Raw genomic sequence first — 44,548 nt, 5'->3', positions numbered from 1 at the left:
AGGAGGTGAAGGATCTGCTGTGCCGAGCACGGCAGCCGGTGAGCCTGGAAACGAAGGTGGGCGACGGGGAAGATACGGAGCTGCTGGATCTGCTGCAGGGGGACGGGACGCTGCCGGAGGAGAGCGTGGACAGCGAATGCCTGAGGGGGGATATGCGGGCACTGCTGGAGCAACTGCCGGAGTTGCAGCGCGATGTGCTGAAGATGCGCTTCGGGCTCGATGGCGAAGAACCGATGAGCCTCACCGGCATCGCCCGCTCCCTCGGCATGAGCCGCGACAAGACCCGCAACCTCGAACGCCGCGCCCTCGACGGCATCCGCTCCCATTCCCGCCGCCTGGAGGGCTACCTGGTGGCCTGAGCCCTCACCGGCCGGAGTTGAAGCGGGCCCGGAAGCGGTTGTAGATGGCGTTCATCGCCAGCATCAGCAGCCCCACGCCGATGAACACCACGCCACGGAGTCCCAAATCCGCCTGGGCCATGTCGATCGCCACCAGCCGCACCAGGCAGGCCCCCAACCCCAGCAGGGCCAGCCAGCGGAACTGCTGATCGCGCAGCACGGCGCTCAGCAGGTAGATCACGAACGCCTGCAGGGCCCACAGCAGCGTGAGCAGCGATCGGTCGTAGCGGGCCGCCAGGCTCCAGGCCACGGCCACGAACATCGGGTAGTACAGCCAGCGGTTGGGAGCGGCGGCGACGCGCCGGGCGATCCAGCTCAGTAACGGCAACCCCTGCGAGGCCGCCTGCAGCGGAGTCTCCAGTTTCTTGTGCGCCAGCAGGATGAACAGCACCTCCAGTGCGATCGCCAGCACCCCCACCGTCTGCGGCTGCCCCAGCCAGCGCTCTGGAGCCGGCGGCAGTGTGTCCAGCATCGCCAGCAGGCCGAGGATGCCGCGCCAGTACACCAGCACCGCATACACGGCCAGCCGCGGCGCAAACAGGCGTTGCAGCTTCGGGATCACCAGCAGCACCGCCAGCAGCGACCAGGCCACTGGCCGCCACAGCGGACCGACCTCCACCGCGATGCCCAGAACCGAAACCAGCACGGCTGCTTCCAGCGCCAGAGGCTGAACGCCACGCCAGAGCGGCAGCGCCGTCAGGCCTGCGCCGGGGCGCAGGAACCAGACCCGCAGCGCCACCACCAGGGCGAACAGCTGGATCGGCAGGCGGGCGCTGAAGCTCACGCGGCCCAGGCTGAGCAGCTCCGGGCTGGGCAGGATCACCAGCAGGTAGGCCGTGAGGAACAGCACCAGGTAGCCCAAGGCCATCACCAGCAGCTGCAGGGCGGGCCCCCGCGACCGGCGGCGGGCGAGCTCCAGCGCACCCGCAGCCAGGGCCAGCCAGGCGGTCCCGGGCAACAGCTCCGAGATCGGTGCCAGGGCCAGATACACCCCCAGGGCGGCGGTGACTCCGAACAGATGCAGTCCGGTGGCCCTCAGCGCGGGCCGGCCACCGGCACCGGCTAGCAGCAAGGAGAGTGCGGCCAGGGGCAGGAGCCGGATCAGCAGGGGCGCCAGCGACCAGGGCGCCTGCACCACCAGCACGAGCCAGCTGGTCAGGTGTGCCATGACGATTGCCAGCCCGCAGCCGCCGAGCAGGCCCGGCGGCCGTTGCCGGCGGGCGAGCAGCAGCAGGGCGCCCACCACCACCAGCGCCAGCGTTTCCCGCCAGGGAGCGGGCGCGCTGATCGATGTGCCCACCGCCACCAGCAACCCGCTGATCCAACCCAACGCGGCTGGCCACGGCAGCGGCACGGCGCGGCGCTGAAGCAGCAGTTGCAGCAGAGCTGCCAGCAGGCCGGCACCGATCAGCACAGCGGCGTTCTGGCCCTGCTCCAGAGCCGTGGGTGCGGTGGTCAGTGCATCGACGGCGGCGGTGATCAGCCCCGTGAACACCAGGGCAACGGCCACCAGATTCACCGCTCCCCACCCCCAGCGCCGCAGCACCGGATCGTGCTCGCTCACGGCCAGGCCGAGGAACAGCACGGTCTCCAGCCAGAGGCAGGCCACCAGCAGCGGCCCATTCACCACCAGCGGCTGCAGGCTCAGCACCGCTGCCATCGCCAGAACCTGGGCCACCAGCAGATCGCAGCGGACCAGCCAGCGCACCCCCGCCCGGCCGGCCCCCTTACCCAGCGTGTAGGCGAGGGCAGCGGCCAGGGCCAGGCCCACGATGCGCTCCGCCGCATGGGTTGGTGTCACCAGCAGGGCCAGACCTACCCCGCCCCAGCGGCTGAGCAGCAGCAACAGGGGGAGGGGGCGCAGTTCTGGCGCTCTGCCGCGCGGATGGTGCTGCCACAGCGCCCCTCCGCCGAACACCACCAGGGCACCGACCAAGGCGAAGCCACGCTCCGGCTGCATGGCCTCCAGCAGCGCTCCATTGCCCGCAAGCCACCAGAGCTGGAAGCCGGCATACGCCCAGGTGACCACCAGTTGATGACGTTCCTGCCGCTGGGGCAACGGCATCGCCAGGCCCGCCACCGTCACCAGCGTGGCAAGGGCGAGGGTGATTGGGTTCTGGCTGGCGATCAGCAGGGGCACCAGGTTCACCACCACGTGCAGGGAGGCCACCGACTGGCTGGGGGCCACCCGGGCCAGCAGCAGATTCACGGCCATGCCCACCGCCAGCAGCAGCACAGCCGGACCAGGCGCTTCGATCCAGCGCAGCCCCAGTTCCGGCAGGGAGCCGGCGGCGGCGCAGGCGAACAGCAAGAGAGCGCCACCGCCGCTGCGCATCCACAGGCTCAGTTCGCGCCAGGGGCTTGGGCGACCCAGCAGCAGCGAAGGGGCCGCCAAAGCTGCAGCGGTGGCCACGGTGATCAGGAAGCGCTCGAAGCCCCCGAGCCGCAGGCCCACGTTCACCACGACGAAGGTGACCCCGGCCACCACCACCATCACGCCCAGGATCCCGGTCCAGTTCTCGACCAGGAGCCGCTCCAGCTTCCCGGGCGTTCTGGGTCCGCGAGGCGACGGCGTGCGCGGCGACAGAGGCGGCGGGGGTGGGAACGCGGGCCCTGTCGGCGAGGAAGTCCCGACGTCGGCATCCATCGGCGGAACAACGACCACCGCCACATCCCCCTCCACCACATCCGCCACCACCGCGGATTCCGCCGCCGCTGGCCTCAGGCGGCTTGGACCCAGGGGCGGCGCTGACGGAACCGGTGCGCTGGGTTCCGTCTCGAGCCGCTTGCCCGCTGCCTGCCCGACTGGAGCTGGAGGCAGCGCGCCCAGCCGGGCTTCCAGCTGCTGCAGCCGGCGCTCCAGTGTGTTCAGCTGCCCCCGCTGCAGCGAATGGCTGTGCAGCCACAGCCCGATCAGCAGGATCGCCAGCAGGATCGCCAGCACCAGGAGGGGAACGCCCACGATGGACCCGGCGACTGCCCTGGTTTCTAACCCTGCCATCACAGGTTGTCCCATGCCGGGCTGATTCCGGTGGGGCGGAACAGCCAGGCCTGCGGCGCTTGGTTGGTCGCAACAGCGACGCCATTCGACCGGCGGCAGTGGGCTGGCTGCAGGCGCGTTGCTACAGATCCATGACCTCCCCCCTTTCTGCCCCTGCTGCTGGTGTTCGGCTGCAGCTGGCCAGGCACGACCTGGAGCGCCTCGACACGCTCACCTGCTCAAGCAGCGGTTGCCTGTGGGCAGGCCTCGGGACAGTGCGGCGGATGGTGCTCGGTCCTCCCTGCGGCCAGGTGGGCCCCACTCTGGATGCCGCTCTGCTGCTGAAGTTGCCGGTGGATTTCGAGTGACTGGTACCTGCCGTTCTGCGACACCTTCAGGGCCTACAAACGCTGGTGCATCGACAGCCTGCGCGACCGCCTCGCTCTGGCGATAGGCACTTCTCATCAGCACCTGGATGCCTACCGCTCCCTGGAGGCCGAAGTGGAGCGGCGGCTGAGGCTGTATCGCCTGATCGACCATCTGCGCGGCCGGCGCGCGGATGTGATCCTCACCAATGCTGAAAGCAATCCAAGGGCGGTGGCGGAGCTGAAGCGGCTGCACTGGGGTGTGGCCCTCGGCGATGACTACTCCGCCACCAAGTCCTTCGTGTCGATGACGTTGCTCAAGGGCCGGCGCGTGACCCTGTTGCCCGATCTTGAAGTGGCGCAGATCTTTGGTCTGGTGGTGCGCGACGGCAAGGCCGATGTGGGGGTGGTGGCGCGCAGCTTTGTGGAAAGCCAACCCAGCGATGAGTGCAATCCCACCCGTGCTGAGGTGGGAGCCCGGGTGATCGCCCGCGGCCTTCCCCAGCCGGCTTTGGTGGTGACCCTGTCGCCCAAGCTCGACGATGGCGACCGGCGGGTTCTGGCCAGGCTGCTGATGGACCTGCCCGCGCAGGTGCGCACGCGCATCAGGCCAGCTAACACCCGGGTGTGATTTCGGATGATCGAACTGCTCAACTGATCCGGCAAGGCTGTTCGAGCCTGCCTGGAAACTTCAGGAACGGCCGAACCGAGGGCTGTTTCGATCAGAACGCCGGATCAGCTTTCCCGCTCCCGTCACCCGTTTCTGTCGCTGGGTCCGATCAGAAGAACTGGTCGAAGTTATCGAAATCAACGGCCTTGAAGCTGCCGTTCTCCACCTGCTCCATCAACCGCACCAGTTGGGCCCACAGCGCCCCCGCGGTGAGCAGCGAGAGCAGCAGCGCCACCAGCAGGGCGGTGCCGCTGCCGAAGCCGAACACCTGCAGCGCCCCGCCGATGAACAGGGTGACGCCGATCACCAGACCGCTGTAGGACGCCACCACCTCGCCCGAGCCCAGCGGCAGCAGCGCCAGACGGTCCTGCTTCCAGCCCTCCAGCTTGTCCTGCACCTGGCGGGAAAAGGTGAGCCCGCACAGGACGCTGATCGCCAGCCCGACGCCTGCCAGGAAGAACGGCGGCTGGCCGTAGGCGGCGTACTGGAGCAGCAGGCCCTGCGCCTCCAGGTCGTTGAAGGGGCCACCGCTGTAAGCATCGGCGTCGAGCAGGGCGCTGCCCAGGGCCAGTGCCGCTTCGCTCGGATCAGTGGGCACGAGGGTCACGGCGACGGGCCAGCGGAAGAAGGCCCGACCCTAGCGATTGGTGCGGGCGTCCCCGCCCCAGGCTCAGGCGGCTGCCGCCAGCGGGTTGAGCCGCTGCAGCATGCCCTCGGCCAGCTTGCGCGGCGAGAAGGTGCGCCGCAGGAGGCCCAGCAGTGCCTGCAGATCTTCGGTGTGCAGGCGGTTGTCACGCACCAGCATCAGCAGCAGGCGCTGGCGCAGGCTGCTGCCCCGCGGGCCGAGCAGCAGGCGCAGACCGGCGCCGGCCACAGGCAGCAGGTCGGGGTTGGCGTCGTCCTGCTCCACCACCGCCAGCAGGCTTTCCAGCCGCTCCAACTGCAGGCGGCCGCTGGCATCGAACAGCACCTCCAGCAGCTTTTCGCGCAGTTCGCTGGTGTCCCCGGCCAGCAGGCGCCGCGCCACATAGGGATAGGCCACGCGGATGATCTTGAAATCGGGGTTCAACCGCAACGCCAGACCCTCCTGACTCACCACCGCACGGATGATCAGGGCGAAGCGGGCCGGCACTCGGAACGGGTAATCGAACATCAGCTCCGAGAAGCGATCGGTGATCGCCTTGAAGTTGAAGGAGCCCACGTTCTCGCCCAGCTGGCCGCCCAGCACCGCCTCCAGTGCCGGCACGATCGGCGTGAGATCAGCATCGGGCCGCAGGAAGCCGAGCGCCTGGAAATCGCGGGCCAGCGCCTGGAAATCGCGGTTGATCAGGTGCACCACCGCGGCGGTGAGGGTGAGCCGGTCGGCATCGCTGATCGAATCCATCATGCCGAAATCGACATAGGCCACATGGCCCATGGCGCCCGTTTTGCCGGTGAGCGCGAACAGGTTGCCGGGATGGGGATCGGCGTGGAAATAGCCGAATTCGAGCAGTTGCTGCAAGCCCGCCGTGACACCGGTGCGGATCAGGGCGGTGGGATCAAGGTGGTGGGCTTCCAGTTCCAGCCGGTTCTGCAGCTTGATGCCGTTGATCCAGCTCGTGGTGAGCACACGCCGGCTGGAGAGCTGCCGCTCCACCTTCGGCACGGTCACGGCCGGATTGGAGGCGAACAGGTCGGCGAAACGCTCGGCATTGTCGGCCTCGCAGCGATAGTCGATCTCCTCGAACAGGCTGCGGCCGAACTCATCGATGATGTCGCCGAGGCCGAAGCCGAGGTTCAACGGCAGGAACGGGGCCGCCAGCACGCCGAGGCTGCGGATGATCACCAGGTCGCGGCGCAGCTGATAGGCGAGGTTTGGGCGTTGCACCTTCACGGCCACCCAGTGCCCGCCTGGCAGCTCGGCCTTGTAGACCTGGCCCAGGCTGGCGGCCGCCACCGGATAGGACGGAAAGGTGGTGAACAGCTGATCGGCTGGGGCGCCCAGTTCCTGCTCGATCAGGGCGAGGGCCACGGCGTGGGAGAAGGGGGGCAGGTTGTCCTGCAGCTGGGTCAGTTGATCGAGCCAGTCGCGTCGCACCAGGTCGGGCCGGGTGGAGAGGGCCTGACCGACCTTGATGAAGCAGGGGCCGAGTGAGGTGAGGGTGGTGAGAATGCGGCGGCCCAGGCGCTTCTGCACCTCCCGGTCGTTGCTGTTGCCCTGCACGGTGAGCACCACCGCCAGACCCAGCAGTTGCCAGAGCACCCCCACCAGCCGCGCGATCAGGATCCAGGGCCGGCGCAGCAACCAGCGGCGGTCACTCCGGGGGTCGTAGCGGAGCGGCGGCCCGGGGTCCTGCGGGCGGCCGGGAACGGCGGCTGCGGTGGTCCCGTTGGCCGCTGGCGCAGCGGTGCCGGTTGGGGCCGCAGCAGTGGCGGGCGCGAGCGAAGTTGAAGTGATAGCCGGTGCCCCTGCGCGGCAGGGGAGTGTCGACGGCCCACTCTAGGAACAGTTTTCTGCCCTTCATGTCTCTGATCGGCGCTCTGCGCGGGCAGCCCTCCGCTCTGGCACTGCACCTGCCGGCCCATGGGCGCGGCCGCGGGCTGGCCGCCGATCTGGCGCGCCTGTTGCGCGATCGCCCCGGCCGTTGGGACCTGCCCGAACTGCCGGCCATCGGCGGACCGCTCGAAGCGGAAGGGGCGGTGGCCGCCGCCCAGGTCCGCACTGCCGCGCTGTGCGGCGCCGACCGCTGCTGGTTCGGCGTCAACGGCGCCAGTGGCCTGCTGCAGGCCGCCCTGCTGGCGTTGGCCCCGCCCGGCGGGCGGGTGCTGCTGCCGCGCAACCTGCACCGCAGCCTGCTGCACGGCTGCGTGCTCGGCCAGTTGCAGCCGGTGCTGTTCGATCTGCCCTTCGAGGCCGCCACCGGCCTCTGGCAGGCCCCAACCCCCGCCGGCCTGGAGCAGGTGCTGCAGCAGGCGGGCCCGCTGGCGGCGGTGGTGCTGGTGCACCCCACGTATCAGGGGCTGGAGGGGGATCTGGCCGGTCTGATCGCCGTGGCCCATCGCCTGGGGCTGCCGGTGCTGGTGGATGAATGCCATGGGGCCGATCGCGCCGCTGCCCTTGGCGCCGGCGCCGACCTGGTGGTGCAGTCGTTGCACAAAGGCGCGGCAGGACTGGCCCAGAGCGCCGTGATCCTGCTGCAGGGCGAGCGGGTGTCTGCTGTGGCGCTGGAGCGCTCCCTGGGCTGGTTGCAGACCTCCAGCCCCAGTGCCCTGCTGCTGGCCTCGGCGGAGGTGGCCTTGCGCCAGCTGCACGCGCCCAGCCCGGCCGAGCGCCGCTGCCGGCAGCGGGCGCTGGCGGTGGCGGCGCGCCTGCGCCAGCGGCTGCAGGCGGAGGGGTTGCCGTTGGTGGCCAACCAGGATCCGCTGCGGCTGGTGCTCCACACCGCCGCCATGGGGATCAATGGGCTCGACGCCGACCAATGGTTGATGGCCCGCGGCGTGATCGCCGAGTTGCCCGAGCCGGGCGCACTCACCTTCTGCCTCGGCCTGGTGCCGCCGCCGGCTCTGGTGTGGCGCTTGCGCCGCCACCTGCTCGCCCTGCGGGCGGCGCTCGGGGCGGAGCCGCTGGCCCCCTTCACGCCGCCGCCGCTTCCGCTGGTGGCCGAACCCGAGCTGCCGGTGGGGGAGGCCTGGCGCGCGCCCCGGCAGGCGGTGCGGCTGGCGGCGGCGGCCGATCGTCTGGCGGCCGAACCGCTGTGCCCCTATCCCCCCGGCATCCCCCTGCTGATTCCCGGCGAGCGCATCGATGCCGCCCGGGCGGAGTGGCTGTGCCAGCAGCGCCTCCTATGGCCTGACCAGATCGCTGATAGCGTGAATGTTGTGGCCTGAAGGGCGCTGCGGATGGGCGCTGGGGAGCAGGAGCAGGCGGCGGGCGCTGGCTTCCAGTGGGATTTCGTCACCCCCGGCCTTCCCGACAGCGTGTTTGAAGGGGCGCCAGGCTTCAGTCCCACGCCGATGGAGCTGCGCGTGATGCTGCTGGCCCATCTGCGCCCCCGCACCCACTCGGTGGTGTGGGACGTGGGCGGCGGTACAGGCGCCCTGGCGCTGGAGATCGCTCGGCTGATGCCCGCCGGTGAAGTGCATACCCTCGAGCGCGATCCAGAGGCGATCGAGCTGCTGGAGTGCAACCGCCGCCGCTTCGGCATCCCCAACCTCCACATTCATGCCGGCCAGGCTCCTGAGGATCTCGGCCTGCTGCCCCCCCACCCCGACCGGGTGCTGCTGGAGGTGGGCCGGCCGCTGGCCGCCGTGCTCCAGTCCGTCTGGACGGCGCTGCAGCCGGGGGGACGCCTGGTGATCAGCACCGCCAGCCTTGAGGGCCTGGTGGATGCCACCGACACGCTCAGCCAGCTGAAGGCGCGCGATGTGCAGGTGGTGCAGGCCACGGTGCACCGCATGCAGCGCCGCGGCAGCCAGGCGCGGCTGGCTGCCGCCGAACCGCTGTTCGTGATCGCCGCCGAGCGTCTCGGGTGAACGCGTCGTCCCGTCCTCCCACCTCGAAGCGGCGCCTGTTCAGCGGACTCGCTGCGGGCGCCTTCGGCCTGGTGGTGGTGGCGCTCGGCGGCTGGTGGTTCACCCTGGCGGTGGGGGTGATCGTGCACCTGGGCCTGCTGGAGTTCTTTCGTCTGGCGCAGTTCAAGGGCATCCGCCCGGCCACCAAAACCACATTGGTGGTCTGCCAGGTGCTGCTGGTGGCCACCCAGTGGGCCAGTGGCGGCGGGCTGGCCTCGGATCTGGCGGCGGCGGTGCTGCCGGTGTCGGGGGCGGCCATCTGCGGCTGGCTGCTGCTGCAGCCGATCACGGGCACCATCGCCGACATCGCTGCTTCGATCTTCGGGCTCTTCTACCTGGGCTTCCTTCCCAGCCATTGGCTGCGTCTGCGTGATCTCAGTGATGCCGTGCTGGCGCCCCATCTGGTGGGAGCCGGCTGGCCGTTCTCCTCCGGGATGGCGCTCACCCTGATTGCCTGTCTGATGGTGGTGGCCACCGACATCGGCTCCTACATGATCGGTCGCCGCCTCGGGCGGCATCCGCTCTCGCCGATCTCCCCCGGCAAGACGGTGGAAGGGGCGCTGGGAGGAGTGGCCTGCTCGTTGCTGGTGGGGGTGATCGGTGGGCTCTGGCTGGGCTGGCCCTGGGGGTGGGCCGTGGGCGGCGGGCTGGGCGCGATCGTGTCTCTGTTCGCCCTGGTTGGTGATCTCACCGAATCGATGATGAAGCGGGACGCGGGGGTGAAGGATTCCGGTGATGCCATCCCCGGCCACGGCGGCATCCTCGATCGCATTGACAGCTACCTGTTCACCCCAGCGGTGGTCTTCTACTACGTGACCCTGGTGGTGCCGCTGCTCAGCCGCCCGGCCTTACTGCCTTGAGCTTGCTGCCCTGATGCACTGGCCTGAGCTGCTGCCCCGCGGCAGTCCCTGTGGCCTCGAGCTTTGCCATGAACCACGCCCCCCGGCCTGCTCCAGCTCAGGGCTGCACGCGGGCTTCTCCCTGCAGCTGGAGCATGCCGCCCTCAAGGTTGGCGGTGGTGATGCGGATGTTCGGGTCCATCGGCAGGCTGGCCCGCAGCTCCCCGTCGACAGCGTGGATCTCCACCCGCCCATCCACGGCCACGGGCCTGGTTTCCAGCTCCATCAGGCGGTTCTCCCCCATCGCCCGCGCGGCCAGGATCAAGGTGTCGCGGGCGATGCGCAGCTCCACCAGCGGCCCCAGCCCCAGCAGCTGCTCTCCCAGCAGATCGCTGAGCTCACGCCAGCGCGGTTTGCTCAGGGAGTGAGTGAGCCCGGTGGCGGTGAAGGCCACCCTGCCGCGGATGCCGAAGGGGTGGTCGAGGGTGAGCGACTGGGCGCGCACCAGCCGCCCCAGCTTCACCCGCAGCGGATCGCTGCGCAGTTCCACCAGTTCAAACTGCAGGCCGTCATACACCACCCGCCGCGCCATCAGCGTCACGCCCTCCAACTGGCCGCGCAACAGCTGCAGAGCGCTGCCGTGCAGCTGCAGCTCCAGGCTCTCCACGGCCTCGCACTGGCTGCGGATCCAGAACTGCAGACCAGCCGCGAGCAGTTGCAGCACCGGTCCGCCGGGGGCTTGGGATTCGGAGCTGGTCATGGAGCCTGCAAGGGGATGGCTTCTCTAACAGAGGCCAGGCGTGAGCCAGGCGGCAGCCACCTGATTGCTCTGGTCGAGATGGGGCAGGTGGCCGCAGTCGGCCAGTTCCTTCACTCGGTCCCCCAGCAACGCCAGGGCGGCTTTTTTCTGCGGGGCCCGCAGAATGCGGTCATCAGCGCCCCAGAGCACCTCCAGCGGCTGGCTGGGCAAGGGTTTGCCGCAGCCAGCGAAACCACCGCTGCGGGCGAAGCGGCGCAGGGAATCGGCCCATCCCGGTGTGGCCAGATGCAGGGAGGCGATCTCCTCTTCCGCGGGCCCCACGCTGGCGGATGGGTCGGCGAAGGCCGTGCGGCAGAGGCTGCGGCGCACGCCCGGCAGGCCGAGAAAGCGCACCCCGAGGGCATCGAGCAGCGGCGGCAGGGGCATGGGCCGGCCGGTGAGGCCTGCGGGGGCGAGCAGCAGCAGCCGGTGGATGCGCGCGGGTTGGCGCCGGCTTAGTTCCACCGCCACGGCCCCGCCCATCGAGGCTCCGATCAGGCCGAGTGGCTGGGGGCCAAGGCGTGCAGCGGCTTCCGCCAGCAGGGCCTCGAGATGGGTGAGCACGCCGCGGGGGCTGTAATCGCCATCGGCGGGCCGGGGCGTGAAGCCGAAGCCGAACAGATCGGGAATCAAGAGCGTGGCGCCACCGGCCAGCAGCGGCGCGAGCCGCCGGAACTCCAGAAAGCTGCTGTCGAAGCCGTGCAGCAGCAGCAGCGGCGGGCCCTCCCCCAGCACCGCCACCGGGAAGGGCCGCGCCCAGCCCGGCAGGTCCCACCACTGCACCGCCGCTGCCAGCTGACGGCCCTGCGGATCGAGCAGGTTGCGGGCCGCCGCCTCCACCAGCGCCCGGCCGTCAGGCTGCGGAAGGGTCAACGGTTGGCGTCGGCGCTGGCCGACTGCTCGATGGCGGCATCGGTGGTCACCAGCGCGCCCAGCAGGTCAGCCGGGCTCACGGCAAAGGGCAGCCGGTGCAGATCAGATCCCGGCTGACAGGCGAAGGCGCACACCCGTTGCAGATCGCTGAGCGGTGAGTCCGCCAGCCCCAGCTGCGCCAGGGTGACCGGCAGCGAGAGCTGGCGGAAGAAGCTCAGCAACTGGCGCCGCGCCTGGGAAGCGAGGCGGTTGCCGCCCACCAGCTCCTCCAGGCGCAGCTGCACCAGGATGCCGAAGCCCACCTTCTCCCCATGCAGGCGGCCATGGCTCGCCTCCAGCTGGGTGAGGCCGTTATGCACCGCATGGGCGCCCACGGTGCGGCAGCGGGCACCACCCAGGCCGCCGATCACGCCGGCGGTGAGCCCGCAGGCCTCAGCCACACGCGCCCAGGCTTCACCGCCCGGGTGGGCCATGGCCTCCTGGCCTTCCAGCAGCAGCTGATCCCGCAGCACGCGGGCCATCTGCACCGCCTGATGCACGAGGCCGTCGGTGCTGGTGGCGCTGCTCACCGACGCTTCGTACCACTTGGCCATGGCGTCGGCCAGTCCGCTGGCCAGGGTGCGGGGCGGTGCCTGCAGGATCAGACGGTGATCGAACACCAGCAGAGCGGGAGAGCGCTCAAGGCTCACATCGCAGGTGAAGGCTCCGCCGGGGGAATAGAGGTTGGCCAGGGCGGTCCAGCCGGCGCAGGTGGCGGCGCTGGTGGGCACGGTGATGCAGGGCAGCCCGAGCCGATCGGCCAGCAGCTTGCCCGCGTCCATCACCTTGCCGCCCCCGGCTGTTACCACGGCATCGATTGGGTCCGCCGCCATTGGATCAGCATTCGCCGCCGCGACGTCTGCCTGAAGCCGCTGCAGATCCTCTTCGCAGCAATCGAACTGCAGCTGAGCGGGTAGGGGATCAAGCCCGAGCCTCCGCAGATCAGCGGCCAGCGACTCGCGTAGAGCAGCGGTGGCGCGGCTGCGGCCGAGGAACAGGGGACGTCGGCAGAGGGCGGCGATGGCCGGCAGGGAGGCTTCCCAGGCACCTTTGCCGCGCAGCACGCGGGCCGGGGCGATCAGGTGTTCGCTCAAGCTGATGCTCATCTGATCAATCTAGTCGGCCGATTTTGGGCATCGAGCGGCAACGCGACCCCGCACCTGCGCGGCGTGCGGTGGCACGAGCAAGAAAAAGCGGGAGTTCATTGAACTCCCGCTGTCGAGTGGACCGTGTGAAACCGCCGCTGATTCAGGCGCTGGCGGCAGCCAGTTCGGGCTCGGGCGTGATCGCCTGGTGGCGGATCACCACCTGCTTGTCGTCGTCGACATCGACGATCGCTGCATCGCCATCCTTGAGGCGGCCGGAGAGGAACTCCTCGGCCAGAGAATCCTCAAGCAGGCGCATCACGGCGCGGCGCAGCGGGCGGGCTCCGTAACTGGGGTTGTAGCCCTCTTCGACCAGGCGCTCTTTAAAGGCCTCGGTGACGGAGAGGCCAATGCCTTTCTCCTGCATCCTGCCGAACACTTCGCGCAGCATGATGTCGGCGATCACCTTCACTTCGTCACGGGTGAGTTGACGGAAGACGATGATCTCGTCGAGACGGTTGAGGAACTCAGGGCGGAAGTACTGCTTCAGCTCTTCGTTCACCAGGGAGCGGATGCGGTTGTACTGGGTTTCTTCGGCAGCGGCGCCGGAGAATTCGAAGCCCAGGCCCCCACCCCCTTTCTCGATCACCTTCGAACCGATGTTCGAGGTCATGATGATCAGGGTGTTTTTGAAGTCAACCGTGCGGCCTTTGGAATCGGTGAGGCGGCCATCTTCCAGCAGCTGAAGCAGCAGGTTGAACACATCGGGGTGAGCCTTCTCGATTTCGTCGAAGAGCACCACGGTGTAGGGCCGGCGGCGCACCGCTTCGGTGAGCTGGCCACCTTCGTTGAAGCCGACATAACCCGGAGGCGAGCCGATCAGCTTGCTGACGGTGTGGCGCTCCATGAACTCCGACATGTCGAGCCGGATCATCGACTCTTCGCTGCCGAAGAAGTAAGCCGCCAGAGCCTTGGTGAGCTCGGTTTTGCCCACGCCGGTGGGGCCGGAGAAGATGAAGCTGGCGATTGGGCGGTTGGGGTTCTTGAGCCCCACCCGGGCGCGGCGGATGGCCTTGGACACAGCCTTGACGGCTTCGTCCTGGCCGATCAGGCGCTGGTGGAGGGTTTCCTCCATGTTGAGCAGCTTCACCGATTCGCTTTCGGTGAGCTTCTGAACCGGCACGCCGGTCCAGGAGGCCACGATCTGGGCGATGTCCTCTTCGGTGACCACCGGGCTGCGATCGCCGCCGGCACCGGCAAGCGGCAACTCGATAGAGCCGGTGGCTTGGGTGGTGATGGCCTCGCCGCCTTCGGCTGCCGTGGGCTCTTCGTCGCGACGGGCCTGGAGGATGGATCGGATCTGCTCACGCAGTTCCACTTCCTTGTCGCGCAGTTCACCGGCCTTGGTGAAGTCTTGCTCGCGGACGGAATCTTCTTTCTGCTTCTGCACCGAGCGCAGTTGCTTGTCGAGCTCCTTGGCGGCCGGCGGCAGCTTCGAGTTGAGCAGGCGCACGCGGCTGCCGGCTTCATCGACGAGGTCGATCGCCTTGTCGGGCAGGAAGCGGTCGGAGATGTAGCGGTCGCCCAGGGTGGCGGCGGCCACGAGGGCTTCGTCGCTGATCTTCAGGCGGTGGTGCTGTTCGTAGCGCTCGCGCAGGCCACGCAGGATCTCGATGGTGTCGAGAACGGTGGGTTCGCCCACCATCACCGGCTGGAAGCGGCGTTCGAGGGCCGCATCGCGCTCGATGTGCTTGCGGTATTCGTCGAGGGTGGTGGCGCCGATGCACTGCAGCTCGCCCCGGGCCAGGGCGGGCTTGAGGATATTGGCCGCATCGATCGCGCCCTCGGCGGCGCCGGCACCGATCAGGGTGTGGACTTCGTCGATCACCAGGATCACGTTGCCCGCGCTCCTGATCTCTTCCATGATCTTCTTGAGGCGCTCCTCGAACTCGCCCCGGTACTTCGTGCCCGCCACCAGCAGGCCAATGTCAAGCGTGAGCACGCGCTTGTCTTCGAGGATGTCCGGAACCTCGCCGAGGGTGATGCGCTGCGCCAAACCTTCAGCGATGGCGGTTTTACCCACGCCGGGCTCGCCGATCAGCACAGGGTTGTTCTTGGTGCGGCGGCCGAGGATCTGCACCACCCGATCGATTTCGTTCTGACGGCCCACCACCGGATCCAGCTTGCCTTCGGTGGCGAGCTGGGTGAGGTTGCTGCCGAATTCATCGAGGGTGGGGGTTTTGGTGGACCCCTTGCTGCCGCTGCCGGCGGCCACTTCGGCGGTTTCGCCGAGCATGCGGATCACCTGGGTGCGCACCTTGGCGAGATCGACGCCGAGGTTCTCAAGCACCCGGGCGGCGACTCCCTCGCCCTCCCGGATCAGGCCGAGCAGCAGGTGCTCAGTGCCGATGTAGTTGTGGCCCAGCTGGCGGGCTTCCTCGAGCGAGAGCTCCAGCACACGCTTGGCACGGGGCGTGAAGGGAATCTCCACGGCCACGAAGCCGGAGCCGCGCCCGATGATCTTTTCGACCTCCACCCGGGCGTCCTTGAGGTTGACCCCCATGGATTTCAGGACCTTGGCCGCCACGCCGGTGCCTTCGCCGATCAGGCCCAGCAGGATCTGCTCCGTGCCCACGAAGTTGTGGCCCAGCCTGCGGGCCTCTTCCTGGGCCAGCATGATCACCTTGATGGCTTTCTCGGTAAACCGCTCGAACATGGGCGGGACCTGATGCAAGTGCACCCAACCTATCAGGGCTGAGAGGGTGTTTGTGATCTTCGGCTGGAGATGTCCAGATCCATTGCTGCACCATGGATCAGCCCCGCTGATAGGCATATCTGGCCGGCCATAACTGTTGGTGCTTTCACATCAACGAAGGGCGGCAATCCGTACCTCGTCAAGCACTCATTCGCCGCTGAAACCCAGCGGTGGCGGTGGCGTTACCGCGATCTCCACCAGTGGCAGGCATTTGATCAGAGCGTCCTCACCATTGCGGTAGTAACGGCAACGCCGTCCCTGGCTGCGGAATCCGAGGGCGGCATAGAGCGCCAGGGCGGCAGTGTTGCCGGCGGCCACCTCCAGGGTGGCCTGCTGCGCTCCCTGCTGCCGGGCCTTTTGCAGCAGGGCCGTGAGAACACGCCGGCCCCGGCCGCGCCGCCGGCCGTCGGGGTGCACCGCCACCACCATGATCTGCAGCTCATCGACCACCAGCCAGCCGCTGGCCATGGCCTCCAGCCCCCTTGGCCCTTCGAGGCCGAGGCAGAGCCGGCCGTCGCTCTCCAGTTCGGTCTGCCACTGATCCGAGTCCCACAGCCCGCCCAGAGCCAGCCGGTCAAGCGCGAGACAGGCCTCCAGATCCGCTGGCATCAGCCTGCGCGCCGGCGCCTGGGCGTCTGCGACGGTGGCGCCTGCAGCAACATCCGGAGACATCCTTACGATTGACGCTGATCCGGACCCTTCCCAGGATGCCCCCCACCAGTGCGATCGGTGCCACCAGCGGCGCCACAGCCGGCACCGCGGAGCCCCATCCCCTGCTGGCCGGCGCCATCGAAGCGGCCAGCCCGAACCGCAACCTGGTGCCGATCAGCACCACCTGCGCGCCCGATGGAGCCCTGGTGGTGGGCGGCTGTCTCCTGAGTGACCTGGCCCGTACCTACGGCACACCGCTTTACGTGCTCGACGAAGACACGCTTCGTGCCAGCTGCCGCGCCTACCGCGAGGCGCTCGACACCTTCTACCCCGGCCGCTCGCTGGCGCTCTACGCCTCCAAGGCCAACAGCAGCCTGGCGATCACCGCTGTGGTGGCCTCCGAGGGCCTTGGCCTGGATGCCGTGTCGTCCGGTGAACTGCTCACGGCGCTCGGCGGTGGCATGCCACCGGAGCGGATCGTGCTGCACGGCAACAACAAATCGGTGGAGGAGCTGGCGCTGGCGGTGGAGCACGGGGTCACCGTGGTGGCCGACAACTGGCGCGATCTGGAGCTGCTCGCCACGATCGCCACCGCGGAGCGGCCGGCTTCCCTGATGCTGCGGTTCACGCCCGGCATCGAGTGCCACACCCACGAGTACATCCGCACCGGCCACCTCGACAGCAAGTTCGGCTTCGACCCCGATCAGCTCGAGCAGGTGCTGCGCCAGCTGGCCGAATGCCCCTGGGCCCGGCTCACCGGCCTGCATGCTCACATCGGTTCTCAGATCTTCGAGCTGCAGCCCCACCGCGACCTGGCGGGCGTGATGGCCGACGCGTTGGCTCTGGCCCGTTCGCTCGGCCACCCCTGCACCGATCTGAACGTGGGCGGGGGCCTGGGCATCCGCTACGTGGTCAGCGACGATCCCCCGACGATTCAGGCCTGGGTGCAGGGCGTGGCCCAGGCCGTGGCGGCCGCCTGCCTGGAGCGGGATCTGGAGCTGCCGCGGCTGTTGTGCGAGCCGGGCCGTTCCCTGGTGGCCACCGCCGGCCTCACTCTGTACACGATCGGCAGCCGCAAGGAGATCCCCGGCATTCGCACCTACGTGTCGGTGGATGGGGGCATGAGCGACAACCCGCGGCCGATCACTTATCAGTCGGCCTACACCGCCGTTCTGGCCGATCGGCCTGCCGGCGCCGCTGAGGAAACGGTCACGCTGGCCGGCAAGCACTGCGAATCCGGCGACGTGCTGCTCAAGGAGCTGGCCCTGCCCGCCTCCGCCCCCGGCGACGTGCTGGTGGTGCTCGCCACTGGCGCCTACAACGCTTCGATGGCCTCCAACTACAACCGCATCCCCCGCCCTGCCGCCGTTCTTGTGCAGGGGGGGCGGGCCGAACTGGTGCAGCGGCGGGAGCGACCGGACGAGCTGCTGCGCTACGACGTCCTGCCGGAGCGGTTGACGCCGGTACCCTGAGCCCAGATTGGCTGGGGGCTGCGGGTGATCTGGCTGAAGCTCCTCGACGTGCGCCTGATCCTCGACATCGTGCTGGCCTCCTCGCTGGGGGTGCTGCTGCTGGCGAGGGTGCGGGAGCCGCGCACCCTGTGGCTGCTGCGGGGCTGGCTGTTCCTCGTGGCGCTGGTGTGGGTGGTCCAGCGCATCGCCGTGCTGCCGCTCACCACACGCCTGCTGGAAGCAGTGGTGCTGGGGTGCAGTCTGGCGCTGGCGATCCTCTGGCAGGGGGAGCTGCGGCGCCTGATGGAGCTGCTCGGCACCGGCCGGCTCGATGTGCTGCTCGGCAGCCAGGCGGCTGATGCGGCGGTGTCAGGTTCTGTGGCGGTGCTCACCGAAGCGGCGGGCTGCTTGTCGCAGCATCGCCGTGGTGCACTGATGCTTGTGGATCTCGGCAGTGATCTCCGTCCCGAAGACTTCCTCAATCCCGGCATCGCCATCGATGCGGTGCTCTCGGTGGATCTGATCCTCAATCTGTTTGCGGCCGACACCCCGCTCCACGACGGCGCCCTGCTGGTGCGCGGCAACCGCATCCTTTCGGCGGGTGTGATCCTGCCCTTGTCCCGCCAGGGCCTCACCCGCTATGGCACCCGCCACCTGGCGGCCCTTGGCATCACTGAGCGTTTCGACCGCTGCCTCTGCATCGTGGTGTCCGAGGAAACGGGCACCCTGTCACTGGCGCGCCATGGCCGGCTGGAGCGACCGATCACCAGCAGCCGGCTGCGCGAGCTGCTCAGCCTCGCCCTGGCCCAGCCCACTACCAAGCCCACGCCGAAGTCCGGCCATGGCTCGGTGGTGGCGCTGCCCACGGGTCGTAGCGTGTCGAAGGACACGCCAGAGTCACGCGCATGAGTCGCTCCCCGGCGACCACTCCCCTGATCCAGGCGAATCCGCAGCCCTTGAGGGCCGTGCCGTCCGTGCTGGATCCCAGCCGCCTGCCGGCCCACGTGGCGGTGATCATGGACGGCAACGGCCGCTGGGCCCGCCAGCGCAACCTGCCGCGGGTGATGGGGCACCGCGAGGGCGTTGAAGCCCTGAAGCGCACCCTGCGCCTCTGCAGCGACTGGGGCATCGGTGCGCTCACGGCCTATGCCTTCTCCACCGAGAACTGGAACCGCCCCGGCGAGGAGGTGAGCTTCCTGATGACCCTGTTCGAGCGGGTGCTGGCCCGCGAACTGGAGGCCCTTGACCGCGAACAGGTGCGCATCCGCTTCCTTGGCGATCTCGAGCAACTGCCCCACGGTCTGCAGGAACTGATCGCCTCGGCCACGCGCCGCACGGCTGAGAACACCGGCATTCACTTCAACGTGTGCACCAACTACGGCGGCCGCAGCGAGCTGGTGCAGGCGGCGCGGCGTCTGGCCGATCAGGTGGCCCGCGGCGAGCTTGATCCGGCCAGCATCGACGAGCAGTCCTTCGCCGCCGAACTGCAGACCGCCGATGAGGTGGATCCGGATCTGCTGATCCGCACCAGCGGCGAATACCGGATCAGCAACTTCCTGCTCTGGCAGCTCGCCTACGCCGAGATCCACATCACCGATGTGCTCTGGCCCGACTTCAACGAAGACGCCCTGCTGCGGGCCCTCGGCGATTATCAGAACCGCCAGCGGCGCTTCGGTGGCGTCGCACCGCTCACCGCCTGATCCCTCCCCCTTCCCCTGCCGCCTTGATCGCTTCCCCCACCCTCTCCAGCGGCACCGCCCTTGCGGCCGAAGCCTCCGCAGCCACATCCGCGTCCGACGCCACGCCGGTCTTCGTTCGCCACGACTGGAGCCGGGACGAGATTCAGGCGTTGCTGGAAGCCCCGCTGATGGAGTTGCTCTGGCGCGCCCAGCAGGTGCATCGCAGCGCCAACCCCGGCTACCACGTGCAGCTGGCCTCGCTGCTGAGCGTGAAGACCGGCGGTTGTGAGGAGGACTGCGCCTATTGCCCCCAGTCGATGCACCACAGCGCCGATGTGACCGGCCAGCCGGAGCGCGATGTGGAGCCGGTGCTCGCCCGGGCCCGGGCGGCGAAGGAGGCCGGTGCCGACCGCTTCTGCATGGGCTGGGCCTGGCGGGAGATCCGCGAGGGTGCGCCGTTCGAGGCCATGCTCGCCATGGTGCGCGGGGTGCGGGAGCTGGGCCTGGAGGCCTGTGTCACCGCCGGCATGCTCACCGACACCCAGGCCGCCCGGCTGGCCGAGGCGGGCCTCACCGCCTACAACCACAACCTCGACACCAGCCCGGAGCACTACCACCGGATCATCACCACCCGCACCTACCAGGAGCGGCTGGAAACGCTGGAGCGGGTGCGCCGAGCCGGGATCACCCTCTGCTGCGGCGGCATCATCGGCATGGGGGAAACCAGCAACGACCGGGCCGGCCTGCTGCAGGTGCTCGCCAGCCTTGATCCCCATCCCGAGAGCGTGCCGATCAACGGGCTGGTGGCGGTGGAGGGCACCCCACTGGAAGAGCAGCCGCCGTTGGATCCGCTCGACCTGGTGCGCATGGTGGCCACCGCCCGCATCCTCATGCCCCACAGCCGGGTGCGGCTGAGTGCCGGTCGCACAGCACTGAGCCGCGAGGCGCAGATTCTTTGCCTGCAGGCCGGCGCCGATTCGATCTTTTACGGTGACACCCTGCTCACCACCGGCAACCCTGATGTGGACGCCGATCGTGCCCTGCTGGCGGCGGCCGGTGTGCGCGCCCAGTGGAGCGAGCCGTCGGTTGGGGAATCCGAGCAGGCCGCCGGCCGGGTGGTGGCTCCTGGCTGAGTCTGCGCTGCCGTTCCGGGTGGCGGCCTTCTACCGCTTCACCCCCATCCCCCAGCCCGCTGAACTGCGCCAGCAATTGCTGCAGGTGGGCCAGGCGGCGGAGCTGCGGGGCACGGTGCTGGTGGCGGCTGAAGGGGTGAACGGCACCATCTGCGGCAGCGCCGCCGGAGTTGAAACGCTGCTGGAGCTGCTGCGCAGCCAATCCGGCCTGGCCGGTCTGGAGGCCAGAACCTCCTGGTGTGGGGTGCAGGCCTTTCATCGCCTCAAGGTGCGGCTGAAGCGCGAAATCGTCACGATGGGCTGCGCTGCGGTGCAGCTGACGCCCCCGCCCGCAGAGGAAACGGCCACGCCGGCCTCCAGGCCCGGCACCCCCGTGCTGCCCCAGGCATGGCAGGAGCTGATCGCTGATCCCACCACGCTGGTGATCGACACCCGCAACAGCTATGAAGTGGCGCTCGGCAGCTTCACCGGGGCGATCGATCCGGGTCTGGAGAGCTTCCGGGAGTTCCCCCTCTGGGTGGATCAGCAGCTGGCTCCCCTGGTGGAGGCCCGCCGCCCGGAGCGTCTGGCCCTGTTCTGCACCGGCGGCATCCGCTGCGAGAAGGCCACCGCCTACCTGCGACAGCAGGGCTTCGAGGGGGTGCACCACCTTCAGGGGGGCATCCTGCGCTATCTGGAGGAGGTGCCGACCGAGCAGAGCCACTGGCAGGGCGAGTGCTACGTGTTCGACCAGCGGGTGGCGCTGAATCACCGGCTTGAACCCGGTGGCTTCAGCCTCTGCCACGCCTGTGGTCTGCCGCTTTCGCCTGCGGATCGCCAGCTCGACAGCTACGTGCAGGGGGTGAGCTGCCGTCACTGCCGCGATCGCTTCAGCGACGCCGACCGCGCCCGCTTCGCCGAGCGCCAGCGGCAGAGCACGCTGGCCGCCAGCCGCGGGGGCCGGCACATCGGGGCAAGGGCGGGCGGCTCCCCCTGCCCATGAATTGCGGCCTGCCGGTGCTCTACAGCTTCCGCCGCTGCCCCTATGCGATCCGGGCGCGGCTGGCGATCGAGCGGGCCGGCCTGCTGGTGGAGCTGCGTGAAGTGCGGCTGGCGGCCAAGCCGCTGGAGCTGCTTCAGGCCTCACCCAAGGGCACGGTGCCGGTGCTGGTGCTGGAGGATGGCCGGGTGATCGAGCAGAGCCTGGAGATCATGGCCTGGGCGCTGCACCAGCATGATCCCGACGACTGGCTGTTGCGCCGTGGCGGTACCCCCGGCTTCGGTGCGGCTGCTGCGCCTGCGGCGGAGGCGCAACGGGAGATGGCCGCGCTGATCCACTGCAACGACGAGGTGTTCAAGCACCACCTGGATCGCTACAAGTACGCCAGCCGCCACCCTGAAGCCGATCCGCTGGTCCACCACGAGGCGGCCCTGCAGGTGCTCGGCGACTGGAACCTGCGGCTGGAGCAGGCCGCCGGTGCTGATGGGGTCGCCTGGCTGCTCGGGCCCAGGCCATCGCTGGCCGATCTGGCTCTGCTGCCCTTCGTGCGCCAGTTCCGCCTGGCGGATCCTGCGGGGTTCGATGCCCTGCCGGGCCTGGCGGCGCTGCAGGCCTGGCTGGGCCGCTTCCTCGCCAGCGCCCCCCTGGCGGCGGTGATGGCCCCGCAGGAGCCCTGGAGCGACGACGCTCCTGGCCGACCCTTCCCTGCCGGGCGTCTGGTTCATCACCTGGCCCTGGCTGCCGACTGGCAGGACGCCTGCCGTGCGGGCGTCTACCGCCGCTCCACCCGCGGCCTCAGCCTGGAGCAGGTGGGCTTCATCCATGCCTGCTTCGCCCATCAGCTGGCGGCCACCCGGGCCCGCTTCTACGCCGATGGCCCCGAACTGGTGCTGCTCTCGATCGATCCCGCTCGGCTCACGGTGCCGCTGCGGCTGGAGTCCTCAGCCGGCAGCGCGGAGCTGTTCCCCCACATCCACGGCCCGCTGGCCCTCGACGCGGTGGTGGCGGCGGAGCCATTGGATCTTCAGCTGGCGGCCTCACCGCGCACGGCAGTGCGGCAAGCGGCATGAGCAGCGCGGCGCCTTCCCTCGAACCACTGCCGTCGCTGGACGACCTGGAGCGCTGGGCGGCGGCCAAGGGCCTGCTGCTGCGCCTGCAGGTGGACCGGCGCCTGGGGGTGTGGACGCTGCGGGTGGGGGTGGCCTGCATCCGGCCGGAGGGCCCGCCTGCGCTGGTCGGTGAGCTCAAGGGCTGGGCGCTGCCCACCGCCGCCGGTCTGCAGCTCGACACCATGCGTGTGGTGCAGGCACCGCCGGCGGTGGGCCCGCTGATCTGGGCGGCCACGTTCGCCTGGGCGCTGGAGGCCACCCCCTGCCGGCGCGCCCGCCTGCTGGCGATCCGCGATGAGGAACGCCAACATCGCCGCCTGGTGCGGTATTTTCGCCGCCTCGGCTTCACGCCCCAGCGGGAGCTGGCCGCCGGCGTGGGCGACCTGCCCCTGCGGCTGGTGTGGGGCGGCTCCGGCCTGTTGATGTCAGGCCGTTGCGAAGAAGGGCTGAGGCGATCCGCCCGCCTGGCTCAGCGGCTGGCGATGTGACGGATGAGGTCTACGCATTTGCAGGAGTAGCCCCATTCGTTGTCGTACCAGGCCACCACTTTCACGAAGGTGTCGGTAAGGGCGATGCCCGCATTGGCATCGAACACCGAGGTGCAGGTTTCGCCCACGAAATCCGCTGACACCACCTCATCCTCGGTGTACCCCAGCACCCCTTGCATCGGCCCTTCCGCCGCCGTCCGCATGGCCTCTTTGATGGCGTCGTAGGTGGTGGGGGTGGCCAGATTCACGGTGAGATCCACCACGGACACATCGGGGGTGGGCACCCGGAACGCCATGCCGGTGAGCTTGCCGTTCAGGGCAGGAATCACCTTGCCCACCGCCCGGGCCGCTCCGGTGGAGGACGGGATGATGTTCTGCCCGGCACCTCGCCCGCCGCGCCAGTCTTTTACGGAAGGGCCGTCCACGGTTTTCTGGGTGGCCGTGGTGGCATGCACGGTGGTCATCAGGCCGGAGCTGATGCCGAAGCTGTCGTGCAGCACCTTGGCGATCGGTGCCAGGCAGTTCGTGGTGCACGAGGCATTGGAGACGATGTCCTGACCGGCGTAGCTGGTGTGATTGACCCCCATCACGAACATCGGGGTGTCGTCTTTCGAGGGAGCGGAGAGCACCACCTTGCGCGCGCCGGCTTCGATGTGGGCCCTGGCCGTGGCATCGGTGAGAAACAGGCCGGTGGCCTCCAGTACCACCTCGGCCCCCACCGCCCCCCAGGCCAGGGCTTTCGGATCCCGCTCGGCGCTGACCCGTACCGGGTGGCCGTTCACAATCAGGTTGTTGCCGTCGATCTCCACATCCCCCTTGAAGCGACCATGGGTGGAGTCGTAGCGGAGCATGTAGGCGATATAATCGATATCCATCAAATCGTTGATGCCGACAACACAGATGTCTTCGGTTTCAAAGGCACGACGAAACACAAGCCTGCCAATTCGCCCGAATCCGTTGATGCCGATGGTGATGGTCATGGAAGAAGCCTCTGGCGTGATGCCGCGTGTGACTCCCGCAAGGTTGCTTCCTTGCAGGCGATCTGACGACACTGTGCGGGTGTTGGATGCATCGCCATCCAATCCTTACAGGGCGTTGGGAGGGCTCTGCAACGGCTGACAGGGTTTGTCGTGAATGGTTGGCCAGCGCGTTGCCCTGTGGCAAGCGAGTGTTGGGGACAAGGGCGCACCGATGATTCGCATGTGGTCAGCGAGTTTCTTCCGAATGATTTCCCCTTTGCCGCTGATGCCGCCTGTCCGCTTTTGCTGCAGCGATCACCTGTCCGCCTCCGGTCCGCTGAGCGACTGGTCCGTGAGGCGTGGCGGGTGTACCCAAGAGGCTTGCTGATGGTGTTGGTGGGTGAATCCGGAACAAAGGATGTGAACCGGCACCGCATCTGGCACGGATTGCAGCCGCTCTGCTAACACAAATGGTGGTTGGAGCGGGCTGGTTGCCAGGAATCCACCAGATCTCCTGTGAGACCCCACGGCCAGCGAAGGGCTCACTGCGCCTGGGGAGCAGATGATCAGGCCGCAGATGAAGCAGGTAGGCGCAAGTGGCGAGCTCAAGCGTCTCTCATGAAAATCTTGCCATGCTCACATTCTGCTCCAATGATGTTGCGGCTTGAAGTTGTCTTGGTGGCCCATACATGCAGTGCGAACGTGTTCTTTGATGCACGCTTCTTCACCTGCTCGCGAGAAGATCTGGTTTCACAGTTCTGAATCACTGGAGCGAAGGTCGATGGGGCCGCTGGGTCTTTCTGAGATGAAGGTGGCCGTCATCGGCGGCGGTGTGGCTGGCCTGGCCCTGGCCCGCTCCCTCTGCCGCGGCGGCGCCGGCGGCGGTGAGCGGATCAACGTGTTCGAGCGCTCCACCACCATGGACCGCCAGGGCTTCGGCTTCCTTGTGCTGGAGAACGGCCAGCGCGCCCTGCAGTCGCTCGGCATTGATGTGTTGGCCAGTGGTATCGGCCATGCGCTTGAGCGGGTCTCGATCCTTTCCTCCTGCGGGCGCTCGATTGCCCAGCACCCCGTCACCCACACCATCGCGGTCGACCGCCCCTCGCTGCTGCGGGCACTGGCTGACGGATTGCCCCGCGGGGTGATTCAGTTCAATCACCGCTTTGAAGCCTTCGAGCACGACCGCGACCGCATGCTCTCGGCCTCCTTCGCCTGCGGCGGTCAGGCCACGCTGGTGCGCCACAGCGCTGATGTGTTCGTGGGCGCTGATGGGGTCAACTCCCGCTGCCGTGCCCACCTCACCGCCGATCGCCCCTCGGTGCCGCCGCGCCGCGCCCGGGTCAACGAGATCGTCGCCTGTGTCCATCTGCCGGCGGTGGCGGCCACCCTGGGCCACCGCTTCGTCAAGGTGCTCGATCCCAGCGGCGGGTTTGCGGTGGGGCTGGTGCCCCTGGCCAAAGGGCGGGTGATCTGGTTCGTGCAGTTCGACAGCCACCGTTTCGCGCCCCCGGCGCCTGGCGCCATCTCCTCCTTCCTCGACACCCACCTGCGCAGCTTTCCGCAGTTCGTGCGTGAAACGATCGAGGCCACCCATCCCTCCCTGCCCCATCTCTGGCAGCCGCTCGACATCGATCCCCCGCCCCGTCTGGCACGGGGCAACCTGGTGCTGGCGGGCGACGCGGCCCATCCGTTGCTGCCCTTCACCAGCCAGGGCGCGAATACGGCGCTGGAGGATGCGGTGTGCCTCTCCGAGCAGCTGCTGGCCTGCCGGCTGCCTATGGATCTCAACCGGGCCCTGAGCACCTACCACCACCAGCGCCATCCGTCGCTGAAGCGCTACCTGCACGCCGGGCGCACGATGGCGGCTCAGTTCGTGCGTCCCCCGGCCGAGGTGGAGAGTACGTCTTTGCCACTGGCGAAATGAATGGGGCTGAAGGCGTCCGTTTCGACGATGACGCCGTTCCTTTCGAACTGCTGCGTGAGCGGGCCTACAACATGCGCTGGGCGGAGCAGGCCGAAGGGGTGATTCCCCTCACCGCCGCCGATCCCGACTTTCCCGCAGCACCGGTGATCAGGGAGGCCGTGATCCGCTACGCCAGCGGCGGAGTGTTCAGCTATGGCCCGGCGGGGGGGCTGCCCTCCTTCCGCGCCGCCGTGGCCACCTACCTGCGCCAGGAGCGTGGGGCCGATGTGAGCGCGGCTGGGGTGATCGCCGTGGACAGCGCCGCCGCGGGCCTGGCCATGGTGGCCCTCCAGTGGCTCCGCCCGGGGGATGAGGCGGTGGTGTGGGATCCGGCGGATTTCCTCTTTGCCCACACCGTGCGCGCCGCGGGGGCCACGCCGCTGTTCTGGAGCCTCGACCGCCATGCCCCACTTGATCTTGAGGCGCTCGACAGGCTGATCAGCCCGCGCACGCGCCTGTTCTGCCTCTGCAACCCCCACAACCCGCTGGGCCGCTGCTTCCGGCGCGATGAGCTCGAGGCACTCGGCCGTTTCTGCCTGGAGCGCGGCATTCGCGTGCTCAGCGATGAGATCTGGAGCGAGGTGGTGTACCCGCCGGCGGTGTTCACCAGCTGGCTGGCGCTTGAGCCGGCCCTGGCGGCCCAGGGTGCCGTGGTGCATGGCTTCTCGAAATCCTTTGCCCTGGCAGGCCTGCGGGTGGGCTATGTGGCCATGGCCGATGCCGAGGCCTGTGCCCGCATGCTGGCGGCCAGTGAGCAGCCCGCCACGGTGGCTGGGGTGGCCACCCTCAGCCAGGTGGCGGCGGAGGCGGCCTATTCCCCGGAGGGGCTGCGGTGGTTGCAGGCCTTCCAGCAGCATCTGCTGGAGCGCCGCAATCAGGCCATCACGCTGCTGCGGGCCATGCCCGGCGTTGAAGTGGAGACGCCCGATGCCACCTACGTGGCGCTCGTGCGGGTGCCGGGCGGGGAGAGGGGTGTGGAGCCCCTGACAGAGTGGCTGCTGCAGCGGCATCGGCTGGCCGTGGTGCCCGGCAGCCCCCGCTGGTTCGGGGCAGGGGCAGCGGGCCACATACGCCTCTGCTTCGCCACCTCTGCGGGAGTGCTGGCCGAAGGTCTCGATCGGCTGGCACGGGGCCTGCGGGAATGGCCACGCCTGGGTGTGTCAGTCGTTGAGGATCCTGCGATTAGTCTGTTGCAATGCGCACCGGGCCGGCGGGACGGCAATGGATAAGCTCAGATTCTTATCAATGAACCTGGAATGAAGCTGGAGTGATTCAAGGCTGCCTGCACCGCTTTCCCCTCATTAGCAGCCACCTTCTCAGAGGGTCCGCAGCTTCACCGAGCTACTCCTCCAACAACTTCCATGGTGATGCCGTGTCCTCTTCTCGCCTCCAGCTCCGCTCACCCGCTGGCTCGGTTGATGCCGTAGGGGCCTGGTGTTCAAGTCCGAGCTGCTTGTGCCCATGGGCCCCTCCCTATGCAGTGATCCCATGAGGAGCGAGAGCGAGCACACCTCCACGGGTATCCCCTGGTCGTTGAGGGCCCATGCTGCCATCCTTGCTGCTTTTTCCATTGAGGACCCATCCACCACAAATGAAGTGGTTGACCAGCTGGCGCTGGCGCTCAAAGCCGATGTAGCGGCCCTAATCACCAACCAATCCTTCCGTTGCTCGGTGGGTCTGAGTGCGGAAGATCAGGCCCTGCTGTTGCGGGTTGCGGCGGACCGTCCCACGGAAGTGCGCTTGGCTACGGGGCTGCGGCAGGTTCACTGGTGCCTGCTTTCAGGCCTGGATGTGTTGCTGATTGCTCGCTATCAGACCCCCTTCGACCTTCAGGAGCGCTGGCTGCTCGAGGCCATGGCCCAGAGCCTGCAGTTGTGTGCACAGGTCAGCAAGTCGATGCTGGCGGAGCGATCCGCCACCCGTGCAGCCATGGATCAATCGAGCTACGACCTGCTGACGGGGCTCCCGAACCGCAGCCGCGTGCTCAGCCAGCTGGCGCTCAGCCTGGAATCGAACCTGCGCAGCGGTGGCAGTAAGGGATCATTGGCGGTTCTTTTTATCGACATTGACCGATTTAAGTTGATCAACGATGCCCATGGCCACACCACTGGAGATCGTTTTCTGATCACGGTGGCCAAGTGCCTGCGGCAATGTGTGCGTTCCGGTGATCTTGTGGGGCGTCTTTCCGGCGATGAGTTCATCATCGTCAGCTCAAGTTCTTCGCAAGAATCGGTTCAGGCTCTTGGGGCACGTATCATCGATCTGATTGGCCGGCCGATGACGATCGGCAGCAAGTTGCTCAGTCATTCGGCCTCGATTGGTGTGGCGATCGCCAATGGCAGGGACACCGCTGAAGTGCTGATTGAAAATGCCGATATGGCAATGTACAAAGCGAAGGCCAGCGGGCGGGGCTGCCTGGCTTACTTCGACCAGCAGATGAGAAACACCGCCCTCAAGGCAGCCACTTTGGAACAGGATCTCCGAAGAGCGCTTGCAGCCGGCGAAATCACCTCCTATTACCAGCCGATCTTTGATGTTCACGACCATAGGATTCTCGGCTTCGAATCCTTGGCCCGTTGGCAGCACCCGATGCACGGCCTGATCTCTCCCAGCGAATTTATTCCAGTGGCCGAAGAAAGTGGGCTGATTGTGCAGATCGATTCAATCGTGCTTCAGCAGGCCTGCAAGCATATGGCTCGTTGGCATGCGGTCTGTCCAGATCAGAAATTAGGCCTTTCGGTGAATCTGTCTGTCCGTAGTCTGCTGGATCCTGGCACGCCAAAGCAGATCGCCATGGCGCTGTTCGAATCGAACTTTCCAGCGGACCGCCTTTACATCGAAATCACCGAAACGATGCTGATCGAAGATGTTGATGCAACCCTTCGAGCCTTCCGGCAGATCAAGGCCTTAGGGGCCAACCTGGCCATCGACGACTTTGGCTCAGGATACACCTCCATGCGATATCTCAAGCGTCTGCCGGTTGAGGTTCTGAAGATTGATAAATCCTTCATCGAAGGATTGGGCAGCAACCAAGAGGACGAAGTAATCGTTAAAGCGGTGATCAGCATGGCCAAGGCGCTGGGCCTTCATGCGATCGCGGAGGGGGTGGAGCGGCAGGAGCAGTTGGACGTGCTCCGGAAACTTGGCTGTGATTATATTCAGGGATATCTAGTCGGACGCCCTCTGAATGCTCCCAACACCCTTGCGCTGATTCAGTCGCGCTCTGAAATGCTTGCCGACTGCGTCTGATGTTTGAACCCTTCCCCCTGTTCGATGATCACCAGGAGTTGTCGGCCGTTCCCATGATTGGCTCCGGCTCTTCAAGGCGCCATCAGCTGCAGCTCAAGGCCATCCGAGCGTTGAAGGCCACCTGGGTGGAGGCCGATCAAACCTTTCCACCTCCTTATCGCAATCCAGCTGATCTTCTCCAGCACGGCGTCAGGCATCTGGTGGCCGCCGGCTTCCCGCTGCACCGCATTGCTCTGGCGCTGGTTCCGATCGAAACCGGCCAGGGTGGCATTCAGTATTGGTGGGATGTGGAGAACCCGGAGGTGGTGCGTTCCTTCTTCCGGGGCAGTGAGTTCTTTGCCGGCATGGATCACCGCACCAGCGTGCTGCATGCGGTGTGTGAGAAGAAAGCCCCCGAACGTCTGCTGCTGGAAAACCTCAAGCCCGATGATATCCCCTATGCACTGGCCAGAGATATGCGCCGTGAGCGTTACACCGACTACATCGCCGTGCCCCTTGGCAGTGATGGCAGCCATGAGCTGATTCTCACGATGGCCACCCAGCGGCCCGGAGGGTTTCTGTTGTGGGAGCTGGCGGCGCTCAAACGCCTGGTGGGCACCATGGTTCCCACCGTCCTGGCCTGCGTGGGCCATGAAGGCCGCCAGTGGGGATGGCGGGATCCGCTCACGGCACTCTCCAACCGTGGCAGCTTCGAGCAGCAGCTCAGTCAACAGATTGCCTTGTCGCGCGTTACCGGTGATCCGTTCTCCCTGGTGATCCTGGATCTCGATGATTTCGGCGCCTACAACGACACCTTCGGCCATTTCTGTGCCGACGACAGCCTGCAGGCGATCGCCAGGCTGCTCACCCGGCGACTGGGCGCCGACAACCCCTTGCTGGCACGAGTCGGTGCGGATGCCTTTGCCATCCTCTTGCCTTCGGTCACCGGTGCGGAAACCGAGCGCCTTGCCGCTGAGTTGCTGGTGGAGATCCAGGGCCTGAGGATCGCCCATCCCCCCGCTCTCGATCCGTTCATGAGCGCCAGCGTTGGAATCGAAACCCATTGGCCGCTGCTCGAACCAGAAGATGCCCAGGCCAGTGAACTGCTTGCCCGTGCTGAGATCGCCCTCAACCGCGCACGTCAGACCAAACGCTCCTGCCAGCTGATGCCGCAATGACCCGCCGGCTCAGCCGGCAGCGTGGTAGCTGCTGCGCACCAACGGCCCGCTGCGCACCTGAGCGAAGCCCAGGGTGGTGGCGATCGCCCCCAGCTGCTCGAATTCCGCCGGAGTCCAGTAGCGCGCCACCGGCAGGTGGGCCAGGGAAGGGCGCAGGTACTGCCCCAGCGTCAGGCGTTGGCAGCCCACGGCCCTGAGGTCGCGCAGGGTGGCCACCACCTCCTCACTGGATTCGCCCAGCCCCAGCATCAACCCTGATTTGGTTGGGATCTGTGGCGCCAGCTCCCGCGCCGCCGCCAGCAGGTTCAAGGAGCGGGCATAGGTGGCGCCCCGCCGCACTTCCCCCTGCAGCCGCTCCACCGTCTCGAGGTTGTGGTTGAAGCACACGGGCCCGGCGGCCAGCACCTGCTGCAGGCGGTGCCGCTGGGCGGCCCGGCCGTTGGCCTCCTGCCGGTGCCCACCCCAGAAATCGGGAGTTAGCACTTCGATCGCGATCAGTGGGTTGTGCCGCCGGATCGCGGCCATGGTGGCGGTGAACAGGGAAGCGCCGTGATCGGCCTGATCGTCGCGGGCCACGGCGGTGAGCACCACGTAGCGCAGGCCCATGCGCTCCACCGCCTGCGCCACCCGCTCGGCCTCAGCCGGATCGATCGGCAGAGGGGCCTGGCCTTTCTCTACCTGGCAGAAGGCGCAGCTGCGGGTGCAGATCGGGCCCCCCAGCAGAAAGGTGGCTGTTCCTGCCGCATAACACTCGCCCCGGTTGGGGCAGCGCCCCTCTTCGCAGATCGTGTGCAGCCGCTCCTGCTTCACCACCGCCTGCACCCGCTCCAGCTCGGAGGCGTTGCCCAGCGGGCGCCGCAGCCAGGGTGGAAGCCGCTCGGCCGGAGGGATGACGCTGTAACGGCTGCGGGAACCCATGACCGTCAGGCTATCGAGCGCGTTGCGCCCATCCGCCGCCTGCCGTTCATCCGTCCATCCGTCGCCGGCCTTCCATCGCCCGGGCCAGGGTCACTTCATCGGCGTATTCCAGTTCGCTGCCCACCGGCAGGCCGTAGGCGATCCGGCTCACGCTGGTGAACGGACGCAGCAGGCGGGCCAGATAGAGGCTTGTGGTGTCCCCCTCCACACTCGGTGTGAGCGCCAGGATCACTTCGCTGATGCCTTCCTGATCCACCCGGTTCACCAGCGGTTGCACGTGCAGCAGCTCCGGTCCGATGCCATCCATCGGCGAGATCAGGCCACCGAGCACGTGGTAGCTGCCTTTGTATTCGCGGGTGCGCTCGATGGCCAGCAGATCACGGGAATCGGCCACCACGCACAGCAGCCCGGTCTGGCGCTCCGGCTGGAGGCAGATCTCACAGAGGGCTTCGGCGGAGAGGTGGAAGCAGCGCTGGCACTGGCCCACCTGGCTGCGGGCGGCGAGCAGGGCATCGGCGAAGGCGCGGATCTGTTCTTCCGGCTGGCGCAGCAGATGCAGGGCTAAGCGCTGGGCGGTGCGGGGGCCGATGCCCGGCAGGCGCTCGAACTGGTCGATCAGCCGGGCCAGGGGACGGGTGAAGCCGCTCAGAGAACTGACGCGAAGACCCCGAATCTAAAGACGCTGCCAAGAGCTCCCGGCCTGCCGGCCGACAGAATGGCGCCGGTGCTCCCCCATCCCGCCGCCCTTGCCGCCATGCCTCTCCGCTTTCTCCAGCCGGATCTCCGGCCCTGGTTCAGCCGCCTGCTGGCCGTGCTGCTCGGGGCCTTGATCGCTGGTGGTGGGCTGGCGGGCTGCAGCGCCGCGGCCGCCGGGCTGAACGCCTTCCAGAGCCCCGATGGCCGTTATGCCTTCCTCTATCCCACAGGCTGGACGCGCGTGGTGGTGAGCGATGGCCCCCAGGTGGTGTTCCACGACCTGATCAACAGCGATGAAACACTCAGCCTGGTGATCTCCGATGTGAATGCAACCAACGACCTGAGTGATCTCGGCAGCGCCGTGGCGGTGGGTGAAAAGCTGCGGCGCGTGGTGATCGCGCCGGCCGGCAGCGGCCGTGAGGCGGAACTGGTGGAGGCGGTGGAGCGCCAGGACGGTGGCCATACGTTTTACGACCTGGAGTACGCGGTGCACCTGGCGGATCGCGACCGCCACGAACTGGCCACGGTGGTGGCTGACCGGGGTCGGCTCTACACCCTGGCGGTGAGCACCAACGAGGCCCGCTGGGGCAAGGTCAAGGAGCTCTTCCATAACGTGATCACCTCCTTCACCCTGCAGATCTGAGGCGGCCCGGCGGCAGCAGGGTGGAAGCGGAGCTCATGCGGGGGGCTGGACCCATCGACGATGCTGCGGCCCTGGACGATGCTGCGGCCCTGCCAGGTTCCGCAGCCGGCGGCCCGGTGGTGGTCATCGGTGCGGGGCTGGCCGGTGGCCTCCTTGCCCTCGAACTCGCGGGCCTGGGTCTGCCGGTGACGGTGGTGGACGGGGCGGGGCCTGCCGCCACGCCGCTCAGCTACGGCGGCATCCCCTGGTGGGCCGGGCCTCCGGGCCCGCTCGACAGCTGGATGGCCGCCGCTCCGTCCCACTGGCGCCGCTTGGAGGCGCGCCATGGCCCCCTGGGCCTGAGCCCCTGCGATCTGGTGCTGCATTGGCCCGCCGCCGCTGACGCCGCTGCGCGGCAGCGGCAGGAGGGGGTGCTCCAGCAGGTGGAGGGCCTGGCCCGCCGTCACCTCGGAGCCGATCAGCTGCAGCACGGCCCACCGCTGACGGGCGCAGCCGGCGCGGCCGGGGCGGCGTCTCCAGTGGCTGCGGCGGCAAGCGGCGCTGGAGGCACCCTGCGGCTCGGCTACGCCAGGGTCGATGTGGGGGTGCTTGCGGTTGCCCTGCCCGGGGCGTTGCGCGCTGCCGGGGTGCGGCGGCTCATCCAGCGGGTGTCGGTCATCGAGCCCACGCGCTCTGGCTGGCGCCTGCGCTTGGAAGCGGCCACCGATGGTGTGGGCGACACCTTGTGGGCCCGTCAGGTGGTTCTGACTGCCGGAGCCGGTTGCCGCGCGCTCTGGCCGGCATTGCCGCAGCGCCTGCGGGTCAGCTGGGCCGGCGCACTGCTGGTGGATCGCCTGCCGCTGGCGCTGCCCTCTGGCGGCGCCATCGTGATGCCGTTGCTGGGCCAGCGGCAGGGACTGGAAGACCGCTCCGCCCAGCTGGCAGCGCCTGAGCTGATCGTGGATGTGGGCTGGGCGCCGAGCGGCGCGGGCTGGCTGCTGGGCCAGAGCTCCCTGGTGCGCCCCGACCCGGGCCAGGGTCCGCCCCCCGACCCCCGCCACACCGAGCTGTGCCTGCGCCAGGCGTTTGCGGGGCTGCTGCCGGCACTGGCGGAGCTGCCGGGTCGCTTCGTTCAGGTGCCGGTGAGCTTCACGAATCCGGGCCTGCCCCTGGTGGGAGCGGTGGCGGGTGACCCTGGCCTGTGGGTGTTCGCCGGTTTCGGTGGGCCCTTTGCGTTGGTGCCGGCCCTTGCGCCGCTGCTGGCGGCCGCCATCGCCGGTGATCCGGCTGCCCTGGCCACGTTGCCCGGCGCCGCCCCCGTGGCGGGCGGGGGCTGACAGGAACCCCGTGACCCACCAAGCTGGCGGCCATGCACCTGCTGCGGCCTGACCATTGGAAGGGGATGCCTCCGCGGCGGAAGGTGGCGTGGTGTCTGGGCGGTGTCGTCGGTGCGGTGGTGCTCTGGGCCTGCTTCTGGCGTGTGCCCACCGAGGTGATGGGCAAGGGGGTGCTGCTGCTGCCCGGCAGTGCCGGCCTGATCGACGCCCGCGCCGGCGGCCAGGTGCGGCGCCTGCTTGTGGCCGTGGGCGATCGAGTGCGACGCGGCCAGGTGCTGGTGGAGCTCTATCTGCCGGTGCTGGAGCGGGAGATCGAGCAGCAGCGAGCCAACCTGCGGGAGCTCGAACGTCAGAACGAACAGCTCACCGCCCGCGACGACCAACGCCTCGCCACCGAACGGCAGGCGCTTGCCACCGCCCTCGCCAAGCTGGGCGCTGACCGCAGCCGCTTCGGCGCCCTCAAGAACACCTACGCCGCCAAGTTCAACCAGCTGGAGTGGCTGAGCCGGCGGGAGGTGGTGGCCCCGCTCTCCTCCGAAGTGGTGACGGTGGAGCAGGGCCTCACCGCCACGGCCGTGAACCTCGATCAGGTGGCGATCGAAGAGCGGAACCTGCTCACCGCCTTTCAGCAGGTGAAGCTCGAGCTGGAGACCGCGGCGCTGCAGCGGCGTTTTCGCATCGATGATCTGCGCCGTCAGCTGCGGGTCAGCGAGGCGCAGCTGGCCTTCAACGGCCGCCTGCACGCCGATCGCGATGGGGAGGTGCTGGATCTGCAGGTGATCCCCGGGCAGACCGTGGCCGTGGGCCAGCGGCTGGGCACGATCGGGCGTGGGAGCGGCTCCCAGCCACTGATCGCTGTGGCCTACTTCCCTCCCGCCGATGCCCGTCGCCTGCGCCGTGATCTGCCGGTGGAGGTCGTGCCCGACTGGGACCAGCGCAGCCGCTTCGGTGGCATCGTGGGCCGGGTCCGGCAGGTCAATGTGTTGCCCGCCACCGAGGAGGACATCTCCACCACGATCGGCAACCCCCAGCTGGCCCGCTCCCTCGTGGAAGGCGGGCCGGTGATGCGCGCCGAGATCAGCCTGGAGCGTGACCCCGCCAGCCTCGATGGCTTCCGCTGGACCCTCTCGCGGGGCAGCAGTGTGTTCCCGGTGCGGGAAGGTCTCACCGTCACGGGCCATGCCTACGTGGAATGGCGCACCCCGATCTCCTATCTGCTGCCCGGCCTGCGCTCGCTCACCGGCGGCTTCCGCACCTTCGGCTTCGATCGCCGCTGGGATGACGGAGACCTCCGCCAGAGCGACCGACCGCTTCCGAAGGCGCCGACGGCCGCTCCGGCCATCAGCCCCAGCCCCACCGCGGGGGCGTTGCCATGACTGCGAATCCGCCCCCGCCGACCGGCGAATCCAGCCCGCTGCGGCGGGAGCTGCCCTGGCTGGTGGCCGAAGTGGTGCTGCTGGTGGTGCTGCTCAACGCCAATGCGCCGGAGCTTTGGTTCTGGTTGGTGGTGCTGCTGGTGGTGCTGGCGTACCGCATCGAGCGCTTCGTCTCCAGCGGCGAGCGTTGAGCGGCGCAGCCGCAGGCTGCTGATCCGGAGCTTCGCGTTGCCCGGGCTCGTCACGGCCCCAGTTGCCGACGGCCGGCCTCTGGAACCGTGAGCTGCACCGGCACGACGGCCTCGGGGTCGGTGGGCATCGGCAGCAGTTCCCGCAGCAGTCGGGCGTAGGTGATGTTCACGGCCACCGTGGCCTCCAGTCGCTGCACCAGGCTGGTGATCAGCCGGTCCTGGGTGAGCGATAGGGTGACTTCGTTGGCCAGACCGCTCTGATAGCGGAGCCGGGCATCCCGAAAGGCCTCCAGGCTGGCGCGCACCCCCCGCTGGCTGGAGGCCAGTTTTCCCAGGCTGGCCCCATGTTCGAAGAAGGCCTGCTCCAGCCGCAGGCGGATGTCGTTGCGTGAGGCGGCATAGCGCTGCGCCTCGGCCTGCTCCTGCTGCGTCAGGCTGCGCAGCGCCGCGGCCGTGCTGCCGCCGTCGAACAGCAGCCAGCGGAAGGCCAGCCCCACCGACCAGTCCGTGCCTGCGCTGTTCTGGGTGGGAATCACCGTCGTGCCACAGCAGTCGCCGCTGATGTTCCACTGCTGGGTCTGGCTGCTGCCGGCGGCCGCGGCGGCGAACAGGCTCAGGCGGGGCAGCAGCTGGGCGGCCAGGGCCTGCCGGTCCTTGGCCAGGGCGTCGCGGCTGGCCAGCACCAGCGCCAGCTCGGGGTTGTCGCGATAGGCGGCCAGCAGGCTCTCCTCCAGCCCGAACGGCCAGCGGGACTGGATCCGGATCGGGTCCGCCGCGCGGGGGGTGAGGTTGGCCGGCAGATTGAGCAGCACGGCCAGCCGACGCCGAGCCACCGCCTGGTCGGCGCGGGCCTGGATCAGCTGTTCCTCGCTTTCGGCTTCGAAGGCCTGGCGGCGCAGCAGGTCGAGCCGGGGCACGAGCCCGGCCTGCTTGAGCGCCAGCACCTCTTGCAGGATCACGCCATCGTTGCGCAGGTCGGCTTCGCGGATGCGCACCAGCTGGTCGGCCCGCTGCAGGCCGTAATAGGCCTCACTCACCTCCAGCTGCCGGTGCCGCAGGCTGTTGGCGTAGGCGGCCCGTGCCTGCCGCAGCCGCGCCCGGGCCGCCTGGATCGAGGGGCTGCGGGCGAAGTCCAGCAAAGCCAGATCCAGCTCCAGGCCACCGCTCAGCTGGCGCACCCCCTGGTTCAAGGTGGCGGTGGCACCGCTGGGCACGAAGAAGGGGCCATTGGTGGTCGAGCCATCGGCGGCCTGCAGCCCGGATGCGGCGAAGTTGGGCCCGAGGGCGAGGCTGCCGTTGCCGGCGGGCACCCCGAACCGCGTCGCTGTCTGGTCGTAGGCCAGCCCGCCCACGGCGGCGATGCGGGGCCAGTAGGTGCCCAGGCGGCTTTGCAGCTGGGCCAGGGCTGCGGCCACCTCCAGGCGCCGGGCCTGAACCTGCGGACTTTCGGCCAGCGCGATCACCACCGCCTGCTCCAGGCTGAGCGCCTGCACCTGCTGATCGCTGAGCTGCGCCGCCGTCGGCAGGGCTAGCGGGGGTGGGGCCGGTGGCGTCTCACCGGGGGTGGCGCCGCCGGCTCCCCCGTCCTCCGGCCCGGGCAACAGCTGGTCCAGCAGGCGCAATTCGGCGTCCAGGCGGCTCCAGGCGCGCTCCAGCGCAGCGGCGTGGTGATGAGGGTCGGCCCCGGCTGCCAGTGCCACACCGCGGCCCTGCTCCAGCGCGATCCCCAGCAACGTCACGCTCAGGGCGAGCCTGGTGGCGATCGCAGGCCCGGAAGGGAGTCTGGTCATGCCTGCAGCGCCTGCCAGCGCCGGTCCATCGTTTCGAGGCCCTCGGCTGCCTGCTCCAGCAGCATCAGGCGCCGGGCCACCTGGCGCTGGCGCACGTTCGGCACCAGCTCGAAGGCGGGGCTGTGCAGCAGCTCGCGGCAGGTGCGCAGGGCCGCCAGGGCCAGTGCCTGGCTCTGCAAGCCTGCCTGCCTGCCGCTGGCCGTCAGCGACGGCAGCGGTTCGTCCTGCGCGAAGCGGCAGGTCTGCCATCCCTCCAGCCGCTGGGCCATGGCCTCCAGCAGCCTCACTTCCGCCATTCTCAGCTCCACCAGCGCCGACGGTGACAACAGTGGAGGCGGCAGGCTGCGCAGCCCGTCGAGGGTTCCAAGCAACAGCGAAAAGGTGGCATCGCACAGTTGCCACAGGTGATGCAGCGGCTGCCGGGCCGGGTTGAGCCCCAGCTCCGTGATCGCCGCCGGCCGCCCCTGCCGCAGGGCCACTAGTTGGGTCAGGTCCTGCCGGTGGCGCCGGCGCCGCTCGCCGGGGGAAGCGGCGGGGGCCAGCGGGCTGCCGAGTCGCTGGCCTTCCTCGCGCAAGGCGGCTGCGATCGTGCCCATCAGGCGCCGGCAGCCGTCGTTCTGCTGCTGGATCGCCCGGCTGGGCCAGATCCAGCGCACGGCCAGCAACCCCACCACGATTCCCAGGCAGGTCCAGCCCAGGCGCAGCGGAATCCAGCTGGAGAGGTTGGAACTGTGCACCAGCCAGCCCATCACCACGATGAAGCCAGCCACCTTGTAGCCGCTCTGCAGACCCAGCGCACCGCCCAGCAGGCGGGTGAGCGTCAGGGCGATGCCGAGGGCCAGGGGCAAGGGCAGGCGCAGGCCGCTCTGGCACACCAACAGGATGGCCACCCCCATCAGGCTGCCCAGCAGCCGCTGGCGACCCAGTGCATAGGAGCCGCCGTAGCTGCCGGCCATCACGGCGGTGATCGCCATCGGCATGTAGTAGCCATCCGGCAACGGACTCAGCACCGCAAAGCCCGTACTCAGCCCGGTCACCAGGGCCAGGCGCCATTCCTGCCGTGGCGGAAGCTTCATCGCGCCGGCTCCAAGCGGGAGCTGGCGGTGCGGGGCAGGGTGCTCCGCTCGCAGAACTGCAGCGAAAGCAGCGCCCGCCGCAGCCGGTTGTGTTCCTCCTCCAGCGAGAGCAGCAGCAGCGAGGGCAGGGTCTGCTCCCCGGAGGCTGGCTGCAGCTGCAGCGGCCCGTCGCCTGACGCCGGCGCCTGCAGCTGCTGAAGCGCCCGTTGCAGCTGCGATGCCAACGCGGCGACAGCTGGCTCGCCGGCCAGGTCGGCGGGGAGCTGGCCGAGCAGCCGTTCGAACTGCACCCAGTGGTGGTGGATCGTCTGCCAGATCAGCAGCCGCTGGCGCCAGCGTGCCTGCCGCAGCAGGTGCCGTGCATGGCCCGCCTGCTCCTGCTGCACCAGCTGTTCGAGAGCGAGCAGGCGGGCGGTGAACTCGGCACGGGACAGCGGTGCAGGGCGTGCCTGCCTGCCCAGAGCCCACGCCGTGAGGGCAGCGAGCTGCGTCTGCAGGCTGGTGTGGATCTGCCGCTCGAGGGCCCCGATGCGCTGCAGCCTGTTCTTCGGCCAGAACAGCAGGGCCGTCAGCAGCGCCACCACGATTCCCACGGACGTGTCCACCGTGCGGTTGAACACGTAGTCCCAGTTGAGCGCGGTGTAGTGGGGGATCAGCAGGAACATCAGGCTGATCGTCACGGCGGTGGACAGCCCTCCTTGCCAGCCCAGCAGCCGCAGCAGGGGCACGGTCAGCAGCAGGGACACCAGCACCGCGGGCCAGCCGCCCATGATCGTGTGCACAAGAAAGGCCACCAGACCGCCGCTGGCGGTGCCGAGCACCCGGGCGAGGGCCGCTTTGACGGTCAGCTCGTCGTTGTCATCGATGACGAAGATCACGGCCAGCAGCGGGTACCACACGAACGCGATCCGATCGCTCCAGAGCGCGATCGCGGCGGTGATCAGGCTGGCGAGGCCAAGGCGCAGGCTCTGCTGAAGCAGGGGGGAGAGTGGAGCCATCGCAGCGCTGCGGCGCATTGCCGGCACGGTACCGGCTCCGTCCATGGCCGCTGAGGGCTGATGGCAGGAGGCTGAGGATCAGTAGCTGGAAGGTGGCGGCGACCCTGGCGCCGTGGCTCAGAACAGGAAGCGGTAGCGGCCGTTGTCCGACGACTCCTTGGAGGAGCTGGCGGTGCCGGCGGTGCTGGGCCAGTCGGCTTCCCAGTAGCTGATGCCGTTGCGGTCGAACGGGCGGCCGCCGAGCCGCTCGGTGCTGAGCTGGGTGGAGGCCATGGCGGTGATCAGGCCGCCGATCTGCATCGGCCCGAGATCGGTCTTGACATCCTCCCCGGCGGCGGAGAGCAGGGTGGGCAGACGCATCAGGTTGTCCGGCCGGATCAGCTTGCGAAACACCGCGGCCAGCACCAGCTGCTGCCGCTCGATGCGGCCGATGTCACCGTTCTCGTCGTGGCGCCAGCGCAGGAAGCCTTCCAGGTCGCGGCCCTTGAGCGTCTGCATGCCCGGCTGCAGGTCGATGTAGAGGCCCTGGCTGTTGTCGACGTAGTACATGCGCTTGGGCACATCCACCTCGACGCCACCGAGCACATCGCCCATGCGGCGGATCGCGCTCAGATTCACCTTGATGTAGTGGCCGATGGGTCGACCGAGGCGCTCAGAAAGCTCCTCCTTCGCGGCTTCGATGCCGCCGTAGGCGTAGAGAGCGTTGGCCTTGACCGGGCCGAAGCGGGCGGAATCGATGTAGGTGTCTCGCGGCACCTGGGTGATCTGGGTTTTGCCGTTCTCCACCCGCAGCGTGAAGATCACATCGGTGTTGCCACCACCCACGTCGGAGCCGAGCACGAGCAGGTCGCGATCGGTGTCAACCCAGCTGCCGAAGGGATTGCGGAAGCCTTCCAGCTTCACAGTGGTGTTGCCCTTGATCAGATCGGCCAAGGGCACCGCCAGGGCGAGGCCGCCGCCGAGCCCGAACATCACGGCGAGCAGGATCGGCCCCAATCCGCTGGACCGGCGCTTGGGGGGCGGAGCGCTCGGGTATCCGGCTGAAGGCGCCGAAGGAACCGCTGTGGATCTCTGGCGCTTCGCTGCCGATGTCTTCATATTGAAACCTTATTTCATCCTGGCGGTGGATTTCCCTCCCAGGCCCGCCGGCATCAGTCAGTTTCTGAGCTGGTGACCTCAGCTCCCAGGATCGCGGCGTTGGCGCACCAGTTCCCGCGCCGCCGGCAGAGCCGGATCCAGCTCGATCGAACTGAACGGCGGCAGCGCCTGCTGACGCAGCCAGGCGCCCCAGCGAAACTCGTGGAAGGGCAGGGTGGGTTGGGCACGGATCAGCCCCTCCTGCTTCAGCTTCCAGACCAGGCTGCGATAGGGGTCGTCGTCGAGTGCCTCCAGCCGCCTCGGCAGGCGCTCCGCCGGGTGGGGACCGCGCCCCTCGCCATCGTGCAGATAGAGCCAGCCGCGGCGATTGAGCTCCTCGAGGCAATGGGCCCGGCTGGCGCCCTCCAGCCGCAGCACCACCGCACAGAACACGCTCACGTCCGGGTCGACGTCGAGCAGGGCCCGCAGCCGGTGATGGCGATCGATCATCCAGTGCTCACCGGCGCTGCTGACGGCGACCGGCACCGGGCGGCTGCGCAGGTAACGGCGGCGGCTGGCAGCGGATTCGAGGCGGAAATCACAGGCCCGGGCCCGCACCTCCGCCAGACCGAGGCAGAGCTGGGTGGGCTGGAGGCGCTCGACGGGCAACTCCAGCAACTCCGTCTGGGACGTCGTCGGCAGTTCGTGGGGACCGGAGCTCGGCGCCATCGTCAGGGGGCAGCAGGGGGCCCTGAAGGAGTTGTCCATGCTGCAACATTCCCGCCCACCCCGTCGTGCCGTATCAAGGGGGCAGCGGATGCCTGCCTGTGTTCAGGCCAGCAGCGGTTCTTCGCGGCGCAGTCCGGCCTGCACGCGCCAGAGGTTGGCGTAGGCGCCGTTGCGGACGATCAGCTCTTCGTGGCGCCCGGCTTCCACGATGCGACCCTGGTCAATCACCACGATCCGATCGGCGTGGCGCACGGTGCTGAGCCGGTGGGCGATCACCAGCGTGGTGCGAGAGGCGGTGATGTGGTCAAGGGAACGCTGGATGGCGGCCTCGGTTTCGTTGTCCACCGCAGCGGTGGCCTCATCAAGGATCAGCACAGGCGGATTCTTGAGAATGGCCCTGGCCAGGGCGATCCGCTGCCGCTGACCGCCTGAGAGCCGCTGGCCCCGCTCGCCCACGACAGTGTCGTAGCCCTGTGGCAGGGCCTCGATGAAGCCGGCGGCTTCGGCGAGGGCGGCGGCTCGGGCGATGGCCGTGCGGCTGGCTCTGAAGCTGCCGTAGGCGATGTTCTCGGCCACGGTGCCGTGGAACAGGAACACCTCCTGGCTCACCAGGCCGATGGCACGGCGAAGATCTTCGAGCCGCAGCTCCCGAATTGGCTGGCCATCCAGCAGGATCTCGCCCGCCTGCACCTCATAGAGCCGCAGCAGCAGCTTCACGATCGTGCTCTTGCCCGAGCCCGTGGCGCCAACGATGCCCACGGTGCTGCCGGCCGGCACGGTGAGCTCGAATCCATTCAGCAAGGGGTCGCGGCCGCCGTAGGCGAAGTCCACCGCGCGGAACTCGAGCCTGCCCTGCACCTGCTCAAGGGGCAGCGGCCGGGAGCCGCCGGGAATGCTCACCGGAGTTTCGAGCAGATCGAGCACCCGGGTGGTGGAGGCCATGGCCCGCTGATAGTCGTCGAGGGTGCGGCCCAGGGTGGTGAGCGGCCAGAGCAGACGCTGGGTGATGAACACCAGAAAGCTGTAGCTGCCTACAGCGATCGCTCCCTGCCACGCCTGCAGGCCGCCGATCACCAGAATCGCCAGGAAGGCGAACAGGATCGCGAAGCGGATCAGCGGAATGAAGGCGGCCGAGATGCGGATCGCGCGGCGGTTGCTGGCGCGGTAGGCCTCGCTTTCGCCGCGGAGGCGCTCCAGCTCCCAGGCTTCAGCGGCGAAGCTCTTGATCGTGAGCATGCCGCCGAGGTTGTTGGCCAGGCTGCTGTTGAGATCGCCAGCCCGTTCACGCACCTCGCGGTAGCGCGGGGCCAGCCGCTTCTGGAAGCTGAGCGAGCCCCAGAGGATCACCGGGATCGGCAGAAATGCCACCCCCGCCACGCTGGGGGAGAGCACGGCCATGGCCCCGCCCACCGCCACCACGGTGGTCACCAGTTGCAGCAGCTCGTTGGCGCCATGGTCGAGGAAGCGCTCGAGCTGGTTGATGTCGTCGTTGAGGATCGCCATCAGCCGGCCGCTGCTGCTCGACTCGAAGAAGGCCATCTCCAGCTGCTGCAGATGGCCGTAGGCCTCAAGCCGCAGCTCGTGCTGCACGGTCTGGGCGAGGTTGCGCCACAGCACGCCATAGAGGTATTCGAAGCCGGATTCGGCGCTCCAGATCACGAACGAGAGCAGGGCCAGCAGCCCCAGCTGGCTCGGCACGCTGCGGAAACCGAGCGCGGCGAGGCTGGAAGTCTGCTGGCGGACCACCACATCCACCGCCAGGCCGATCAGCACCGGCGGCGCCAGATCGAAGATTTTGTTGAGCACCGAACAGAACGCCGCCTGCCACACCCGCCGGCGGTGCGGCCGCAGGGCTCGCAGCAGCCGCTTCAGCGCGGGGGCAGAGTGTTGGGGCTCGTGCTGGGGCGAAGAAAGTGGCGGCATGGCCTGGGCAGGCGTGGCAAAGCGTGAAGCAGAACGGAAGGAAAAGGGAAGAAGGGAGGAAATGGGCGAAGGCCGTCTGATTGTCACGGAACCAACACCCGGCGATCCCGAACCAATGTCTGCCCCTGTCCCCTGGAGTCTGGCCTGGTGCGAGAACGGCGAACTCGCCCCTCAGGACCGTTTCGACCTGCTGCAATCCCTGGTGCTCACCGAGTCCACCGAGGTGCAGACGACCTTGATCGCCACGATCGAAAACCTGCCCCTGGAGCAGGTGAGCCTGCTGTGCACCGATGGTGTGACCAGCCTCTGGAGCTGAACGCTCAGAGCCGGTACTTGGTCGTGGCGAGCTGCCGGCAGATGTCGGTGGCGCCCTGGATGCTGGAGCCCTTGTTCACCTGCTCCACGAAGCAGTTGCAGGTGTAGGCCCCCATGCCATCCGGGGGCACTTTGCGGGCCGCTTGGAAGGCGGCCTGGAACCCCGCCAGGCAGAACCTGGTGACGCTGTCGTTGCGGGTGGAAGCCGATGCGCTCAACGTATCGGCCTGCACCGGTTGGGCAAAGAGCGTGAGGGCAGCCAGCGAGGTGAAGGTGAAGACCAGGCGCATGGAGGGCCTCAGGGCAATGGCGGGGAGGGGCTGAAGGGCTCAGCCCTGGTGACGGGAAATCTGCAGCTCCTTGTTCATCACCCGCAGGCGGGCGAGAGCAGCGAACACATCTTCAGGCATTCCCTTGGGCAGATCGATCACGCTGTGCGTGTCGAAGATCTGGATCCTGCCGATGCTGCGGCCGTTGAGGCCAGCCTCATTGGCGATCGCTCCCACGATGTTGCCCGGCTTGACGCGGTCACGCCAGCCCACTTCGATGCGGAACCGGTCCATCTGGTCGTCGGGGGGCGCGCTGCCTTCCTCGCGGAACCCGCCGCCGTTGCGGCCTTGGCCAAGGGGCCGCCGTTGCTCGCCGCGCTCGCCACGGCGGCCATCGCCGTCCCGTTGACGGTCACGGTCGCGTCCTCCGCTCTGCTGCCAGTTTTCTTCACCCTGGGCGAGCAGCGGGCGATCGCCCACGGCGAGCTGGAGGGCGGCCAGGGCCAGCTGCTCCGGGGTGACCTCGATCTCGCGGCCTACCCGCTGGATAATCTCGCTGAGCAGGGCCAGTTCCTGGGGCTCACTTGTGGGCTCCTGCACAGCGGCGGTGAGGCGCTGACGCAGGCGATCCAGCCGGCTCTGGTTGATGTCGGCGTTGCTGGGCACCTCCATCGGCTCGATCGGCTTGCCGACGGCACGCTCGAGACCTGAGAGGAAGCGGCGCTCGCGTGGTGTGAGGAACAGGATCGCGTCGCCCTTGCGTCCGGCCCGGCCGGTGCGGCCGATGCGGTGCACGTAGGCCTCGCTGTCGAAGGGGATGTCGAAGTTGATCACCAGGGTGATGCGGTCGACGTCGAGGCCGCGCGCCGCCACATCCGTGGCCACAAGCACGTTCACCTTGCCGCTGCGCAGCCGCTCAACGGTGCGCTCCCGCTGGGCCTGCGGCACATCGCCGTTGAGCACAGCGACATCGTGGCCCTGCTGTTCGAGCGCTTCGGACACCGCCAGGGTGATGGCCTTGGTGCGGGCAAAGATGATCACACCCTCGCTGCTTTCGGC

Annotated in this window: 42 protein-coding genes (1 of these 42 cut by a window edge); 22 read left to right on the top strand and 20 right to left on the bottom strand. The window is 68.4% G+C overall.

Features of this window, described 5'->3' with window-relative positions:
- Positions 1-359 (top strand): sigma factor-like helix-turn-helix DNA-binding protein (locus CJZ80_RS05545; RefSeq protein WP_304442207.1); only part of this gene is annotated, 359 nt, incomplete at its 5' end.
- A 4-nt stretch (positions 360-363) separates the two neighbouring features.
- Here the strand turns inward: CJZ80_RS05545 and CJZ80_RS05540 are convergent.
- Complete coding sequence (locus CJZ80_RS05540; protein ID WP_094511049.1) at positions 364-3,360, bottom strand: hypothetical protein; 2,997 nt, start codon at positions 3,358-3,360, stop codon at positions 364-366.
- 170 nt (positions 3,361-3,530) lie between these two features.
- Between CJZ80_RS05540 and CJZ80_RS05535 the strand changes: the two genes are divergently transcribed.
- Positions 3,531-3,746, top strand: coding sequence for a hypothetical protein (locus tag CJZ80_RS05535; protein WP_094511048.1), 216 nt, complete (start codon positions 3,531-3,533; stop codon positions 3,744-3,746).
- A gap of 133 nt (positions 3,747-3,879) precedes the next feature.
- Positions 3,880-4,374 (top strand): hypothetical protein, encoded by a 495-nt coding sequence (locus CJZ80_RS05530; protein WP_094511047.1) that lies wholly within the window; start codon positions 3,880-3,882, stop codon positions 4,372-4,374.
- Between the two features lie 148 nt (positions 4,375-4,522).
- Here the strand turns inward: CJZ80_RS05530 and CJZ80_RS05525 are convergent, their stop codons facing one another.
- From CJZ80_RS05525 to CJZ80_RS15630, 3 genes are all read right to left on the bottom strand, one after another.
- Entirely contained in the window at positions 4,523-5,020 is a 498-nt protein-coding gene (locus CJZ80_RS05525; RefSeq protein ID WP_369802994.1) for a hypothetical protein, read from the bottom strand.
- Between the two features lie 63 nt (positions 5,021-5,083).
- Entirely contained in the window at positions 5,084-6,697 is a 1,614-nt protein-coding gene (locus CJZ80_RS05520; protein WP_233132834.1) for an AarF/ABC1/UbiB kinase family protein, read from the bottom strand.
- 10 nt (positions 6,698-6,707) lie between these two features.
- Complete coding sequence (locus CJZ80_RS15630; protein ID WP_233132833.1) at positions 6,708-6,917, bottom strand: hypothetical protein; 210 nt, start codon at positions 6,915-6,917, stop codon at positions 6,708-6,710.
- Between CJZ80_RS15630 and CJZ80_RS05515 the strand changes: the two genes are divergently transcribed.
- Genes CJZ80_RS05515 through CJZ80_RS05505 form a run of 3 tightly spaced genes read left to right on the top strand, consistent with a single transcriptional unit; the run spans position 6,916 to position 9,824 of the window.
- The gene (locus tag CJZ80_RS05515; protein WP_094511045.1) at positions 6,916-8,280 is read left to right on the top strand and encodes a lysine decarboxylase; all 1,365 of its coding nucleotides are present in this window, start codon (positions 6,916-6,918) and stop codon (positions 8,278-8,280) included. The two genes, CJZ80_RS15630 and CJZ80_RS05515, sit on opposite strands and share 2 nt — an antisense overlap.
- A 12-nt stretch (positions 8,281-8,292) precedes the next feature.
- A complete protein-coding gene (gene cbiT / locus CJZ80_RS05510; RefSeq protein WP_094511044.1) occupies positions 8,293-8,925 on the top strand; it encodes a precorrin-6Y C5,15-methyltransferase subunit CbiT in 633 nt (210 codons plus the stop codon).
- Complete coding sequence (locus CJZ80_RS05505) at positions 8,922-9,824, top strand: phosphatidate cytidylyltransferase (RefSeq protein ID WP_094511043.1); 903 nt, start codon at positions 8,922-8,924, stop codon at positions 9,822-9,824. The genes cbiT and CJZ80_RS05505 overlap by 4 nt, the downstream gene beginning before the upstream one ends.
- 97 nt (positions 9,825-9,921) lie before the next feature.
- On the opposite strand, the gene CJZ80_RS05500 is transcribed toward CJZ80_RS05505, so the two are convergent.
- The 5 genes from CJZ80_RS05500 to CJZ80_RS05480 form a co-directional block, all read right to left on the bottom strand.
- Positions 9,922-10,563, bottom strand: coding sequence for a DUF2993 domain-containing protein (locus tag CJZ80_RS05500; RefSeq protein ID WP_233132832.1), 642 nt, complete (start codon positions 10,561-10,563; stop codon positions 9,922-9,924).
- 24 nt (positions 10,564-10,587) lie between these two features.
- Positions 10,588-11,475 (bottom strand): alpha/beta fold hydrolase, encoded by an 888-nt coding sequence (locus CJZ80_RS05495; protein ID WP_198948242.1) that lies wholly within the window; start codon positions 11,473-11,475, stop codon positions 10,588-10,590.
- Complete coding sequence (locus tag CJZ80_RS05490) at positions 11,472-12,620, bottom strand: iron-containing alcohol dehydrogenase family protein (RefSeq protein WP_094511042.1); 1,149 nt, start codon at positions 12,618-12,620, stop codon at positions 11,472-11,474. Before CJZ80_RS05490 ends, CJZ80_RS05495 begins: the two co-directional genes overlap by 4 nt.
- A 142-nt stretch (positions 12,621-12,762) precedes the next feature.
- Entirely contained in the window at positions 12,763-15,315 is a 2,553-nt protein-coding gene (locus CJZ80_RS05485; RefSeq protein WP_094511041.1) for an ATP-dependent Clp protease ATP-binding subunit, read from the bottom strand.
- 186 nt (positions 15,316-15,501) lie between these two features.
- Entirely contained in the window at positions 15,502-16,026 is a 525-nt protein-coding gene (locus tag CJZ80_RS05480) for a GNAT family N-acetyltransferase (protein ID WP_094511040.1), read from the bottom strand.
- A 35-nt stretch (positions 16,027-16,061) separates the two neighbouring features.
- On the opposite strand from CJZ80_RS05480, the gene lysA reads away from it, so the two are divergent.
- Genes lysA through CJZ80_RS05445 form a run of 7 tightly spaced genes read left to right on the top strand, consistent with a single transcriptional unit; the run spans position 16,062 to position 22,844 of the window.
- Entirely contained in the window at positions 16,062-17,477 is a 1,416-nt protein-coding gene (lysA, locus tag CJZ80_RS05475; RefSeq protein ID WP_094511039.1) for a diaminopimelate decarboxylase, read from the top strand.
- A gap of 24 nt (positions 17,478-17,501) precedes the next feature.
- Positions 17,502-18,365, top strand: coding sequence for a diadenylate cyclase CdaA (gene cdaA / locus CJZ80_RS05470; protein WP_094511038.1), 864 nt, complete (start codon positions 17,502-17,504; stop codon positions 18,363-18,365).
- Complete coding sequence (locus tag CJZ80_RS05465) at positions 18,362-19,156, top strand: isoprenyl transferase (RefSeq protein WP_094511037.1); 795 nt, start codon at positions 18,362-18,364, stop codon at positions 19,154-19,156. The genes cdaA and CJZ80_RS05465 overlap by 4 nt, the downstream gene beginning before the upstream one ends.
- A 23-nt stretch (positions 19,157-19,179) precedes the next feature.
- Complete coding sequence (gene bioB, locus CJZ80_RS05460; RefSeq protein WP_255374112.1) at positions 19,180-20,268, top strand: biotin synthase BioB; 1,089 nt, start codon at positions 19,180-19,182, stop codon at positions 20,266-20,268.
- A 19-nt stretch (positions 20,269-20,287) separates the two neighbouring features.
- Positions 20,288-21,250 (top strand): rhodanese-related sulfurtransferase, encoded by a 963-nt coding sequence (locus CJZ80_RS05455; protein WP_233132831.1) that lies wholly within the window; start codon positions 20,288-20,290, stop codon positions 21,248-21,250.
- On the top strand, positions 21,247-22,317 hold the full coding sequence (locus tag CJZ80_RS05450; protein WP_094511035.1) for a DUF952 domain-containing protein: 1,071 nt from the start codon (positions 21,247-21,249) through the stop codon (positions 22,315-22,317). Before CJZ80_RS05455 ends, CJZ80_RS05450 begins: the two co-directional genes overlap by 4 nt.
- On the top strand, positions 22,314-22,844 hold the full coding sequence (locus tag CJZ80_RS05445; RefSeq protein ID WP_094511034.1) for a hypothetical protein: 531 nt from the start codon (positions 22,314-22,316) through the stop codon (positions 22,842-22,844). The genes CJZ80_RS05450 and CJZ80_RS05445 overlap by 4 nt, the downstream gene beginning before the upstream one ends.
- Here CJZ80_RS05445 and gap read toward each other — a convergent pair.
- Positions 22,826-23,824, bottom strand: coding sequence for a type I glyceraldehyde-3-phosphate dehydrogenase (gene gap, locus CJZ80_RS05440; protein ID WP_094511033.1), 999 nt, complete (start codon positions 23,822-23,824; stop codon positions 22,826-22,828). The two genes, CJZ80_RS05445 and gap, sit on opposite strands and share 19 nt — an antisense overlap.
- A 784-nt stretch (positions 23,825-24,608) precedes the next feature.
- Between gap and CJZ80_RS05435 the strand changes: the two genes are divergently transcribed.
- From CJZ80_RS05435 to CJZ80_RS05420, 4 genes are all read left to right on the top strand, one after another.
- Positions 24,609-25,727 carry an NAD(P)/FAD-dependent oxidoreductase gene (locus CJZ80_RS05435; protein WP_158217438.1) on the top strand — a complete coding sequence of 373 codons (1,119 nt, stop codon included), beginning with the start codon at positions 24,609-24,611 and terminating at the stop codon, positions 25,725-25,727.
- Positions 25,724-26,995, top strand: coding sequence for a pyridoxal phosphate-dependent aminotransferase (locus CJZ80_RS05430; protein ID WP_094511031.1), 1,272 nt, complete (start codon positions 25,724-25,726; stop codon positions 26,993-26,995). Before CJZ80_RS05435 ends, CJZ80_RS05430 begins: the two co-directional genes overlap by 4 nt.
- Before the next feature lie 259 nt (positions 26,996-27,254).
- Positions 27,255-29,015, top strand: coding sequence for a bifunctional diguanylate cyclase/phosphodiesterase (locus CJZ80_RS05425; protein ID WP_158217437.1), 1,761 nt, complete (start codon positions 27,255-27,257; stop codon positions 29,013-29,015).
- Positions 29,015-30,172, top strand: coding sequence for a GGDEF domain-containing protein (locus CJZ80_RS05420; RefSeq protein ID WP_094511029.1), 1,158 nt, complete (start codon positions 29,015-29,017; stop codon positions 30,170-30,172). Before CJZ80_RS05425 ends, CJZ80_RS05420 begins: the two co-directional genes overlap by 1 nt.
- Positions 30,173-30,181: 9 nt before the next feature.
- Here the strand turns inward: CJZ80_RS05420 and lipA are convergent, their stop codons facing one another.
- Together lipA and recR are read right to left on the bottom strand one after the other, a co-directional pair.
- Positions 30,182-31,090 (bottom strand): lipoyl synthase, encoded by a 909-nt coding sequence (lipA, locus tag CJZ80_RS05415; protein WP_094511028.1) that lies wholly within the window; start codon positions 31,088-31,090, stop codon positions 30,182-30,184.
- Positions 31,091-31,136: 46 nt separating this feature from the next.
- The gene (gene recR / locus CJZ80_RS05410) at positions 31,137-31,718 is read right to left on the bottom strand and encodes a recombination mediator RecR (RefSeq protein ID WP_094511027.1); all 582 of its coding nucleotides are present in this window, start codon (positions 31,716-31,718) and stop codon (positions 31,137-31,139) included.
- 126 nt (positions 31,719-31,844) lie between these two features.
- On the opposite strand from recR, the gene psbP reads away from it, so the two are divergent.
- The 4 genes from psbP (at position 31,845) to CJZ80_RS05390 (ending at position 35,312) form a co-directional block, all read left to right on the top strand.
- On the top strand, positions 31,845-32,429 hold the full coding sequence (gene psbP, locus CJZ80_RS05405) for a photosystem II reaction center PsbP (protein WP_094511091.1): 585 nt from the start codon (positions 31,845-31,847) through the stop codon (positions 32,427-32,429).
- A 35-nt stretch (positions 32,430-32,464) separates the two neighbouring features.
- Entirely contained in the window at positions 32,465-33,745 is a 1,281-nt protein-coding gene (locus CJZ80_RS05400; protein ID WP_144036941.1) for an FAD-dependent oxidoreductase, read from the top strand.
- A 65-nt stretch (positions 33,746-33,810) separates the two neighbouring features.
- Positions 33,811-35,121: an NHLP bacteriocin system secretion protein gene (locus tag CJZ80_RS05395; RefSeq protein ID WP_233132830.1), complete on the top strand. Its 1,311-nt coding sequence runs from the start codon at positions 33,811-33,813 to the stop codon at positions 35,119-35,121.
- Entirely contained in the window at positions 35,118-35,312 is a 195-nt protein-coding gene (locus CJZ80_RS05390; protein WP_094511024.1) for a hypothetical protein, read from the top strand. The genes CJZ80_RS05395 and CJZ80_RS05390 overlap by 4 nt, the downstream gene beginning before the upstream one ends.
- 50 nt (positions 35,313-35,362) lie before the next feature.
- On the opposite strand, the gene CJZ80_RS05385 is transcribed toward CJZ80_RS05390, so the two are convergent.
- From CJZ80_RS05385 to CJZ80_RS05360, 6 genes are all read right to left on the bottom strand, one after another.
- On the bottom strand, positions 35,363-37,102 hold the full coding sequence (locus CJZ80_RS05385; RefSeq protein ID WP_094511023.1) for a TolC family protein: 1,740 nt from the start codon (positions 37,100-37,102) through the stop codon (positions 35,363-35,365).
- Positions 37,099-38,178, bottom strand: a complete 1,080-nt coding sequence (locus tag CJZ80_RS05380; RefSeq protein ID WP_094511022.1) for an FUSC family protein — start codon at positions 38,176-38,178, stop codon at positions 37,099-37,101. The genes CJZ80_RS05385 and CJZ80_RS05380 overlap by 4 nt, the downstream gene beginning before the upstream one ends.
- A complete protein-coding gene (locus tag CJZ80_RS05375; protein WP_233132829.1) occupies positions 38,175-39,221 on the bottom strand; it encodes an aromatic acid exporter family protein in 1,047 nt (348 codons plus the stop codon). The genes CJZ80_RS05380 and CJZ80_RS05375 overlap by 4 nt, the downstream gene beginning before the upstream one ends.
- Positions 39,222-39,293: 72 nt before the next feature.
- A complete protein-coding gene (locus CJZ80_RS05370) occupies positions 39,294-40,148 on the bottom strand; it encodes an LCP family protein (RefSeq protein WP_233132847.1) in 855 nt (284 codons plus the stop codon).
- A 204-nt stretch (positions 40,149-40,352) separates the two neighbouring features.
- Complete coding sequence (locus CJZ80_RS05365; RefSeq protein ID WP_094511089.1) at positions 40,353-40,982, bottom strand: ParB/Srx family N-terminal domain-containing protein; 630 nt, start codon at positions 40,980-40,982, stop codon at positions 40,353-40,355.
- Between the two features lie 102 nt (positions 40,983-41,084).
- Positions 41,085-42,905, bottom strand: coding sequence for an ABC transporter ATP-binding protein (locus tag CJZ80_RS05360; protein ID WP_094511020.1), 1,821 nt, complete (start codon positions 42,903-42,905; stop codon positions 41,085-41,087).
- 115 nt (positions 42,906-43,020) lie between these two features.
- On the opposite strand from CJZ80_RS05360, the gene CJZ80_RS05355 reads away from it, so the two are divergent.
- Positions 43,021-43,221 (top strand): hypothetical protein, encoded by a 201-nt coding sequence (locus CJZ80_RS05355; RefSeq protein WP_094511019.1) that lies wholly within the window; start codon positions 43,021-43,023, stop codon positions 43,219-43,221.
- Positions 43,222-43,225: 4 nt separating this feature from the next.
- On the opposite strand, the gene CJZ80_RS05350 is transcribed toward CJZ80_RS05355, so the two are convergent.
- The gene (locus CJZ80_RS05350) at positions 43,226-43,510 is read right to left on the bottom strand and encodes a hypothetical protein (protein WP_094511018.1); all 285 of its coding nucleotides are present in this window, start codon (positions 43,508-43,510) and stop codon (positions 43,226-43,228) included.
- 39 nt (positions 43,511-43,549) lie between these two features.
- Positions 43,550-44,548 carry the 3' portion of a DEAD/DEAH box helicase gene (locus CJZ80_RS05345; protein WP_369802995.1) on the bottom strand. Its footprint extends 834 nt past the window's final position, so 999 of the gene's 1,833 nt are visible here — the last part of the coding sequence; the start codon falls outside the window, past its right edge — the gene reads right to left on this strand; it ends in the stop codon at positions 43,550-43,552.

Source organism: Synechococcus sp. MW101C3 (assembly GCF_002252635.1).
GTDB lineage: Bacteria > Cyanobacteriota > Cyanobacteriia > PCC-6307 > Cyanobiaceae > MW101C3.
The sequence above is the reverse complement of the archived record's forward strand: the minus strand, read 5'-3'. Positions and strand labels throughout refer to the sequence as shown.

What these genes read in the sequence shown, in the direction of transcription:
- CJZ80_RS05485 (WP_094511041.1), bottom strand. Translation starts at nt 15,315, where the DNA reads ATGTTCGAGCGGTTTACCGAGAAAGCCATCAAGGTGATCATGCTGGCC.
- CJZ80_RS05350 (WP_094511018.1), bottom strand. Translation starts at nt 43,510, where the DNA reads ATGCGCCTGGTCTTCACCTTCACCTCGCTGGCTGCCCTCACGCTCTTT.
- CJZ80_RS05355 (WP_094511019.1), top strand. Translation starts at nt 43,021, where the DNA reads ATGTCTGCCCCTGTCCCCTGGAGTCTGGCCTGGTGCGAGAACGGCGAA.
- CJZ80_RS05535 (WP_094511048.1), top strand. Translation starts at nt 3,531, where the DNA reads ATGACCTCCCCCCTTTCTGCCCCTGCTGCTGGTGTTCGGCTGCAGCTG.
- CJZ80_RS05435 (WP_158217438.1), top strand. Translation starts at nt 24,609, where the DNA reads ATGAAGGTGGCCGTCATCGGCGGCGGTGTGGCTGGCCTGGCCCTGGCC.
- CJZ80_RS05480 (WP_094511040.1), bottom strand. Translation starts at nt 16,026, where the DNA reads ATGTCTCCGGATGTTGCTGCAGGCGCCACCGTCGCAGACGCCCAGGCG.
- CJZ80_RS05375 (WP_233132829.1), bottom strand. Translation starts at nt 39,221, where the DNA reads ATGGACGGAGCCGGTACCGTGCCGGCAATGCGCCGCAGCGCTGCGATG.
- CJZ80_RS05365 (WP_094511089.1), bottom strand. Translation starts at nt 40,982, where the DNA reads ATGGCGCCGAGCTCCGGTCCCCACGAACTGCCGACGACGTCCCAGACG.
- CJZ80_RS05445 (WP_094511034.1), top strand. Translation starts at nt 22,314, where the DNA reads ATGAGCAGCGCGGCGCCTTCCCTCGAACCACTGCCGTCGCTGGACGAC.
- CJZ80_RS05465 (WP_094511037.1), top strand. Translation starts at nt 18,362, where the DNA reads ATGAGTCGCTCCCCGGCGACCACTCCCCTGATCCAGGCGAATCCGCAG.
- CJZ80_RS05390 (WP_094511024.1), top strand. Translation starts at nt 35,118, where the DNA reads ATGACTGCGAATCCGCCCCCGCCGACCGGCGAATCCAGCCCGCTGCGG.
- CJZ80_RS05370 (WP_233132847.1), bottom strand. Translation starts at nt 40,148, where the DNA reads ATGTTCGGGCTCGGCGGCGGCCTCGCCCTGGCGGTGCCCTTGGCCGAT.
- CJZ80_RS05395 (WP_233132830.1), top strand. Translation starts at nt 33,811, where the DNA reads ATGCCTCCGCGGCGGAAGGTGGCGTGGTGTCTGGGCGGTGTCGTCGGT.
- CJZ80_RS05420 (WP_094511029.1), top strand. Translation starts at nt 29,015, where the DNA reads ATGTTTGAACCCTTCCCCCTGTTCGATGATCACCAGGAGTTGTCGGCC.
- CJZ80_RS15630 (WP_233132833.1), bottom strand. Translation starts at nt 6,917, where the DNA reads ATGAAGGGCAGAAAACTGTTCCTAGAGTGGGCCGTCGACACTCCCCTG.
- CJZ80_RS05360 (WP_094511020.1), bottom strand. Translation starts at nt 42,905, where the DNA reads ATGCCGCCACTTTCTTCGCCCCAGCACGAGCCCCAACACTCTGCCCCC.
- psbP (WP_094511091.1), top strand. Translation starts at nt 31,845, where the DNA reads ATGCCTCTCCGCTTTCTCCAGCCGGATCTCCGGCCCTGGTTCAGCCGC.
- CJZ80_RS05515 (WP_094511045.1), top strand. Translation starts at nt 6,916, where the DNA reads ATGTCTCTGATCGGCGCTCTGCGCGGGCAGCCCTCCGCTCTGGCACTG.
- lipA (WP_094511028.1), bottom strand. Translation starts at nt 31,090, where the DNA reads ATGGGTTCCCGCAGCCGTTACAGCGTCATCCCTCCGGCCGAGCGGCTT.
- CJZ80_RS05385 (WP_094511023.1), bottom strand. Translation starts at nt 37,102, where the DNA reads ATGACCAGACTCCCTTCCGGGCCTGCGATCGCCACCAGGCTCGCCCTG.
- CJZ80_RS05380 (WP_094511022.1), bottom strand. Translation starts at nt 38,178, where the DNA reads ATGAAGCTTCCGCCACGGCAGGAATGGCGCCTGGCCCTGGTGACCGGG.
- CJZ80_RS05500 (WP_233132832.1), bottom strand. Translation starts at nt 10,563, where the DNA reads ATGACCAGCTCCGAATCCCAAGCCCCCGGCGGACCGGTGCTGCAACTG.
- CJZ80_RS05450 (WP_094511035.1), top strand. Translation starts at nt 21,247, where the DNA reads ATGAATTGCGGCCTGCCGGTGCTCTACAGCTTCCGCCGCTGCCCCTAT.
- CJZ80_RS05425 (WP_158217437.1), top strand. Translation starts at nt 27,255, where the DNA reads ATGAGGAGCGAGAGCGAGCACACCTCCACGGGTATCCCCTGGTCGTTG.
- lysA (WP_094511039.1), top strand. Translation starts at nt 16,062, where the DNA reads ATGCCCCCCACCAGTGCGATCGGTGCCACCAGCGGCGCCACAGCCGGC.
- cbiT (WP_094511044.1), top strand. Translation starts at nt 8,293, where the DNA reads ATGGGCGCTGGGGAGCAGGAGCAGGCGGCGGGCGCTGGCTTCCAGTGG.
- CJZ80_RS05490 (WP_094511042.1), bottom strand. Translation starts at nt 12,620, where the DNA reads ATGAGCATCAGCTTGAGCGAACACCTGATCGCCCCGGCCCGCGTGCTG.
- CJZ80_RS05430 (WP_094511031.1), top strand. Translation starts at nt 25,724, where the DNA reads ATGAATGGGGCTGAAGGCGTCCGTTTCGACGATGACGCCGTTCCTTTC.
- CJZ80_RS05400 (WP_144036941.1), top strand. Translation starts at nt 32,465, where the DNA reads ATGCGGGGGGCTGGACCCATCGACGATGCTGCGGCCCTGGACGATGCT.
- gap (WP_094511033.1), bottom strand. Translation starts at nt 23,824, where the DNA reads ATGACCATCACCATCGGCATCAACGGATTCGGGCGAATTGGCAGGCTT.